Here is a 56,288-nt window from a genome sequence, read left to right as displayed (position 1 = left end):
CGGCGGCCCCGCCCTGGTGGGCGGCGCAGAACGGGCTGCTGGAGGAGGTGGCCCGGATCTCCACGCGCGGGTGGAAGGCGTTCGGCATGCACGGCGCCGGCAACCTGCTCAACGCCGGGCAGATCGCCTCCAACCCGGTCGCCGCGATGCCGTCGCTGCACACCGCGTTCGCGCTCTTCGTGGTGCTGTTCTTCCTGCGGCAGACCCGCCGCCGCTGGTGGCCGCTGCTGCTGGCGTACCCGCTGGCGATGACGTTCACCCTGGTCTACTCGGGTGAGCACTACGTCATCGACGTGCTGGTCGGCTGGGCGTACGTCGGGTTGGCCTTCCTCGTGGTCGGCCTGGCGGAACGCTGGTGGTCGGCGCGGAAGGCCCGCCGGGCCGCGGTGGCGCCCCAGCCCGCCGTGACCGACCCACCGGCCACCGCCGACCCCCTGGCCGCCGCCGACCCGCCGGTGACGACGGCCCGCTGAGCGAGCGCGCGCCGGGTCAGCCGGAGCGCCGGGCGGCGTGCTCCCGGGGTCAGCCCGTGCGGCGTGCGGCGTGCGCGCGCGCCGTCAGCTCCGCCGCGAGGGCCCACGCCTCGGCGAGGTCCCGGTCCCGGGCGGCCGCGCCGGCGCCGCCGGCGGTGTCGGCGTGCACCGTCGCCAGCCGCAGCCGCCGTTGCAGCGGCCCCTGCACGACGCGCACGCTCTGGATCCGGGCGTACGGCACCAGCGCCAACTGCCGGGTGAGCAGGCCGGACCGCACGGCGAAGACCCGGGTGTGCAGCCCGGCGCCCAGCACGCCCCGGCTCAGCGGGTTGACCCAGCGGGCGCGCGTCGGCGGCGGGCTCAACGGCAGCGCGGCCAGCGTCACCCCCGGCAGCACCTCGGCCACGATCGCCTCGCCGGTGGCCGCGTCGCCGACGGGCAGCAGCCGGTCGGGTCGGCTGCCCTGGTCGGTCTCGCCAGCGGAGTAGCCCGCCACCTCCAGCCGCAGCCGCAGCCAGCCCTTGACCCGCCACAGCAGCGGCCAGGTCACGCCGACGGTCTGCACCCGGTCCAGCGGCACGGTCTGCGCGCGGGTCTCCAGCAGCCCGTTGCGGACCCGCAGGGTGCCCTCGTCCCGGGCCAGCCGGAAGTTCCAGTCGTCGAGCACCCGTCGTACCGGTTGCAGCAGCACGCCCGCCATGGCGGTCAGGGTGCTCGCCAGCGCGATGAACGACCAGGAGTCCTCGGAGAGAAACTGCACCACCAGAAAGGCGACGCCGAAGGGGATCATGAAGGCCTGCGGGGTGAGCAACTGGCTGACCAGCAGGTCCTTGTTCCTGACGGTGTGCAATGGCCGGCCCGGCGGCGCCGACGGCGGGCTCGCCGCGGTGACGGGGCCGCCCACCGGCGGCGGACCCGCCTCGGCCGTCACCCGACCGGCGAGGGCGAGCAACCGTTGGCGCAGCGCGGTCGCCTCGGCGACGCTCAGGTATGCCAGCGGGGCCTCCGTCTTGCCCCCGCCCACCACCTCCAACCGCAGCTCGGCCAGGCCGGTGAGCTGGGCCAGCAGCGGGCGGACCACCTCGACGGCCTGGAGCCGTTCCAGCGGGATGGCCCGGGTGCGCCGCCAGATCAGCCCCTCGTGCACCCGCAGTTCGCGGCCGACCACCTGGTAGCCGGTGAAGTACCAGCTCACCACGGCCAGCACGGTGGTGCCCAGGGCCAGCACCGCCGCCATCACGGCGAACCAGCCGAAGCCGACCCGGGACAGCGTCGACCAGGACAGCCCGGCGATCACGACGACCAGGGACTTCGCGCCGTGCAGGGCGGGGCTGAGCGGATGCAGCCGCTGCCGCGCCTCGGCGTCCTGCGGGCCGGTCCCCGCCGGTGGCGGGTGGAGGCCGCCGGGCGTCGGGTCAGGTGGCGGGTGGAGGCCGCCGGGTGTCGGGCCGGGCGGCTGGTGTGGGCCGCCGTGCGTCGGGCCGGGCGGCCAGTGGGGGTGCGCCGGCGGGACCACCGGCTCCGCGGGGGCCGGCCCGGGATGGTCCGTGCCCCGGGCGGCGGCCGGGTCGCTCACAGGCCCTCCGCCCGGTCCTCGCCCAGCGTCGTGAGCCGGTCACGCAGCCGGGACGCCTCCGCCGGGCGCAGCCCCGGCACCCGCGCGTCGCTCGCCGCCGCGGCCGTGTGCAGCTGCACGGTGGCCAGCTTGAACGCGCGCTCCAGCGGCCCCGCGCTGACGTCCACGAACTGCATCCGCGAGTACGGCACGATGGAGAGCCGCCGCACCAGCAGCCCGTGCCGGACCAGCAGGTCGTCCTCCCGTTCCGCGTAGCCCCAGGCCCGTACGGCCCGCCCGATCGCCACGCCCCGCAGGACGCCCAGCAGCAGCAGCACGGCGAGGGCCGCGCCGAGGAACCCGCTGCCGCTGAGCGCCCAGCCGACGCCGAGGCCGAGGCCGAGCACGAGCAGCACCATCGCCAGGCGGATCAGTTCCACCCAGATCAGGTCGGACGAGATCGACTGCCAGCGGACGGTGTCCGGCCATGGCCGCAGGGGATCCGCCGGCGGCAGGGGCGGCGCCGGGGGCGGGCCGGCGGACCCGTCACCGCTCACCGGGAAAATCCGTTGGACGCGTTCACCCTTCGAGCGTAGGCGATCCGGACGCCGGCACGACCTCCCGGAGGAAGCCGCGGGCGTCGAGGAAGTCTCCGAGGGACACGCGGTGTTCGGCGCACGCAAGCCAGGTCTTACGCCGCTCGGCGTCGTGCAACCGGGGATTGTTCCACCTCAGCGCCCAGTGGGCGGGGGCGCGGCAGCCGCGCGACGAGCAGATCAACGGCGCGTCGGCGGGGAGGGCGGTGCTCATCCTGGCCAGTGTAGGGGCGGCGGCACCGGGACTTTGAGCGCCGGGCGGCCACGGGGGGAGCCGCCCGGCGACGGGGTGAATCGTACACACGCCCAACCCGTCCCTGTCCACCCGTGACCGGCGTTTTCTCGTCCCGCGACGGCGTGGCGGCCCCGCGATACGGCCCTCGGTGACGGTACGGCGAGAATCGGGTTCTCCCCACCTCGGCACTCAGCCGGGCATGCGAGTCTTGATACGCACCAGCCGCGCGACAACCGATCATGCTGTGGAGGACCGGTGGCCCAGCCGACCACGCCCGACGCCCCGACGCCGAACGGGGCGGGCCCGGAGACACCCCGGCCGGTGACGACACCGGCGGAGGACGCGACCCTGCTGGAGCGGGCGCTGTTCGAGACCAAACGGGTGATCGTCGGACAGGACCGGATGGTGGAGCGGATGTTCGTCGCGCTGCTCGCCCGGGGCCACTGCCTGCTGGAGGGCGTGCCCGGGGTGGCGAAGACCCTCGCGGTGGAGACGGTCGCGACAGTCGTCGGCGGCTCCTTCGCCCGGGTGCAGTTCACCCCTGACCTGGTGCCGGCCGACATCATGGGCACCCGGATCTACCGGCAGTCCAGCGAGAAGTTCGACGTCGAGCTGGGGCCGGTGTTCGTCAACTTCCTGCTCGCCGACGAGATCAACCGGGCGCCGGCCAAGGTGCAGTCGGCGCTGCTCGAGGTGATGAGCGAGCGGCAGGTCTCCATCGGTGGCGAGAGCCACCGGGTGCCCGAGCCGTTCCTGGTGATGGCGACGCAGAACCCGATCGAGCAGGAGGGCGTCTATCCGCTGCCCGAGGCGCAGCGGGACCGCTTCCTCATGAAGATCGTCGTCGGTTACCCGACCGACGCCGAGGAGCGGGAGATCGTCTACCGGATGGGCGCCAACCCGCCGCGGCCGACGCCGGTCTTCACCACCGGCGACCTGATCGCCCTGCAACGCAAGGCCGACCAGGTCTTCGTGCACAACGCCCTGGTCGACTACGCGGTCCGGCTGGTGCTGGCCACCCGGGCCCCGGCGGAGCACGGGATGCCCGACGTCGCCCAGCTCATCCAGTACGGCGCCAGCCCGCGCGCCTCGCTGGGCCTGGTCCGGGCCACCCGGGCGCTGGCGCTGCTGCGCGGGCGCGACTACGCCCTGCCGCAGGACGTGCAGGACATCGCGCCGGACATCCTGCGCCACCGGCTGGTGCTCAGCTACGACGCGCTCGCCGACGACGTGCCCGCGGACCACGTGGTGCAGCGGGTGATGTCCACCATCCCGCTGCCCTCGGTCGCGCCCCGGCAGCAGGCCACCGCCGCGTCCACCGCGCCGCCGGGCCCCGGTTGGTCCGGGCAGCGCCCGTGACCCCACCCGTCCGTCGGCCCGCCGACGTCCCCTCCGACCGCACCGAAGCCGTCCTGTCGCGGCTGCAACTGATGGTCACCCGCAAGCTCGACGGCCTGCTCCAGGGCGACTACGCGGGCCTGTTGCCCGGGCCGGGCAGCGAGGCCGGGGAGTCCCGGGAATACCGCCCCGGCGACGACGTGCGCCGGATGGACTGGCCCGTCACCGCCCGCACGACGACGCCGCACGTGCGGCGCACGGTGGCCGACCGGGAGCTGGAGACGTGGCTGGCGGTGGACCTCTCGGCGAGCCTGGACTTCGGCACCGGCCGGTGGCTCAAGCGTGACGTGGTGGTGGCCGCGGCGGCGGCGCTGGCCCACCTGACCGTCCGGGGCGGCAACCGGATCGGCGCGGTGATCGGCAGCGGCGGCGGCGCGAGCGCGCCCCCGCGCCGGTGGCGCACCGCGCCGCCGCCCCCCGCCCCGGACGTCTACACCCGGCTGCCCGCCCGCTCCGGGCGCAAGGAGGCGCAGGTGCTGCTGCGGGCGATCGCCGGCACCGAGATCCGCCCCGGGCGCAGCGACCTGGGCGCGCTGGTCGACATGCTCAACCGGCCGCCCCGGCGCCGCGGTGTGGCGGTGGTCATCTCCGACTTCCTCGCCCCGACGGCCGGCTGGGCCCGGCCGCTGCGTAAGCTGCGCGTCCGGCACGACGTGCTCGCGATCGAGGTCGTCGATCCCCGGGAGCTGGAACTGCCCGACGTCGGGGTGCTGCCGGTCGTCGACCCCGAGACCGGCGAGCTGCACGAGGTGCAGACCGCCGACCCGGGGCTGCGCCACCGCTACGCCGAGGCGGCAGCCGCCCAGCGGGCGGAGATCTCCGCGGCGCTGCGCGGCGCGGGCGCGGCCCACCTGCGACTGCGTACGGACCGAGACTGGCTGCTCGACATGGTGCGTTTCGTGGCCGCGCAGCGGCACGCCCGCACCAGGGGGACGACACGATGATCCGCTTTCTGCAACCGTGGTGGCTGCTGGCCGTGCTGCCGGTGCTCGCCCTCGCCGCGTTCTATGTCTGGCGGCAGCGCAACCGCCGGGCGTACGCGCTGCGGTTCACCAACGTGGACCTGCTGCGCACCGTGGCGCCGAAGGGGCTGGGTTGGCGCCGGCACGTGCCGGCCACGGCGTTCCTGCTCTGCCTGCTGGTGCTGGCGACCGCGCTGGCCCGGCCGTCGATCGACACCCGGGAGCCGCTGGAGCGGGCCACGGTGATGCTCGCCATCGACGTGTCGCTGTCCATGCAGGCCGACGACGTGGCGCCGAACCGGTTGGAGGCGGCGCAGGAGGCGGCCAAGCAGTTCGTCGGCGAGCTGCCGGAGAGCTACAACCTGGGGCTGGTGTCGTTCGCCAAGTCGGCGAACGTGCTGGTGCCGCCGGGCAAGGACCGCGACGCGGTGACCAGCGCCATCGACGGGCTGGTGCTGGCCGAGGCGACGGCGACGGGGGAGGCGGTCCTGACCTGCCTGGAGGCCATCCGGACGGTGCCGGCCGACGGGGCGGCGGGGATCCCGCCGGCGCGCATCGTGCTGCTCTCCGACGGGTTCCGCACCTCAGGGCGGTCGGTGGAGGAGGCGGCCACCGCCGCGCAGGCGGCGAACGTGCCGGTCTCCACCATCGCCTTCGGCACCGACTCGGGGCAGGTGGACATCGGTGGCCAGCAGCAACGGGTGCCGGTGGACCGGCTGGCCCTGGCCGACCTGGCCGAGGCCACCGACGGCTACTTCTACGAGGCGGCCTCGGTGACCGAGTTGAAGCAGGTCTACCAGGACATGGGCAGCTCCATCGGGTTCCGCACGGAACCCCGGGAGGTCACCCAGTGGTACGCGGGCGTCGCCCTGCTGTTGGCGCTCTGCGCCGGCACCGTCAGCCTGCTGTGGTCCTCGCGGATGCTCTGACGGCGGGGAGGCGACCGGCGGCGGCCGTGGCCGCCGCCGGCGGCGATCGGTGGGCGGGCCCGGTGTTCGGTGCGGCACGGCGGGCGTCAGCGCGCGGCACGGCGGGCGGGCGTCAGTGCGCGGCGCCGCCGGCGAGGACGAAGACGACGGCCACCCAGACGGCGGCGAGGGTGAAGCCCAGCGGGGCGACGTAGCGGCTCATGGACGGCTCCGGGTGGCGACTGGACGGTCCGCGCGTGCGGGGGCGGACCGCAGAGGGGTGGATCAGAACGCGCACACGAAGTCGTGACCGGGCGGCTCCCGCCGCGGCGCGGTCATCCGGCGTGGGGCCGGTGAGCGGGCGGGGGCGGTAAGCGGAGACGGGTCAGCTCACCTGCTGAGTCGTGGCTCAGCGGGGCTGACGTTCGGCCCGGCCACGACTGGGAGGATCGCTATCTCGCACAGCGATCACCTCCTGCGGTCGGCGGGGCCCGGAACGCGGGCCACGCGGCCCGCAAACGCGGATGATGCTACACCGCGATGATCGGCGGGCGGCAGCGGGCGTGCGGGCCGACGGGCGACTGGCACAGCGCGATGTGGACGGCTCCGGCGGATGCTGTCGTTCCTGGCAACCCGGGCGCTCGGCGGGCCGCCAGGGTGCGAGCCGCAGGTCGTACCAGGGGGCGGCCCGGGCGGCGTTAGCGCTTACCTGCCGGTAACGCCTAGGCTCCGACCGACCGGGAGATCACTGAACTACAGGGGGAACCGTGGCCCGTACCGTCCTGGTGACCGGCGGCAACCGGGGGATCGGCCTGGCCATCGCGCAGGCCTTCGCGAAGCAGGGCGACCGGGTGGCGGTGACCCACCGCAGCGGCGAGCCCCCGGAGGGGTTGTTCGGGGTCCGCTGCGACGTGACCGACTCCGCGTCGGTCGACGCGGCGTTCACCGCGATCGAGGCCGAGCTGGGCCCGGTGGAGGTGCTCGTCGCCAACGCCGGGATCACCGACGACACGCTGCTGCTGCGGATGGCCGAGGAGCAGTTCACCCGCGTCCTGGACACCAACCTGACCGGCGCGTTCCGCTGCGCCAAGCGCGCCTCCGGCAAGATGCTGCGCGCGAAGTGGGGCCGGATGATCTTCATCTCCTCGGTGGTGGGCCTCTACGGCGGCCCCGGCCAGGTCAACTACGCGGCGAGCAAGGCCGGCCTGGTGGGCGTGGCCCGCTCGATCACCCGCGAGCTGGGCAGCCGCAACATCACGGCCAACGTGGTCGCACCCGGCTACGTGGAGACCGACATGACCGCCGGCCTGCCCGAGGACCGCCGGGTCGAATACCGCAAGGCCATCCCCGCCAACCGGTTCGCCCAGCCCGACGAGATCGCGGGCGTCGTCACCTGGCTGGCCGGCGACGCCGCCGCCTACGTCTCCGGCGCCGTCATCCCGGTCGACGGCGGCCTCGGCATGGGGCACTGACGACCCGTCCAGGCACTGACGACCGGTCATTGAGAACTACGGAGGAAACCTGCATGTCCGGACTGCTCGCCGGTAAGCGGCTGCTGGTCACCGGCGTCATCACCGACGCCTCGATCGCCTTCTCGGTGGCGAAGCTCGCCCAGGAGAACGGGGCACAGGTCGTGCTCACCGGCTACGGCCGGCTCTCCCTGGTGGAGCGGATCGCCCGGCGGCTGCCCGAACCCGCCCCGGTCATCGAACTGGACGTGACCGACGCCGATCACCTCGCCGGGCTCGCCGACCGGGTCCGCGAGCACGTCGACGGCCTGGACGGGGTGGTGCACTCGATCGGCTTCGCCCCGCAGAGCTGCCTCGGCGGCGGCTTCCTCGACACCCCCTGGGAGGACGTGGCGACCGCCCTGCACGTCTCCACCTACTCCTACAAGTCGCTCGCCATGGCGGCGCTGCCGCTGATGTCGGCCGGCGGCGCGGTCGTCGGCCTGACCTTCGACGCCACGAAGGCCTGGCCGGTCTATGACTGGATGGGCGTGGCCAAGGCCGGGCTGGAGTCCGCCTCCCGCTACCTGGCGCTGCACCTGGGCAAGCAGGGCATCCGCAGCAACCTGGTGGCCGCCGGGCCGCTGCGTACCATCGCCGCCAAGTCGATCCCCGGCTTCGACCAGTTCGAGCAGGCCTGGACCGATCGCGCGCCGCTGGGCTGGAACCTCACCGACCAGGAGCCGGCCGCCCGGGCCTGCCTGGCGCTGCTGTCCGACTGGTTCCCGGCCACCACGGGGGAGATCGTGCACGTCGACGGCGGCTACCACGCCATCGGCGCCTGAGGTGTGCGCGAGGGCCCCTGCCGCCGGCAGGGGCCCTCGCTTTCACCCGCAACCAGGGGGCCGCGCCCGGCGGGCACGGCGACGGGGAAGAATGGGGCCATGGCGTACGACGCGGTGGTCCTGGTGTCCTTCGGCGGGCCGGAGCGGCCCGAGGACGTGATGCCCTTCCTGCAGAACGTGACCCGGGGTCGGGGCGTGCCGCCGGAGCGGCTGGCGGAGGTCGTCGAGCACTACCAGCACTTCGGTGGCGTCTCCCCGATCAACCAGCAGTGCCGGGAGCTGCTCGCGGCGATCCGGGAGGACTTCGCCGCCAACGGCGTGGACCTGCCGGTCTACTGGGGCAACCGGAACTGGGACCCGATGCTCGCGGACACCGTGGCGCGGATGCGCGACGACGGGGTCACCCACGCCCTGGCGTTCGTGACCAGCGCGTACGGCGGCTACTCCTCCTGCCGGCAATACCAGGAGGACATCGCCGCCGCCCGCGCGGCGGTCGGCCCGGGTGCCCCGCTGGTCGACAAGCTCCGCCAGTTCTGGGACCACCCGGGCTTCGTCGAGCCGCACGCCGACGCGGTGCGGGCGGCGCTCGGCCGGCTCGACCCGGCCAGGCGCGACAGCACCCGGCTGGTGTTCACCGCGCACTCGGTGCCGAACTCGATGGCCGCCAGCGCCGGCCCGCACGGCGGCCGGTACGAGGCGCAACTCGCCGAGGTCGCCCGGCTGGTGCACGCGGCGGCGGCCCCGGACCTGCCGTGGGACCTGGTCTGGCAGAGCCGCTCCGGCCCGCCGCAGGTGCCGTGGCTGGAGCCGGACGTCAACGACCACCTGCGCACGCTGGCCGAGGCCGGCACCACCGGCGTGGTGGTCAGCCCGATCGGGTTCGTCTCCGATCACCTCGAGGTGGTGTGGGACCTGGACACCGAGGCGCACCAGACGGCCCGGCAGCTCGACCTGGACTTCGTCCGGGCCGCCACCCCCGGCACCGACCCGCGTTTCGTCACGATGGTCCGTGAGCTGGTCCGGGAGCGCACCGACCCGGACGGGGTCGGTCTGCGCCGCCGCCTCGGCGAGTTGCCGATGTGGGACAGCTGCCCCACGGTGTGCTGCGTCCCGGCCCGCCGCCCGACCGCCGCGAACCCGCCCTCCTGACCGCCGCGAATCCGCCCCCCTGACCGCCGCACCGGCCCGCCGGTGAGCCCGACACCCCTGGAACGAGTGACGATGCAGGACCGCAGGCCCGTGGAGAGTTGGCTGACCGACATGGACGGCGTGCTGGTGCACGAGGGCGAGCCCGTGCCCGGCGCGCCGGAGTTCGTCTCCCGGCTGCGCGCCTCCGGCAAGCCGTTCCTGGTGCTCACCAACAACTCGATCTACACCCCCCGCGACCTGCGGGCGCGGCTGAACCGGATGGGCCTCGACGTGCCGGAGCAGGCGATCTGGTCGTCCGCGCTGGCCACCGCCCAGTTCCTGGCCGACCAGCGGCCGGGCGGCACCGCGTACGTGATCGGGGAGGCCGGGCTGACCACCGCGTTGCACGCGGTCGGTTACGTGCTGACCGACTTCGCCCCCGACTACGTGGTGCTGGGGGAGACCCGCACCTACAGCTTCGAGGCGATCACCAAGGCGGTCCGGCTGATCAACGACGGGGCCCGGTTCATCTGCACGAACCCCGACGTGACCGGCCCGTCGATGGAGGGGGCGCTACCGGCTGCCGGGTCGGTCGCCGCGATGATCTCCAAGGCGACGGGCGTCGAGCCGTACTTCGTCGGCAAGCCGAACCCGATGATGATGCGCTCCGCGCTGAACACCATCAACGCGCACTCCGAGACGACCGCGATGATCGGCGACCGGATGGACACCGACATCCTGTGTGGGCTGGAGGCCGGTCTGGAGACGATCCTGGTGCTGACCGGGATCAGCAGCCGCGTCGAGGCGGAACGCTACCCGTACCGCCCGTCGCGGATCGTCAACTCGATCGCCGACCTGGTCGACGAGATCTGACCGGCGCTCAGGGGCGCAGCGGGGCGTTGCAGGCGGCCACCAGGGCCTGCCGGCAGGCGGTGGTGAGCGGGCGCAACGCGGCGTCGCGCTGCTGCGCCTCGTGGTTGTTGATCGCGCCGCCCGGCGCGGCGTGCCCGGCCAGCGCGAGCACCCGGTCGAGCACGGCGGCCCGGGCGAAGAGCCGCCGGGCGCGCGGGTCGAAGCCGGGCGGCAGGTCGGTGGCCCCGTCCGGGCGGCGCAGCGCCTCCAACGCGCCGGCCAGCTCGGGGCGCCACTGGGCGACGTCCAGCCTGGTCAGCGCGGCGGTGGTGTCGGCCAGGGCAGCCGCCAGCTCGGCCTCGGCCTCGGCCGCGCCGGGCAACGTGAGGGAGGCGGCCGGGGCGTCGGCCGGCAGCGGGTAGACCCGCCACAGCACCGTCTCGAAGGTGTCGCCGGAACCGGACGTGTGGGTGCGCACCTGCGGGATCAGCCCGAGGCCCCCGGCGACGACGGCCTCGCCGGCGAGCAGCGCCGCGCCGGCGAAGTCGCCCGGCCCGGGCAGCCCGCGCGGGTCACCGGGCGCGGGCAGCACCAGCCGGATCTCGTCGGGCGAGAGTTTGGCGAGGGTGGGTAGCGCCTGGGGCAGGGACACGTCGGTCCAGGTGCCGGGCGCGTCGGCGACCAGGTGCTCCTCGTGGCCGGCGATGGCGTCGGCGACCTCGTCGAAGGGCACCAGCCCGGCGCGCCACGCGCGGACCCAGGCAACGAACCGGCTGGACCGGCGCGGTGTGAGAGTGGCCGCGCCCGCTGCGGGGGTGGACATGCCGAAAGGGTACGTGGTCATCGCCGCCTCTGTCTCGACTGCCGCCCCGACCGTCCGCCGCTGCGTCGATCATGCCATTCGGCTGCGCCCGTTCTCGATGCTCCGGCCGACCGCACAGCAGACCCCGGTGGCGAATGCTCCCTGGAGGGGCCGATTCCCACCAGGGTCCCCGTCATCCTGAAGGGCGGAACGGAACTCCCGCGAGGTGGCGGCGTGTCGGGTGCGGGGGTGCGGGCGGGGGGATAGCTTGATCGGCATGGGGCGGCGGTATACGGACGATGTGCTGGCGGGGGACTGGCGGCGGCGGAAGGTCACCCCCGAGGTGGACGCCGAGCCGGACCTCGTGGTCGAGGACGCCGACTCCGGCTTCTGCGGGGCGGTGGTGGGCTTCGAGGCCGGCGCGGTGGTGCTGGAGGACCGCCACGGCCGCCGGCGCAACTTCCCGCTGCTGCCGGCGGCGTTCCTGCTCGACGGGCAGCCGGTGACGCTGCGCCGGCCGGCCCGCGCCCCGGTGCCGGCGGCCCGCCGGCGCACCGCCTCCGGCTCGATCGCCGTCGCCGGGGCGCCCGCCCAGGTCGCGAAGGCCAGCCGGATCTGGGTGGAGGGCATCCACGACGCCGCCCTCGTCGAGCGGATCTGGGGCGACGACCTGCGCGTCGAGGGCGTGGTGGTGGAGCCGTTGGACGGCATCGACGCGCTCGACGCCGACGTACGTGCCTTCGCCCCCGGTCCGGGCCGCCGCCTCGGCGTGCTCGTCGACCACCTGGTCGCCGGCTCCAAGGAGAGCCGGATCGTCGCGAAGGTGACCTCCCCGCACGTGCTGGTCACCGGGCACCCGTACGTGGATGTGTGGCAGGCGGTGAAGCCGGCGGCGCTGGGCATCCCGGCGTGGCCGGTGGTGCCGCCGGGACGCCCGTGGAAGGAGGGTGTCTGCGCCGCGCTCGGGGTCGCCGAGCCCGCTGACATATGGCGGCGCATCCTCTCCCGGGTCGACAGTTTCGCCGACGTGGAGACCCCGCTGATCAACGCGATGGAACGCCTGATCGACTTCGTCACCGAACCGGCCTGAGCCCGGTAGGGCGAGCCGTGCGCCCGCGGGGGCGCTGCAATGGGTCGGACGACGCTTTCGAGCTGATGTCGTAGACGACTCAGCTCGAAAGCGCCTCGCGCGGGTCCGTAGCCGGCCGTCGCGGGGGTCTAGCCGGGGGCGGGCGCTCAGGGCCCCTGGTCGGGGGTGCGGGCGAAGACGAAGGTGGCGATGTCGAGCGCCACGGCCCGCCCCGCCTCGTCGCGCAGCACCGACAGGATCTCGCCGTTCTCCGGTCCCGAGCACCCGCGCCAGCGGTCCGGCCCCTCCGGGGTGAACCGGCTCTCCCGGTCGCCGCGCACGCGGGCGACCAGCTCGCCGGCGACCGCGTCCCAGGTCAGGTCGAGCGTCAGGCCCATCCACCACCAGCGCCCGCCCACCTCGTCGACCTCGGCGCTCGGGGCGGTGGCCGGCAGCCAGGGCCGCGGGAGGGCCGGCTCGGCGTCCAGTACGGTGCCGAGGACCCGCTGCGCGAGCCCCCCGATGCCGAAGCCGTACGAGTTGGCGAAGCCGATCACCGCGGTGCGGGACGGGCGGTGCACCGTCAGGGTGGCCACGTAGCCGGGCATCGAGCCGCCGTGCCCGACGTACACCCGTTCGCCCTGCCGGTAGAGCTCAATTCCCAGGCCGTGTCCGCCGGTCCAGGAGTCGGGGTCGCTGATCGCCACCGGCACGCACATCTCGGTCAGGGTCTGTGCGGCCAGCACCTGCGGGACCGGGTCGGACAGGAACGTCGCCCACCGCGCCAGGTCCTCGGCGGTGGACCAGAGCTGCCCGGCGGGGGCCATCGCCCCGGTGTCCGTACGCGGCTCCTCGCGCAGCGTGTCGTGCCAGGGGTGCACCACGTAGCCGCAGGCGAACGGTTCCGTCGCCGCGTAGGTGGTGCGGCGCATGCCGAGCGGCTCCAGTACGCGCTCGCGCAGCAGCTCCGGCCAGGGCGTGCCGGTGATCCGTTCCAGCACCCCGCCGAGCAACCCGTACGCCAGGTTCGAGTAGTGGTAGGAGCGGTGCGCAGGGTAGGCGATCTTCTCGGCGCTCATCCCGGCCAGCAGGGTGGCCAGGTCGACGCCCTCGGTGCGCTCCCACCACCGACCGTCCGGTTCGCGCCGCAGGCCGCTCGCGTGGCCGAGGAGTTGCCGCAGGGTGAGCCCGCCCACGCCGGTGCCGGGCAGGTGCCGCTCCAGGGGGTCGTCGAGGGCCAGCCGGCCGGCGTCGCGTTCCTGCATGACGAGGGTGGCGGTCATCGTCTTGCTGATCGAGCCGAGGCGGTACTGGAGGTCGGCGTCGGGGCGCGGGTGCTCGCCGGCGGTGGCGAGATGCGTCAGCGCGCCGTCGCGCACCACGCCGATCAGCAGCGACGGGGTGTGGCCGGCGGACTGCGCCTGCGCGACGAGGACATCGACCTGACGGGTGGTGGCGGGCAGCAGGGACACGGGCTCTCCTCGATGGGGACTGCGGTGACGCCGGTGGCGTTTCCGGCCGCGCGGGGGGCGTCGCCGAGCTTACTGATCTTCGCGGGTGGGCTCCACGTGCTTTGACGTGTCACGATCGGGTGGTGGACGCCGTGTTGTGGATCGTGCTGGGTGTCGTTCTGGCGGTCGCTGAGATCTTCACGACGACGCTGTTTCTGATCATGTTCGCGGTCGGGGCGCTGGCCGCCGCGGGCGCGGCCGCGCTGGGCGCGCCGGTCGAGGTGCAGGCGATCGTCTTCGCCGCGGTGTCGGCGTTGACGACACTTGGGGTGCGCCCGACGCTGCGCCGGCACCGGCGCTCCGCGCTGGAGAGCGGTGAGCAGGCCTTCGGCGTGGAGGCGATCGAGGGCAGCACGGCGCTGGTGCTGGAGCGGGTCGACGCCGGGCAGGGCATGGTGAAGATCGACGGTGAGCTGTGGCAGGCCCGTTCCTACGACGCGAGCCAGCACTTCGCGCCCGGCGACCGGGTGCAGGTGATTCAGGTGAGGGGCGCCACCGCCCTGGTGTGGCGGGACGACGTTTCCCCTTCCGGCGAGCTACCCGAAGCGAAAAGGTGAGTACATGGAACTTGTGATCCCGGTCCTACTGATTGCCATCGCGCTGATCGGGGTGATCACCCTGGCCAAGTCGGTGCGCATCGTTCCGCAGCAGCGTCAGGACGTGGTCGAGCGGCTCGGCAAGTACAAGCGCACCCTCAACCCGGGTCTGAACATCCTGGTCCCGTTCGTCGACGCGGTGCGCACCAAGGTCGACATGCGTGAGCAGGTGGTCAGCTTCCCGCCGCAGCCGGTGATCACCTCCGACAACCTGGTCGTGTCGATCGACACGGTGCTCTACTTCAAGGTGGTCGACGCGGTCCGGGCGACCTACGAGATCTCGAACTTCCTCCAGGCGATCGAGCAGCTCACCGTCACCACGCTGCGTAACGTGATCGGCTCGCTGGACCTGGAGCGGGCGTTGACCAGCCGCGAGGAGATCAACCGGCACCTGTCGGGCGTGCTGGACGAGACCACCGGCCGGTGGGGCATCAAGGTCACCCGGGTGGAGATCAAGGCGATCGAGCCGCCGGCGAGCATCCGCGACTCGATGGAGAAGCAGATGCGCGCCGAGCGGGACCGTCGCGCGGCGATCCTCACGGCCGAGGGGCACAAGCAGTCGCAGATCCTCACCGCCGAGGGTGACAAGCAGTCCGCGGTGCTGCGCGCCGACGGTGACCGGCAGGCCCGGATCCTCGAGGCGGAGGGTCAGGCGAAGGCGATCCGGACGGTGTTCGACGCGATCCACCAGGCCAACCCGAGCCAGAAGGTGCTCGCCTACCAATACCTCCAGGCGCTGCCGCAGATCGCCAACGGCACGGCCAACAAGGTCTGGATCGTGCCGGCCGAGCTGACCAAGGCCCTGGAGGGCATGGGTGGCGCGCTCGGCGGGCTGAACCGGATGGTCGGCGACGAGCCGGCCCCGGAGGCGGCCGACCGGGCGAGCGCCGTGGAGCGCGAGGCGGCCGAGGCCGCGCAGGCGGCGGCGGACGCCGCCCAGCAGATCCACGACGAGGTACGCGTCGCCGAGGCGCAGGCGACCGGCGGTAAGCCGCAGGGGCTGCCGGCCCCGGAGCCGGTCTCCCCGGCGAGCCTGTTGACCGACCCGGCCGCCCAGCGCGAACGGGGCTGACCGGGCCGGGCGTCGACCGCCCGGAAACGCGAGAAACACTCATGGGGCGCTCCGGTGCCTGCCACCATCGGTCCTAGGACGGGCGGTGAGCAGGCGCCGGGGCGCCCCGGCGCGTTCCGCACCGCTCTTCGAGGAGCGAGGTGACGCATGAAGGATCCGGCGAAGCGGGCGAGTTCCTCGCCCCCGGTGCCCGGTGCGCACGACCCGACCGGGCCACTGGGCAGCAGGCGCACCGGCGGCGGGTTCGGCGTGCTGCCGTTCGTCGAGGCGACGCCCGTCGCGCCGGCCACCAACGCCGCCTGGGCCTGGTCGCTGCGGCGGCTCGCCCGGAGCGCGGTGTGGCTGCTCCCCGCGTACGCCGTCCTCTACGCCGCCGTGGCGATGGGCAGCGACGGCGGGGTGGGCAACGACCCGTATCCGGCCGACGGCCGGCCCCTCTACCTGGTGGGTTGGGTGGCGGCGGTGTGGCTCGGGCTGCTCGCCCTGCTGGCGCTGACGGGGCTGCTGGCGGCGACCCGCAGCCGCCGGGCGGCCGTCGCCGGCCTGCTCGTCTCCATCGCCGGCACCGTGCTCATGCTGCCCTTCGCGGGGCTGGCGGAGCAGACCCCCGTCTTCGGCGCCACCGCCCGCACGCTCGTGCTCGTCGGCGCCACCTGCTACAGCCTGGGTTGGCTGCTCACCGGCTGGTCGGTGGCCCGGTCCGGGACGTTCAGCATCGGCGACGGCGCCATGCTGATGATCGCCGCCCCGCTGCTGGGTGTCGGTGGGGCGCTGATCGGCTCGTTGCAGACCTTCGGCGCGATCTTCGTGCTGATCGCCGGCATCGGCATCGGTTACCGCTCCGGGCGCCTGGTGCCCCGCGACATCGCCCGCGACGCCGCGAGCGCGAGCATCGCCGCCGCCCCGGCCGCTCCCGGCCCGAACGGGCCCCTGCCCACCTGATCCGCCGCGCCGCGCCCGGAGCGACCGGAGCCGCGCCGTGCGGGTCGCGAGGCCGCCGGGGCTGGCGGTGACGTTGGGGCTCCTGGGATGGGAAGCCCCTGGTCACGGGCGGTGAAATTGCTGACAACCGGACTCTGGAGGTGGCCGCTTGGCCCGTCACGTGGCAATCCTGGGGAACATGGCCCCACCCCGCCCGCCGCTGTCGCGGCTGTTCACCGTGCTGCTCGCCGGCGTCCTCGCCGGTCTCGTCCTGGCGGTCGCCGCGCTGCCGGGAAACCTGCTGCTCGGTTTCGCCGCCAAGGCCGCGGTCGGGTCGTACGACGCGCTGCCCGAGGCGCTGCGCACCCCGGTCTCGCCGCAGCGCTCCTACCTCTACGCCAACGACGGCAAGACACTGATCACGACGTTCTACGACGTCAACCGCACGGACGTGCCGCTCGACGAGATCGCCCCGGTCATGCGGGAGGCGATCGTGGCGGCCGAGGACCGGCGCTTCTACGACCACGGCGGCGCCGACCTGCGGGGGTTGCTGCGCGCCGTGGTGTCGAACGCCTCCGGCGGCCAGCAGGGCGGCTCCACGCTGACCATGCAGTACGTGCGCAACGTGCTCAAGAACGACCCCGGCCGCACCGCCGAGGAGCGGGCCGCGGCGACCGAGCAGACCGTCGGGCGCAAGATCCAGGAGATCCGGTACGCCACGGCGCTGGAGCAGCGCCTCAGCAAGGACGAGATCCTCAACGGTTACCTGAACATCGCGTACTTCGGCTCCGGGGCGTACGGCGTCGCGGCGGCCAGCCAGCGCTACTTCGCCAAGGCCCCCGCGGAGCTGACGCTCGGCGAGGCCGCCCTGCTGGCCGGCCTGGTGCAGTCGCCGGAGGCGTACAGCCCGATCGACGGCGACGTGGACGCCGCGCTTCAGCGTCGCGGCTACGTGCTGGACTCGATGGTCTCCACCGGCGCGATCACCGCCGAGGAGGCCGAGCGGGCCCGGGCCGAGAAGCTGACGCTGCGCCCGACCGCCCAGCCCAACGGCTGCACCGCGGTCGCCAAGGGGCACGACGACTGGGGTTTCTTCTGCGACTACCTGCGGCAGTGGTGGCTCGCGCAACCGGAGTTCGGCACGAGCGTCGACGAGCGCGAGCAGGCGCTGCGTCGCGGCGGCTACACGGTGGTGACGTCGCTGGACCCGCAGGTCCAGGCCACCGCGCAGCAGCAGGCCACCGCCGTCTACTCCTACGACGACAAGCGCGCCCTGCCGATCGCCGCCGTCGAGCCGGGCACCGGCCGGGTGCTGGCGATGGCGGTCAACCGGCACTACAGCCTCGACGCCAACCCGAACCGGCAGGCCAACCGCCCGAACACCGTCAACCCGCTGATCTCCGGCGGCGGCAGTGTGGCCGGCTACCAGGCCGGCTCGACGTTCAAGCTCTTCACCATGCTCGCCGCGCTGGAGGCCGGCAAGCCGCTGTCCACCGGCTTCGACGCGCCCAGCCGGCTGCCCACCCGCTACGCCGCCGAGGGCGAGGGCGTCTGCGACGGCCGGTGGTGCCCGGCCAACGCCAACCCGGAGTGGATGGACGGCTACCGGATGATGTGGGACGGCTTCGGCCGCTCGGTGAACACCTACTTCGTCTGGCTGGCCGAGCAGGTCGGGCAGGAGAAGGTGGTGGAGATGGCGCAGCGCCTCGGCATCGCCTTCCGGGCCGAGGCCGACGCGGACTTCGCAAAGAACAATGCCGCGGACTGGGGTTCGTTCACGCTGGGCGTGAGCGCGACCACCCCGCTCGACCTGGCCAACGCGTACGCCACCGTGGCCGCCGAGGGGACATACTGCGCGCCACTGCCGGTGGTCTCGGTGACCGCCCCGGACGGCGCGCGGGTGCCGGTCGGTGACCCGTCCTGCCGGCGGGTGCTCGACGCCGACGTGGCCCGGGCCGCCACCGACGCGGCCCGCTGCCCGGTCGGTCAGCAGTCCACGCTCGCGCAGTGCAACGGGGGCACGGCCACCTCGGTGGACGACATCCTCGACGGGCGGCCGGTGGCCGGCAAGACCGGCAGCTCGGAGAAGAACGCCACGGAGACCTTCGTCGGTTTCACCCCGCAGGTGGCGGTCGCTGGCATCGCCGCGAACCCGGACGACCCGACCGACTCGGTGGGCTCGGCGGTGCAGGCGCGGGTGATCGCGGCGGTCGCCCGGGTCATCGGCACCGCGGTCGCCGGTGCGCCGGAGAAGGCGTTCGCCGCCCCGAGCAGCGAGCTGGTCGGTGAGCCGCGCCGCCCGGTGCCGCGCCCGCGGGTCGAGCAGCGCCGCCCGTCCGAGGAGCGGCAGCAGCCGTCGGCGGACGAGCGGCTGTTCGACCTGCGCCGCTGGCTGGAACGTCGCGGCTGAGACCGCCGGGCCGCCTGACGCCGCCGCCCGCCCCGGCTCCGGCCCGGGCGGCCCGCCGCCGTACTTGACGTGTGCAGGCGGCGAAGCCGGCGGTCTCCTCGTGCCGCACCTGGACGAACTGCGCCCGTTCCCCGGTGCGTTGCAGCGCCGAGGTCAGGCCGTTGATGCCGTCGCCGGGATAGCCGAAGTAGCGGCGGACGCCCCAGCCGGCGAGGCGGTGCACGACGTGCCCGGCGGTGCCGGCCGCTGGCGGCCCGGGGGCCGCCCTGGCGCATCCGGCAGAATCGTCGGGTGCCCATCCACCAGATCACCGACCCCGACGACGACCGGATCGCCGACTACCGCGCGCTGACCGACGTCGAGCTGCGCACCCGCTGGGAACCGCCGCACGGCCTGTTCATCGCCGAGGGGGAGCTGGTGCTGCGCCGGGCGCTGCGGGCCGGCTACCCGGCCCGGTCGTACCTGGTGGACGCCAAGCGGGTCGACCAGCTCGCCGACCTGGACACCGGCGACGCCCCCGTCTACGCCGCCACCCAGGACGTCCTGCAACGGGCCACCGGCTTCCACGTGCACCGGGGGGTGTTGGCGTCGTTCCGGCGCAAGCCGCTGCCGAGCGCCGCCGAGGTGCTGGCCGAGGCCCGGCGGGTGGCGATCCTGGAGGACGTCAACAACCACACGAACCTCGGCGCGGTGTTCAGGGGCGCCGCCGCGCTCGGCGTCGACGGGGTGCTGCTGTCGCCGACCTGCGCCGACCCGCTCTACCGGCGCAGCGTACGGGTCAGCATGGGGGAGGTCTTCGCGGTCCCGTACGCCAAGTTCGCGCACTGGCCGGCGGGCCTGGACCAGGTGCGGCAGGCCGGTTTCACCGTGCTCGCCATGACGCCGGCCCCGGACGCCGTACCGATGCAGCGGCTTACCGCGGCGCAGCGTGAGCGGGCGGCGCTGCTCCTCGGTGCGGAAGGCCCCGGCCTCACCTCGGCGGCCCAGTCGGCCAGCGACGTGCGGGTGGTCATCCCGATGCGGCGCGGGGTCGACTCGTTGAACGTGGCCGCCGCCGCCGCGGTCGCCTTCTGGGAGCTGGGCCGCGACGATCCCCGGTGAGGCGGGGCGCGGCGCGGCGGCCTGTCCGGCCCGGCGACGGGCGCGGGTCGCCCGACCCGCGCGCTACCGCCAGGTGGCGGTGTCCGGGTCGATGTCGTGGGCGCGCGCGTTGGCGTCGACGCTCAGCCGGAACCAGGTGGCGAGGCCGGGGCGGATGCCGTCGTAGTGGGCGGCGAACGCCGAATCGGCCTCGTACATGCGGCCGAGACAGACCTGCATCTGCCGGGTGAGGGGAAAGTGTGAGGCGAACACCTCGCGGTGCCGCTCGATGAGGTGATTCGCCTCCGGGCTGCCGGGGGCGACACCGGCGTCCATCGCGTCCGCGAGGGCACGGTCGAGCTGGGTGATGGTGTCGGCGATGGCCTGCCACTGCTCGGGGGTGCGTGAGGCTGAGCGTTCGGCGTACTGCTGCCACTGCGTCGTGTCTCCGTAGCGCTGACGGGCCTGGGCGGGCCAGTCCGGGTTCCACTGCGGACCGAAGATCGCGGCCTGCTGCTCGGCGGTCAGCAGCAGGCCGCGCTCGTGGGCGGCGATCATCCGGCCCAGGCCGACATCGAGCTGCTGGAGGCGGTCGATGCGCTGGGCGACCTGGGTGCGCTGCGCGCGCAGCGCGCCGGGCACGTCTGCGGTCGAGTCGTCCAGGATGGTCCGGATCCGGTCCAGGCCGAGGCCGACCTCCCGGTAGACGACGATGCGGTGCAGGCGTTCCAGGTCGGCAGCCGTGTAGAGCCGGTAGCCGGCAGCCGTGCGCAGCGACGGTCGCGCCAGGCCGATGTCGTCCCAGTGGTGCAGCGCACGCACTGTCACGCCGAGTCGCGCCGAGACCTGACCGACGGTCAGGCCATCGGCGTCAGTGGCATCAGACATGCTCCTCATTGTCGCTGGGTCGGGAGCCCGGTGGGGTGATCCCGATGGCTGCGAGGTTCCGCGCCTCCTGACTGGCCGGGTCGAAGGGCTTCCCGGCGGTGAAGATGATCCGCGCGTTCTCGGGGGTGATCACCTCCACGTCGCGGGTGTTCCAGGGGGTGTCGCGCGGGCCGTCGACCGAGTTCGGGCGCACCGCACGGCAGGCCTCGACGAGCGGATCGATCTGGTTGAGCACGCACGAGAAACTCACGCTCATCGCCGGTGGCTGTGCCGGCGTCTCCGCCGCCGAGACGAGGAGGACGTCCTGGAACGCCCAGCGGCGCAGGTGCACGAGCGTGCCGGGGATGCTGAACAGCTCGAAGAACCCCAGGCCGCGTACCCAGAAGTCCGTCGACGCGGCCAGGTCGCCCGTGGGGATCGTCGGGAACGCGGGCATGCCGTAGATGCCCCGGCACAGCTCGGGCGCCACCGCGTCCGGGCCGGGCGTGGGCACGGGACTCATCTCGAAGGCGTCGTAGTAGTTGCTCATGCCCCTACCCTCCGGCCTCACGCTGCGTGAGGGTCAAGCCGAATCCGGGAGGGTTGTGGAAACCGGGTTGATTTGCATGACCATGCGGCCTGGTGCATAATATTCCCGTGTCCAAGGTTCTCACCTCCCTGCCCATCGGCGAACGTGTCGGCATCGCCTTCTCCGGCGGCCTCGACACCTCGGTCGCGGTCGCGTGGATGCGCGACAAGGGCGCCGTCCCCTGCGCCTACACCGCCGACATCGGCCAGTACGACGAGCCCGACATCGACTCGGTGCCCGGCCGCGCGCTCAGCTACGGCGCCGAGGTCGCCCGACTGGTCGACTGCCGCGCCGCCCTGGTCGAGGAGGGCCTGGCGGCGCTGACCTGCGGGGCCTTCCACATCCGCTCGGGCGGGCGGGCATACTTCAACACCACTCCGCTGGGCCGGGCGGTGACCGGCACCCTGCTGGTCCGGGCGATGATCTCCGATGACGTCCAGATCTGGGGCGACGGCTCGACGTTCAAGGGCAACGACATCGAGCGGTTCTACCGCTACGGCCTGCTGGCCAACCCGCAGCTACGGATCTACAAGCCGTGGCTCGACACCGACTTCGTCACCGAGCTGGGTGGCCGCAAGGAGATGTCGGAGTGGCTGCTCGAACGCGGCCTGCCCTACCGGGACAGCACCGAGAAGGCCTACTCCACCGACGCCAACATCTGGGGCGCCACGCACGAGGCGAAGACCCTGGAGCACCTCGACACCGGCATCGAGACGGTCAACCCGATCATGGGAGTCCGGTTCTGGGACCCGTCGGTGCAGATTCCGACCGAGGACGTCACGATCGGCTTCGACCAGGGTCGCCCGGTGACGATCAACGGCAAGGAGTTCGGCAGCCCCGTCGACCTGGTGCTGGAGGCCAACGCCATCGGCGGCCGGCACGGCCTGGGCATGTCGGACCAGATCGAGAACCGGATCATCGAGGCCAAGAGCCGTGGCATCTACGAGGCCCCCGGCATGGCGCTGCTGCACGCCGCGTACGAGCGGCTGGTCAACGCCATCCACAACGAGGACACCCTGGCCAACTACCACAGCGAGGGCCGCCGCCTCGGCCGGCTGATGTACGAGGGCCGCTGGCTGGACCCGCAGGCGCTGATGCTGCGCGAGTCGTTGCAGCGCTGGGTCGGCACGGCGGTCACCGGCGAGGTGACGTTGCGGCTGCGCCGGGGCGAGGACTATTCGATCCTCGACACCACCGGCCCGACGTTCAGCTACCACCCCGACAAGCTGTCGATGGAGCGTACCGAGGACTCGGCGTTCGGCCCGTCGGACCGGATCGGCCAGCTCACCATGCGCAACCTGGACATCGCCGACTCGCGGGCGAAGCTGGAGCAGTATGCCACCCTCGGCATCGTCGGCGGTGCGGCCCCGCAGCGGATGGTGGGCGCCGCGCAGGCCGCCTCGACCGGCCTGATCGGCGCGATGCCGCGGGGCGGCGCGGAGGCCATCGCCTCCCGGGGCGTCTCCTCCGCCGACGACGAGGCGCTCGACCGCGCCGCGATGGAGTTCGGCGTCGACTGAGCGCCGCCCCCGGAAGCCCCTCGCGCGAGGGGCTTCCGGGCAGGGTCGGTCAGGCGCGCTTGGCGTCGGCGAGGAACGCCGTCCAGGCGGCCGGGTCGAAGGTGAGCGCCGGGCCGGCCGGGTCCTTGCTGTCGCGGACGGCGACGACGCCGGGCAGGTTGTCGGCGACCTCGACGCACTCGCCGCCGCTCGACCCGCTGCGGGTGGACTTGCGCCAGGTGGCGTCACTGAGGTTCATGGCGGGCCTGCACTTCCTTCATCAGGTCGATGGACTGGCGGCGGGGAAGGGCCTCGGTGCGGACATTCTCCCACCTCGCCAGGAGGGCGGCCACCCCCTCCTCGTCGTCCACCACCTCCCCGCCGAGCTGGTGCTCCAGGTGCCCGACCCAGCCGCCGTCGGCGGAGCGGGCCAGCGCGAACGGCCCCGACGACCCGATGTGCAGCCCGGTGCTCCTCGGCACGAGGTGGACGTGGACGTGCGGCAGCTCCGCCAGCTCGACCAGCCGGCCGATCTGCGCCACCATGATCCCGCTGAGCCCCTCGGCCGTCCGGCTCAGCACCGACTCGTCCAGGACCACGACGACCTGCGGCGGGTCCGCGCCGGCCAGGACGTCCTGCCGGGCCAGCCGGGCGGCCAGCTTCCGCTCGACCTCGGCCTCGGAGAACGTGTCGTTGAAGCGCAGCACGGCGCGGGCGTAGTTCTCCGTCTGGAACAGGCCGGGAATCAGAGCTGGGTTGAAGTATCGGAGTTGCCTGGCGGCCCGCTCGGCCTCCAGCCACGGCCTGAACCACGAGGGCTCCCGGTCGCGCTCGGCGATCCGCAGCAGCGCCACGAGCAGGTCGCCGGACCTGAGCACCTCGTCCGCGCGGGCCAGGAAAACCCGGTCGAGCGGACGGGCGCCGGTCTCCACGGCGGACACCATCGACGCGGAGTAGTGCACCATCCGGCCGAACTCGTCCTGACTGAGGTTGGCGTTCATCCGCATCCGCCGGAGCTGGGCGCGGATCAGGTCGGCGGTCGGCTCCTCCACAGTTCCTCCACACAGGTCGCATGAGTTCCACTCGGGATTCCGGCTGCGCGTACCGCCGCCGAGGCCCGGCCACGACCGGGCCGAATGCCTTCCGACGGTAGTCGTGTCCTCACCAGACTGTCACGCAGGCGGACCCGCCCGTCGCCACCGAGGGCTCGGGCGGGTCCTGCCCCGGGCCGCCCCGATCCCGCGCGGCCCGCTCCCGCCGATGGAGGTCGACGTGCCCGTTCCCTGGTACCAGCGCATGTTCACGGTGCTGCCCACCCTGCCCAGGCGCGTGGGCGGGGAGAATCCCGCAGCGGTACACGAAGGGGGGCCGCCCATCGCGACGGTCCGGGTCGCCGGCCACGTGGCCGGATCGCCCGACTGGCGCTGCCGGCGCTGCGGGGAACCCTGGCCATGTTCCGCGCTGCGGGCGATGCCGGACCCCGCGACCCGGGAGCTGCTGCCGGTGGTCTCGGTCGTGATCACCGCCGCGATCCGCGATCTCCGGGGCCGCCCGGGCGGCCCCGATCCCATCGACGTGGTACGCCGGTTTCTGTGGTGGCTGCCGTTGAGCCACGACGAGGCCCGCGCCATCGCGCTGCGGATGCGCTGATGACGTACCGCACGATTCCGCACGGGCCGATGCGCCCGTTCTGGCGGTGCCGCAACTGCGGGGCGGAGTGGCCCTGCCAGCCGGCCCGGCTCGGCCTGCTCGTGGAGTACCGGGGCGACCGCACCGGCCTGCTGCTGCACCTGGGCGGGCTGATGGCCGAGGCCCGCGCGCAGCTCACCCAGCTCAACCCCGAGCGCCCCCTCGACCTGCACGAACGCTTCCTGGGCTGGGCGCGGGCCAGGGACTGAGAGCGGCCCGGGTGAGGGCTGGTGGCGCGGGTGGGAGCCGCGTGGCGCGGGCGGGCTGCGCCGCGCGGGCCGGAGAGCCCGTGACATGACAGCGCGGCGCGGGCCGGAGAGCCCGTGACACGGCACCGGGACGGGGCGGCTGCCCGTGCCGAACCGACATCACGGAGGGTAGCGTGTCGCCCGTGTTTCCTACCGTCCGTGAGGTTCTCGCGCTGGACCCGGTCCGCCACGGCGCTCCGCGTCTGGTCGCCGGGGACGCCGGCCTCGACCGCCCGGTGCGCTGGGTGCACGTGACCGAGGTACCCGACATCGCCCCCCTGCTCGGCGGCGGGGAACTGGTGCTCAGCACCGGCATCGGGTTGCCCGCCGACGACGCCGGACTGCGCGCGTTCATCGGCGACCTGGCGGACGTCGGCGTCTCCGGCCTGGTCGTCGAGCTGGGACGCCGGTACGTCAGCGCGGTGCCCCGGGTGATGGCCGCCGCCGCCCAGCGGCGCGGGCTGCCCCTGGTCGAGCTGCGGCGGGCCACCCCGTTCGTCCGGATCACCGAGGCGGTGCACGCGCTGATCGTCGACGCCCAACTGACCGAGCTGCGGGCGACGGAGGAGATCCACCAGCGCTTCACGGAACTGTCGGTGGAGGGCGCCGGCCCCGGCGAGGTGATCCGGCAGGCCGCCGAACTCTCCGGCTGCCCGGTGGTGCTGGAGAACCTCTCCCGGCAGGTGCTCGCGTACGACCCGGCGGGGGAGAGCGCCGAGCTGCTGCTGGACTGCTGGGAGCAGCACTCCCGGCGGATCCGGCCGGCGGGGCGGACCGCGTACGACGGCGACAGCGGTTGGCTGGTCACCACGGTCGGCGCCCGCGGACAGGACTGGGGCCGGCTGCTGCTGCGCTGGCCGGGCGGGGGCGACCTGGGAGGCGGCGAGCGCGGGGGGGTCGCGCCGGCCGAGGAGGGCGGCGCGCCCGTCGGCATCGCCGCACCGCCCGTGGCCCCGCCCACCCGGCTGACCATCCTGGTCGAGCGGGCCGCCTCGACACTGGCCCTGGGCCGGCTGATCCGCCGCGACGCCGAGGGCCTGGAGCGGCAGATCCACCGTACGCTGCTCACCGCCCTGCTCGACCACTCGCTGCCGGTGGACGAGGTCGCCCTGCGGGCGCGGGCGCTCGGCGTGGTGCTGGACCGCCGGCACCTGGTCGGGGTCGTCGTCCGGCACCGCGGCGACGAGCCGGTGGGGGAGGGCGGCCCCGCCCCGGAGCCCGGGCACCCGGCCGACCAGGGCTCGGGCGGCCCGGCGGCGGGACCGGCGCGCCTACGCGATCTCGCCGAGGCCGTCGGGCAGGCCCTGCACGAGGCGAAGCTGACGGGGCTGACCGGCGCCATCGACGACCAGGCGGTCGGCGTGCTGCTCGCCCTGCCCGAGCCGGCCGCCGAGGAGCGGGCGCTGGCCGCGTTCGCCACGGCGCTACGCCGTACCCGCCCGGAGGCCCCCGCCCGTCCCGACGGCCCGATCCGACCGGACGGCTCCGGCCGGTCGCCGGGGGGCGGGGCGGTGCTCGTGGCGGCCGGGTCGGGGGTGGTGGGTCTGCGCGAGGCGCGACGGTCGCTGATCGAGGCCCGGCAGATCGCCGACGCCGCCCGGCGCGACCGGCGGGACCTGCCGGTCTTCCGGCTGCCGCACGTCGGGCTGGCGGGGCTGCTGCACCTGCTGCGCGACGAGCCCCGGTTGCAGACCTTCGTCGAGCGGGAACTCGGCGCGCTGCTGGCCTACGACGCGCAGCACCCCCGGGAGCAGTTGCTCGGCACCCTGCGCGCGTACCTGGAACAGGGCCGCAACAAGTCGGCGGCGGCCGGCGCGGCGCACCTGTCCCGGCCGGCGTTCTACGAGCGGCTGGCCCGGATCCGCCGCGTCCTGGACGTGGACCTCGACTCGGTGGAGGCCTGCCTCTCCCTCCACGTGGCCCTCCTGGCCCTGGACGCCATCCGCACCCCTAACCCCCCACCCAACCCCCACCCACCTCGTTGATCATGAAGTTGTTGCGCTTCGCCCCGGCGTGTCGTGACAACAACTTCATGATCAACGGCGCTGGAGGGAGGGGAGGGAGGTGGTGTAGGGGGTGGGGATGTGGTTGGGGCCGCCCGGGGTGAAGACGTCGGAGGTGGCGGCGGCCGACCAGGCCGTCTCCGGTACGGCGTCGACCAGGGCGCGGACCACCGGGGCGTCGCGCCACTGGTCCTGCTCGGCGAGCAGGCTCAGGGCCACCACCGACTCCTCGACCTCGCCGACGCACTCGAACGGCTTGTGCCCGTCGACGCCCAACAGCTCCCGGTAGCCGGGGATCTGCGACTCGTCGGCCAGCAGGTCGCCACCGAAGATGTGGGTGATCCGCTCGCGGGGCATGAACGGCGCCATGGCCAGGTAGACGAACCGGCACTTCGGGCAGTCGCGGCACCAGCGTTCGCTGGCGTCGCGCAGCTTGAACGCGGCGTTGCAGCTCGTCACCACGTCGTCATAGCGGTCGATGCGGGCGAAGAGCCGGGCGATGTGCAGCTCCGACAGCGACCGCAGCAGCGAGAAGTACGGCTCGGTGAGCCCCGCGTGCTCGGCCAGCGCGGCCCGCAGCAGCCCCTCCGCCGCCACACCCTTGGACCACTGGTGGTTGATCTCGTGACCGTCCCAGACCAGGTTCGGATCCGACGCCGAGCGCTCGTTGGACATCACCACCGGGCCCAGGCCGTGCAGCACCGCCGTGGCGACGGCGATCAGCGAGTTGATCGCCGTGACCGGGATGTGGCCGTTGAGCGCGCCGGCGGCGTTCAGTTCGAACAACACGGGGTCGATGCGCCGCCGGGCGGCCAGCGGCGTCAACCCGGACGCCTCGTTGACCGCGACGATCACGTGGTTCGGGTTGACCGAGAACGGCACCGGGTCGAAGCCGGCGTCGCGCAGCGCCTCCAGGCTGACGATGGAGTCCTTCCCGCCGCCCACCGCCGAGAGCGGACGCCGGGCGGAGTTGTCGTACTCGCGGGCCGGGGAGACCGTGCCGGCCGGCACCTCCGGGCGCAACCGCAGCACGTGCGGCAGCCGGTTGCGGTACGCGTACTCCGCGAGGCCCTGGGTGTAGACGGCGGTGACCAGCTCGGCGGCGGCCACGCCCAACGGCGCCGGCAGCACCAGGCGGGGCGGGGCGGCGGTCTTGTAGTAACTGACCCCGGCGACGACGTGCAGCAACTCCAGGACCCGGCCGAGGGTCGCCACGGTCTCGTCCGACGGCGGCGCGTCGGGCAGTGGGAGGGTGATCGCCTCGGTGAACCGCTGCTCGCCGTCGGGCCCGGTGAGGGCGTAGTCGAGGAGCACCTCCCCGGTGGAGAGGTCGACCGAGTAGGACGGGAAGGTGAAGGCGTCCATCCGCCGTAGCTGCTCATTGGGCACACGCCATACTAGGCCCTGGTTCGTCCGGCCGTGTCCGGCTGTGCCGGACGTGCCGCTGCCCCGCCGCCGACATCCCCGAGGAGAACCAGTGCGCCTGTCTGACCTGCGCGGACGTGCCGTCGCCGTCTGGGGGGCCGGCCGGGAGGGCCGGGCCGCGGTGACCGCGATCGCCGCGCACGGCCCGGCCGACCTGGTCGCCGTCGACGACAGCGCCAACTTCCTCAGCCTGCCCTGGGAGGGGCCGCTGGCCGAGGCGGCCCCGCTGGTCACCGGCGAGGAGGGCTTCGCCCGGCTGGCCGCCGCCGACGTGGTGGTCCGCTCGCCCGGGGTGCCGCAGACCCACCCGTGGCTGGTGGAACTGCGCCGTCGCGGCGTGACCGTCACCCAGGGCACGGCGCTGTGGATGGCCGACCACGCCGCCCGCACCGTCGGCGTCACCGGCAGCAAGGGCAAGAGCACCACCTCCAGCCTGATCAGCCACCTGCTCGCCGCCGTCGGCCGGCCCAACGTCTTCGGCGGCAACATCGGCGTGCCGACGCTGGACCTGCCGGAGGCGGAGCTGTACGTGCTGGAACTCTCCAGCTACCAGTGCAGCGACCTGACGGACTCGCCCGGGGTCGCCGTGGTCACCTCGCTCTTCCCCGAGCACCTCGACGCGCACGGCGGCGAGCGGGATTACTACCGCGACAAGCTGAACCTGCTGGCGCACGGGCCGCACACCGTGGTGGTCAACGGCACCGACCCGAGGCTCGCCCGCGAACTGGGTGACCGCGCGGCGGTCCGCGCCGGCCTGCCGGACACCGCCCACGTGGCTGACGGCCCGGACGGCACGCCCTGGTTCCACCTCGGCGACCGGCCGCTGTTCGCGCGCTCGGTGCTGCCACTGGTGGGCCGGCACAACGAGGGCAACCTCTGCGTCGCCCTCGCCGTGCTCGACGCGCTCGGCGTCGACGTGGCCGCCCGGGTGGACGCCCTGGCCGCGGCGGTGGCCGGGTTCCAGGGGCTGGCCCACCGCCTCACCGAGATCGCCGACCCGTCCGGCCTGACCTTCGTCGACGACACCCTGGCCACCAGCCCGTACGCGGCCATGCACGCCATCGACGCGTACGAGGGGCGACCGCTGACGGTCATCGTCGGCGGCACCGACCGGGGGCTGGACTACGCCCCGCTGCGCGAGCACCTGGCCGAGCGGGAGATCACCGTCGTCGGGATCCCGGACAGTGGCCCCCGCATCGTGGAGGCGCTCAGCGGGCTGCCCGAGGTGCGCACGGAGGTGGTCGACGACCTGGCCGCCGCCGTGCGGCTGGCCCGGGAGCTGACCCCGGCCGGCGGGGTCGTGCTGCTCTCCCCGGCCGCGCCGAGCTACGGGCGGTTCCGCAACTTCGAGCACCGCTCCGAGGTCTTCGCCCAGGCCGTACGCGACACCGCCGGCTGAGGTCCGCAGGGGAGAGGATCGCGCTCCCACCCGCCGGCGGAGCGGGGGGCGCGCATGGCAACGCGGGGACGGCGACGCGGGCAGTGCCCAGGTCGGACGGATCGCGCCGGTGGGTCGTCACCGTGGCCGTAGGGCCCGCGGCTCCTCGGCGGTCAAGGAGCAGGTCGGCTGACTCAGCCGCGCTCGGCGGGGGCCGACGCGGGCGCCTGCCCGCCGGGCAGCAGCGCGCCGCCGACATCGTCCTGGTCGTCCGCGGGCTCCCGGTGCGGTGGCGCGTCGGCTGTCGCCGTGTCGCCTGCGGGTCGGCTGCGCTTGTCGGGCGTCCAGGCGAAGGCGAGCGCCCCGCCGACCAGGGCCAGCAGCATGCCGATCAGAAAGCCGCCCAGGTTGGAGGTCAGCCAGGAGACGAGCCCGAGCACCAGCGAGAGCACGGCGTAGAAGACCCGCTGCTGCGGGGTGGCGATCAGCAGCACCCCGCAGAGCACCAGGACGGTCGGCACCAGGTACGCGGCGAGCCCCTGCGGCCCGATGTGCAGCAGCACCCCGAGCGGCGCGCGCAGGGTCACGAGCATCTCCACGCCGCCGAGCGCGATCAGCACCCCGGCGGTGAACGGGCGTCCCCGCCGCCAGCGGCGCCAGCGCCCGCCGAGGTGGCGGGCGGCTGGCGCCGGGTGGTGTCGTCCGGTGGTCACGGTCAGCATCCGCCCTCGGTGAACGCCATGCGCAGGTTGGGCAGGTTGAAGACGGCCGCCGTGGTGGCGTAGTTGTTCTGCCGCAGGTTGCTGATGGTCACCGTGTCGGCCTGCTGGGAGAAGACGCCGGGGTTGCCCTTCACACCGGGCACCTTGTCGAGGGTGCTGGCGTCCTGCCCGACGCTGATGTTCTTGAAGGCGGCGTTGCCGGCGACCTCGTCGCCGTCGACGACCAGGGTGCGGGCGGTGACCGGCGTGCCGCCGCCGCCAGCGGTGATCCTGAGGTGCACGCCGCCCAGGTTGATGCTCTGGCAGAGGTTGGTCAGCTCGGCCCTGTCGATGGCCGAGACGATCACCAGGACCTGCCCGCCGGTGTCGCCCTGGTTGGGGCTGTCCGGAATCATCTGGTCGAGGGTGGCGAACTGTTCGAACCCGGTGCCGGTGAGCTTGTCGGCGGTGACGGTGAACGGCATGCCGGAGATGGCGAACTGCGCGCCCAGCACACCCTGTGCGGTCAGCACGACCATGCCCGCGGCACCCGCCACGACGGTGCCGAGCGTGACGGCGAATCGGCGCCAGCGCACGCCGCTGCGCGGCGGATCGGGTGCGGTCGGTTCGGTCTGCTCCGACATGGCGACTCCCTTTCGAGATCAATTTACGAGCGACAATCGAAAATTGGCCAGGACCTGCGCAGGGTGAAGTTACCGCCGGGTAAAGGTTGGGTCAACCGCTGGTGTCGACTGGTTGGAGCGGCATTTGCCAAATGCGGCCAAAGTGAAAAACCGCTGCGGTTTCCGACCGTGCCGTCAGGGGAGGGCCGGCGCCTCGCCGGTCGGCGCGCACGGCGCGGCGGTGCGCGGGCCGTCGTCGGGGCGTGCCGCCCGGGTCGCCCGGGCCGCGCCGTCGGTGCCGAGGAACGGCGCGGTGGCTGCGTAGGTGAGCACCGGCAGGAGCCGGGGCAGCTCCGCCGCCCGGCCCTGGGCCACCCAGCCGCGCACGGTGGCGTGGATCCCGCCGACCACTGTGGACACCAGCGCGTCGCGGTCCAGGTCGGGGGCGGTCGGGCCGGGGCCGGCGTCGGCGAAGAACCGGCGGAAGCTGCCGAGCAGGGCGTCGCGCTCGCGGCGCGCGTCGGGGCCGGCCGCGTCCACCTCCACGAGCGCCATCCGGGCGAACGCGGGCACGCTCGCCAGCACCTCCAGCAGGGTGCGCAACGCGGCGCGGGCCGCGTCCGACCAGGTCGGACCGGCCTCCCGGTAGGCGCTCTCCATGAGCTGCGACAGCACGGCGATCCCGTGCCGGTATGCGGAGAGGAACGCGTCCTCCTTGCCGGTGAAGATGGCGTAGAACGCTGGCCGGGTCACCCCGGCGGCGTGGCAGATGTCGGTGACCCGGGCGTTGTCGTAGCCCTTCGTCGCCACCTCCCGCACGAGCCCGTCGAAGAGCCGATCGCGCTGGGTCGCGGCCACGGCCTCGGCGGAGACCCGGCGCGGGCCGCGTTTGATCGCGCGGTCGGGGTCGCGGCCGGGGCGTGCGCCCGGCAGGGGGACCGGCGCCGGTCGCGGGCGGCGCTGCATGCTCAATTGATCGACCTCTCTCGATTTATTTGACTTTACGACCCTCCGGGGTTTATATCTTTCTGCACGTTCGGTTGGCACGTCGTCACCGCAGGTGATCTTCCGGATGGTCACCTGTGGCTTCGTCGGAGGAGGGCTCGCCGGCTGCCATTATCGCGGAACAGGAGCGCCCTCCCAAGGCCGAAAAGGTGCAGGTGACGCGGCTGTGCCGCAGTGCGCCACACCGGCCTGCCCGCTGACGCCGCAGCACCCCGATCACCGCCGTGCGGCCCCGACGGCCGCTCGGCACCCACCACCGCCGTCCGCCACGGACGGCCCCGGATCGCCGCCCGGGTAACCCCCCGCCCGGGCGGTCCGACCGGCCCCGTCCCTCCCCCGGAAGGAAGAACCATGCCCAGGTACGGACGAATCGGCGCGGGCCTCGCCGCCCTCGCGCTGCTCACCGGTCTCGCCGCCGCTCCGGCCTCCGCCGCCCCGGAGCCCGCCGCCGCCCCGGCGCCGTTGGCCAACAACGTGCTGACCTACTCGGCACCCGCCGGCAGCGCCGTCGCCGTCAACGACGTCATCCAGGCCAGCCTCAGGAGCGGCACCAACGCCACCTTCTACTCCTCCGCCACCGGCAGCACCGGCATCCGGTGCGCCGCGTCCACCTTCAGCGCCAAGGTGCTGACCAACCCGGCGGCGCCCGGCACCGCCACCGAGAGCCTCACCGCGCAGAGCTTCACGAGCTGCACCAGCAACATCTTCGGCACCACCGGGGTGCAGAGCGTGACCGTCCAGAACCTGCCGTACGCCACCTCCGTGACCAGCGCCGGCGTGGTCAGGATCTCCGGCACGACGGCGGCGCCGATCCAGAGCACCGTCGTGCTCAACTCGCTGCTCGGCCAGATCACCTGCGTGTACCGCACCGGCACCAACAGCCTGACCGGCACGGCCACCAATGCCAACAACTCGATCACCTTCACCAACCAGACGCTGACCAAGTTCTCGGGCCCGAGCCTCTGCTTCGGCACCGCGTACTTCTCCGCGGCGTACTCGCCGGTGCGCGACGTCACCAAGGGCAACAGCCCCGTCTACGTGAACTGACCGCGCCCTCCGGGGCCGGCGTGCGGCGACCGCCGTGCGCCGGCCCCCGGCCGTGCGCCGGTCAGCCGGCGGCCACCGTCGCGTGCAGGGCGCGCATCGACCGGATCGCCGAGCGGATCTCCTGCAGGTAGCGCCCCGTCGTGAGGGTGGGCTCCGGCACCCGCGGCGTCTCCAGCGCCGGATCCACCCCGACCGTGTTGATCCCGCAGCCGTACGGCACGGCGAGGGTGCGCAGCGCGTCGCAGTGCTGGAACGGCACGTAGATCGGCGCGGTCACCACCAGCACGGTGTCGCCGGGAGCCAACCGGACGTGCCCGGCCCAGAACCGCTGGGTGTCCGCCGTGTGCGCGCGCCGCCGCTGCGGATCGCTCGACGGCGCGGCCAGCACCCGCACCGGTGGCGGGCCGGCCGGCAGATAGCCGCGCGACGACCAGGAGCGGTGCGGGTGGCCCGCGTCGACGCCGTCCTCCCGGGCCGCAGCCGTCACCCCGAACGCCAACCGGACCGCCGCGTCGAGGGCGTCCACCTCCGTCTCGCAGCCGGGCGCACCCACCTCGGCCAACGTCCGGCGCTCCACCTCGGACAGCGGCCGGAAGCTGCCCAGCACCGCCACCTCGCCGGTCACCCCCAGCCCGCCGCGCAGCAGGTGCGCGGCGTACGCGACCCGGCGCAGGCAGGCGTGCGCCAGCCCGCCGAGCACCACGAGGTGGGCGTACCCGGACCGCGCCGGTGGCGCCGGACGGACCATGCCCAGCGCGGCGGCGACGCCCCGCACCAGCTCCACGGTGGCCGGATCGAAGCCCGGTTCCCGGGCGTCGGGGCGCTCCCGGCCGCCCCGGAAGTCCCAGTGCCGCGCCGAGAAGTCGTCGAGATCGGCCAGCACCGCCGCGACGTCCCCGCCCGGCCAGTCGCCGCCGAAGTGGTCCACGAGGGCACGCAGCGGCGCCGAACCCACCCAGGCCCCCACGCCGGCCGCGACCGCCTCGGCGTCCGCGCCGGCCGGCAGCGCCACCGCGGCGCGCAGCGCCTCCGCACCGATCCGCACCGCCGGATCGTACCGGCGGCCGGCCCCGGGCGCGGCGGGGTCAGCCTCGGCCTGCCCACCCGGACCTGAGCAGCCGCAGGGTGCCGGCCCTGGCCAGGTACGCCACCAGCGCCGGCGCCGGCACCCCCAGCGCCTCGGGCGCCGATCTCGGCGTCTCGGCGTTGGCCACCAGCGCGTACACCACGGCGGCGAAACCGGCGGCGGTCAGTGCGGTGCGCGCGGTGGCCCACCGGCCGGGGCCGCCCGGCGCACGCCCCGCGGACGACCCGCCGCCTCCGGTGCTCCCGCTGCGGCCGGTGCGGGCCTCGACGGGGCCGAAGACGGCGACCAGGACGGCCAGCACCACGACCAGCATCAGCACCCACGGCACCCGCCAGGCGAACCAGGCCGCCGAGCCCACCGGCGGGGTCGGCAGCCGCCCGACCGCGTCCAGGGCGCCCACCAGCAGGATCACGGCGGTCAGGTGCCAGAGGAACACGGTGAGCACGACCGAGTTCACCGCGATCACGGCCTGCCAGGGGCGGGGCCGGCGCAGCCAGCGCTCCGCCGGGGCGCGCAGCAGCAGGATCAGGCCGAACTGGGCGGTGGTCAGGGTCAGCAGCGCCAGGCTGGGCGGGGCGGCGTTGTCCAGGCGCTCGCCGGGCACGTTGAGCATGCTCATCGGGTACGGTCCGACTGTGGTAAGCAGCACAGTCGCGGCCAGCCCGCCCAGCAGCGCCGCCGCACCCGCCCGCCGCGACGTCGGCAGCCGGCGTGCCGGCGCCCCGCCCGGGGTGGGCGCGGCGCGGGGCGGCGCACTGTCGGGTGTGCCCGGCGGCGCGGGGCGGGCGGCGTGAGGCCCGGCGTCGGCGTCGCGCCAGGCGATCCCGAGCTGGTGCACGGCCAGCCAGCCGAAGACGTAGTTCGGCAGCGCCAGCCCGGCGGGGCCCAGCGCCCGGCCCACGTCGCCGGCGACGACCAGCGCGGCGAGGACCAGTGGGACGAGCAGGCCGAAGCGGCGGTGCAGGGCGTGCATCGCCGGGGTCAGCGGCACCACGATCAGGTAGGCGGCGAGGAACCACAGCGGGATGGTGGCGAACCAGGCGACCGTACGCACCAGCGTCGCCTCGACACCGGCCAGCGACGCGAGCGCGGCGCCGCCGGCGATCACCAGCAGCAGCGCGGTGGTGGGGCGCAGCAGCCGGGCGCCCCGGGCCAGCAGCCAGGCGGTGGCGTCGACGCCGGCGGCCCGGCGGGCGGTCAGCGAGGCGGTGTTGGCGTACCCGCCGACCAGGAAGAAGACCGGCATGACCTGGGCCAGCCAGGTCAGCGGGTACGCCCACGGCAGTTCGGGCAGCGCCGAGCGGCCCGTCGGCCGGCCGGTGGCGTCCTCGCCGATCGCGGCGACCGCCCAGTGGCCGAGTACGACCATGCAGATCGCGAGCGCCCGGAGCAGATCGACGTAGCGTTGCCGACCAGCCGGGGTGCGCGCGGCGAGTTGCCGCAGGCGGCGCATGGCCCGAGGCTACGTCAGCGGTGGACTGTCCGGTGCTGATAACGGTTCGGTCGTCGGGGGTTGAAGTCCGCGCCCTGCTGCCGTAGAAATTCTTCAGCAACATCTTTCGAACTGAAGAGAAATTCCCCCCTGCGCCTCGTGCGGCGGTCCCCAACCCCCATCCGGCGACCGCCCGGACCGATCCGAGGAGACACCATGAACAGGCGTGACATCCTGCGGCGCACCGCTGCCGCCGGCCTTCTGGCCACCCCCGCCGCCGCCCTGCTGACCGGCTGCGCCACGGGCGGTGGTGACGACGACAAGGGCGGTGCCGAGACCCACAAGGGCACCAAGAGCGAGCAGAACCCGCTCGGGGTCAAGGAGGACGCGCCCCTCGAGGTGGTGATCTTCAGTGGCGGCTTCGGCGAGGACTACGCCAAGGCCCACGAGGCCATGTACACCGAGAAGTACCCGAAGGCGACGATCAAACACTCGGCGACGCAGGAGATCGGCAAGACCCTCCAGCCGCGCTTCGTCGACGGCACCCCGCCGGACGTGGTGAACAACTCCGGCGCCGGCCAGATCGACTTCAACGGCCTGGTCTCGCAGAACGCCATCGCCGACCTGGGCGAGCTGCTCGCCGCCCCGAGCCTGGACATCCCGGGCAAGACGGTCAAGGACACCCTGCTGCCGGGTGCCGTCGAGGTCGGTTCGTACGACGGCAAGTTCCTGGTGATGAACTACACCTACACCGTCTACGGCATCTGGCACTCCACCAAGCTCTTCGCCGAGCGCAAGTGGGAGTACGCCAAGACCTGGGACGACCACATCGCCCTGTGCAAGCAGATCAAGGCCGCCGGCATCGCCCCCTGGACGTACGCGGGCGCGCACCCCCGCTACATGAGCTGGCCGGTGATCTCCACCGCGATCAAGTTCGGCGGCCCGTCGGTCGCCACCGCGATCGACAACCTGGAGCCCAACGCCTGGAAGTCCGACGCGATGAAGGCCGCGGCGGACGCCTGGCACCAGATCGTCAAGGACAAGTACATCCTGGAGGGCTCGCCCGGCCTCGACCACAAGCAGTCGCAGACCGCGTGGTGCCAGGGCAAGGCGGCCTTCATCTCCTGCGGCTCCTGGCTGGAGAGCGAGCAGAAGGACGTCACCCCGGCCGGCTTCAACATGACCGTCCAGCCGACGCCGAGCCTCGGCAGCGGCGACAAGCTGCCGTTCGAGGCCGTGCGGGGCACCGCCGGTGAGCCGTTCATGGTGCCGGCCAAGGCCAAGAACGTCGCCGGTGGCCTGGAGTACTTCCGGCACATGCTCTCCAAGAAGGGCGCGCAGGACTTCACCAAGAAGGTCGCCAGCCTGACCGTGGTGGCCGGCTCCAGCGAGGGCGTCGAGCTGCCGTACGGGCTCTCCACCGTGACGAAGGCGCTGGAGGCATCCGGCAGCAACGGCTTCAACTGGGTCTACCCCAACTACTACCGCAAGCTGGAGCGCAACCTCATCGACGCCGCGTGCGGCGAGTTCTTCAGCGGGCGCATCGGCCCGGCCGAGTTCCTCGACCAGTGCCAGAAGGGCGCGGACTCGATCGCCCAGGACAGCTCGATCAAGAAGTACAAGCGGGCCGTCTGACATCCGGCCCGGTGGGGGGCGGGGACGACCCGCCCCCCACCGGGCTGCCGCGCAAGAGGTAGGACCCCATCGTGAGACATGGCAAGTACCCGCTGATCGTCACCTTCCTGGTGCCGCCGGTGCTGCTCTACGTCGTCTTCGTCGTGTCGCCGTACCTGCAGGCGTTCCAGATCTCCACCACCGACTGGCTCGGCTACTCCGCCGGCGCCAACTCCGTCGGGCTGGCGAACTTCAAGGCGCTCTGGGACGACGGCTACTTCTGGAACGCGCTGAAGAACAACGCGATCCTGCTGGTGTTCGTCCCGGTGTTGACGATCGTGCTCGGCCTCTTCTTCGCCGCCATGCTCAACATGGGCGGGCGGAAGGGGCGGGCGGGCGTCGGCGGGGTGCGCGGATCGTCGTTCTACCGCACGGTCTACTTCTTCCCCCAGGTGCTCTCCGTCGTGATCATCGCGCTGCTGTGGAAGGAGATCTACCACCCGAACAAGGGCCTGCTCACCAGCGCCATGAACGGCGTCGGCCTCTCCGCGCCCACCTGGCTCGGCGATCCGAGCACCGCCTTCTGGTGCGTGCTCGCCGTGATGATCTGGAGCAACGTCGGCTTCTACGTGGTGCTCTTCGGCGCGGCCATGTCGGCCATCCCGAAGGAGATCTACGAGGCGGTCATGCTCGACGGCGCCTCCCGGCTGACCACACTGACCAAGGTGACCATCCCGCTGCTCTGGGACACCGTCCAGGTCGCCTGGGTCTACCTGGCCATCTTCGCGCTGGACGCGTTCATCCTGGTGCAGCTCATGACCAACGGCGGCCCCAACTTCTCCACCGACGTCATCGGCGTGCGGATGTACGACACGGCGTTCGGCAGCGAGACCAAGTTCGGTTACGCATCGGCGATCGGCGTGGTCATGTTCTTCCTGACCCTCACGGTGGCGGTGCTGGCGCTGCGGGCCAGCAAGCGAGACAGGATCGAATACTCGTGACGACTCTGGACAAGCCCGCCCCGGTGGCGCCGCCCGCCGAGGGGGCCGGGCCGAAGGACCGCCCCATGCGCCGCGAGCGCGGCGTCGCCAACGTGCTGTCGCACGGCTTCCTGCTCTTCTGGGGCGCGCTGACCGTACTGCCGCTGCTCTGGATGTTCATCAGTTCCTTCAAGAGCAACGCGGAGATCCTGGCCGACCCGTGGGGGTTGCCCGGCGCGCTGCGCTTCGACAACTGGGTCCGCGCCTGGAACGGGGCGCACATCGGCCAGTACTTCCTCAACAGCCTGGTGGTGGTGGCCGGCTCGGTCACCCTGACCATGCTGATGGGCGCCGCGGCGGCGTACGTCTTCGCCCGCTACGAGTTCCGGGGCAAGCAGGTCGTCTACTACCTGTTCGTCGGCGGGCTGATGTTCCCCGTCTTCCTCGCCCTGGTGCCGCTGTTCTTCGTGGTGCGCAACGCCGGCCTGTTCGGCACCTGGACGGGGCTGATCCTGGTCTACGCGGCCTACTCGCTGCCGTTCACGGTGTTCTTCCTGACCGCGTTCTTCCGCACCCTGCCCACCGCCGTCGCGGAGGCGGCCCTGGTCGACGGCTGCGGTCACTTCCGGCTCTTCTTCCAGGTGATGCTGCCGATGGCGCGGCCGGGAATAATCAGCGTCGCGATCTTCAACTTCCTCAGTCACTGGAACCAGTTCCTGCTGCCCCAGGTGCTGATGCAGGGCGACGAGTCCAAATGGGTGCTCGCCCAGGGGCTCGCCGCGCTCTCGGTCAACCAGGGCTACGCCGGCGACTACGCGCAACTCTTCGCCGGCCTGACCATCGCGGTGGTCCCGGTCCTGCTGGTCTACATTCTCTTCCAGCGGCAGGTCCAGTCGGGCATGACCGCGGGCCAGCTCAAATAGCCGAAAAGAAGTGGCGGGGCGGGGGTCAAGGCCTCGATGAGGGTTTCGGAGGCGCTCTCCGAGGTGGAGTGATTTAGTCTCCGCCCGCAAGTTGGGGTCGCCGGAGGGCCATCGCAATTATTAGCCTCATCCGGCACCGCATGTCGCTATCGGCAATGCGGTAAACCCGGAGCATGATTTCATGCTCCGGGTTAACCCATCAATTGCGTCTTCGACGCGTTCCCTTACGCCACTGCTTCGTCGCGCCGGCACGGGCGCCGCCGTTCGGCGGGCGCCCCCCAGGGCCCCGGCGGGACCTGTCCACTGCGCGACTCCGCCCGGGCCCTGGGGGCGCCCCCGCCCCGGATCTCAGGTCGGCGGCAGGGGGACCAGCCGGCGGTGCGTCGCCACGGGGTCCGTCACCTCGGGAAGGTCGCGGGCGGCGAGCCAGGCCGCCGCGGCGGCGCCGTCGCCGGCCGAGTGCAGGGGCGCGTGCGGCCAGCGACGGCCGACCTCGGCCCGGACCGCCGTGGCGAGCGGCGTGGCGCCGGTCAGCAGGCCGCCGCCGAGCACGATCGGGGAGGCATCGCCGGGCGGGCGGATCCGCGCCGTGCTCTCCACCAGGTGCGCGGCGGCCTCGTCGACGAGGCCCCGGGCGACCGGATCGCCGTCGGCGGCGGCAGCGACCACCAGGGGCGCGAGCCGGGCCAGTTCCACGGCGGGCCGGCGGGTCACCGCCTGTACGAGCGCGTCGACGGTGTCGCGGGGGCGGGCGGCCACCTCGGCCGGGCCGAGCAGTTCGGTGAGTACCCCGGTCGCCAGCCGGCCGGGCGCGTGCCCCCGGTCTAGGTCGGCCAGCAGCCGGCGGACGGCCTCGCGGCCCAGCCAGAAGCCCGAGCCCGCGTCGCCGAGCAGCCAACCGTGGCCGTCGGCGACCCGGTCCAGCCGTAGCTCGCGGACCTCGGCCGCGATCGCCCCGGTGCCGGCGATGAGCACCGTGCCCTGCGGGCTGGCGGTGCCGGAGGCGTAGGCGACCAGCGCGTCGCCGTGCACGGCGTAGGGGCAGCGCAGCCCGGCCTCGTGCCAGGCACCGTCGAACGCGTCCCGGCCGGCCGGATCAGCGAGCAGCCGGGCGGCCCCGGCCAGCCCGATCGTGCCGCCGCGCACCCGGGTGGGATCGACGTCGGCGAGCGCCTGGCGCAGGGCGGACAGGAGTTCGGCGGCGGCCCGTTCGGCACCGTGGCTGGTGGGGTTGCCGCCGCCGGCCCGGCCGCCGCCCAGCCGCCGCCCGTCGAGGGCCAGGGCGGTCGCCCGCGTGGACGTGCCACCGACATCGAGACCCACCACGACGGTGTCGGACATCCGCACCCACCCTCCGATCGACGCCCGTTCATGCTGGTCGGCCCGGCCGCGACGGGCAAGGGGCGGACGGCCTCCGGAGCGTATGCGCCAGGTAACAGTTTGAAAACTTCGCCCATTCCCTTGACACGGAGGGTCCTTTAGTAAGAACTTTTACCACTAACAGTAAACCTTCCTTTCCGAAAGGTGCCCCATGGTTGATCACGAGGTGGACGCCGTCGCGGGGACCGCGGTGGTCGACGCCGGCGCGGTCGACCGACGGGAGGCCGTCGGGGTCGCCACCGGCGGGGTGCTGGCGCGGGTCCGCGCCGGCGCCGGCCAACTGACGGGAGCCCTGCGCCGCGTCGCCGAGCACGTGCTCAGCGACCCGGAGGCCGCCGCCCGGGCGACCATCGTCGAACTGGCCGAACGCAGCGGCACCTCCCCGGCCACGATCACCCGGTTCTGCCGGGCGATGGGCTTCGAGGGGTACGCCGACCTGCGACTGGGCATCGCCGCGGAGACCGGCCGGGCCCGCTCGGCGGGCTGGACCGTCGACATCGGCCGCGAGATCCAGCCGAGCGACCCCCTCACCCGGGTGCTCGACCAGATCATGGCCGCCGACACCCGCGCCATGCACGACACCGCCGCCCTGCTCGATCTCGCCGAGGTGGAACGGGCCGCCGTCGCCATCGCCGGCGCGTCCCGGGTGAACATCTTCGGCGCCAGCGGCAGCGCCCTGGTCGGCGAGGAGATGCAGTTCAGCCTGCACCGCATCGGGGTGGCGGCCTGGGCCTGGAACGACGTGCACGAGGGCCTCGCCAGCGCCGCCCTGCTGCGCCGCGGCGACGTGGCGCTCGGCATCTCGCACACCGGCCAGACCCGGGAGACCATCGAGATGCTCGCCGAGGCGGGCAGCCGGGGCGCGAGCACCGTGGCGCTGACCGGGTTCCCCCGCTCGCCGCTGGCCGAGCTGGCCGACATCGTGCTGGTCACCGCCAGCCAGGCCACCACCTTCCGCCCCGACGCGCTCTCCGCCCGCCACCCCCAGCTCGTCGTGCTCGACCTGCTCTACATCGCCGTCGCCCAGCGCACCCACGACCGCGCCCACGCGGCCTTCCGGCGTACCGCCCAGGCCGTCGACGGGCACAAGGCCGCGAAGGGGGGCGGCGCGTGATCAGCGCCCAGGCGTACGCCGACGCCGTCCGTCCGGTGCTCGACCGGCTCGTCGACACCAGCGCCGCCGCGATCGGCGCCGCCGCCGACCTGATCGCCACCAGCCTGCGCGCCGGCGGGATGCTCCAGGCCTTCGGCGCCGGGCACTCCGAGGTGTTCGCGGCGGAGCTGGTCGCCCGGGCCGGCGGCCTGGTCCCCGCCAACCGGCTCTGCCTGCGCGACCTGGTGCTGCACGGCGACGCCCCGCGCGACGTGCTCGCCGACCCCAAGCTGGAACGCGACCCCGCCGTCGCCCACCAGCTCTACACGCTGGCCGCCCCCCAGCCGTCCGACGTGTTCGTGGTCGCGTCCCAGTCCGGCATCAACGGCTCGGTCGTCGAGCTGGCGACGCTGGTCACCGGGCGCGGCCACCCGCTGATCGCGGTCACCTCGGTGGCGCACACCGCACGGGTCGCCCCACGCCACCCGTCCGGACGGCGACTCGCCGACCTCGCCGACGTCGTGCTGGACAACGGCGCGCCGTACGGCGACGCACTGCTGCCGCTCGAGGGCGGCGGCGCGGTCTGTGCGGTCTCCTCGGTCACCGCGGCGCTGCTGGCGCAGCTGCTGACCGCCGAGGTCGTACGACGGTTCCACCAGGCCGGGGAGGTAGCTCCCGTCTACCTCTCCGCCAACGTCCCCGGCGGGGACGAGCACAACCACGCCCTCGAGTCGCGGTACGCCGGGCGTCTCCGGCGGACCGCCTGACCCGCACATCACAAGGAGAGACGACGATGTCGAACACCCCCGACAGCCCGGTCGACCTGAGCCGCCGCAGCGTGCTGCGCCGCGCCGCCGCGGTGGGCCTGCTCGCCACCCCCGCCGCCGGCCTGCTGAGCGCCTGCGCGACCAGCGGCGACGACGAGAAGAACGACCAGGTCACCGGCGGCACCAAGAGCGCCACCAACCCGTTCGGCGTGCCGGAGGACGCACCCATCGAGGTGGTCATCTTCAACGGCGGCTACGGCGAGAAGTACGCCACCGACGTGCACCAGCCGCTGTACAAGAAGGCGTTCCCGAAGGCCGAGGTCAAGCACCAGTCGACCCAGGCCATCTCCACGGTGCTCCAGCCGCGCTTCGCCTCGGGCAACCCGCCGGAGTTCGTCAACAACTCCGGCGAGAAGCTGATGGACTTCGGCGCGCTGGTCGCCGACGGTCAGCTCCAGGACCTCACCGAGCTCTGGGACGCCCCGTCGGTCGACGACCCGAACAAGAAGGTCCGTGACACGGTGGTGCCCGGCACCGTCGACGTCGGATCCTTCAACGGCAAGCCGTACGTCCTGTACTACGCCTCCACCGTCTTCGGCATCTGGTACTCCGGCAAGCTGTTCAAGGACAACGGCTGGGCGCCGGCGAAGGACTGGTCGGAGTTCACCGCCCTGCTCGACAAGATCAAGGCCAAGGGCATCACCCCGTACGGCTACGCCGGGTCGAACGCCGCCTACTACCAGTGGAACGTGATCCTCACCCAGGCGGCGAAGATCGGCGGCACGGACGTGCTGAAGAACATCGACAACCTGGAGGACGGCGCCTGGCAGCAGGACGCCGTCAAGCAGGCCGCGGAGGCCTGGGCCGAGATCGGCGCGAAGTACTCGGACAAGAGCTTCGAGGGGCTCAAGCACACCGACGTGCAGCTGCGGCAGAACCAGTACAAGCTGGCGCTCTACCCCAGCGGCGACTGGCTGGAGGGCGAGCAGAAGAAGGACACCCCGGCCGGCTTCGAGTACCAGCTCATGCCGGTGCCGAGCCTGTCCGCGTCGGACAAGCTGCCGGCGACGGCGCTGCGGGCCACCGCCGCCGAGGGCTACTTCGTCTCGGCCAAGAGCAAGAACCCCAAGGGCGGCCTGGAGTACATGCGCCAGATGCTCTCGGTGGCCGGCGCGAAGGGCTTCACCGAGATGGTCAAGGCCCCGACCGTGGTCACCGCCGGCTCGGAAGGCTTCGCCTTCCCGCCCGGCGTGGCCAGCTCCCAGACCGCCCTCACGGCCGCCGGCCAGGACGTGTTCAACATCTACTTCGACGGCTGGTACAAGGAGCTCGACAAGGAGGTCCGCACGGCCACCAACGAGCTGATGTTCGGCAGGATCAAGGCGGACGCCTTCGCGGAGCGGATCCAGAAGCGCGCCGACGCGATCAAGAAGGACAGCTCCGTCACCAAGTTCAAGCGCTGAGCGATCGGAGCCCAGGGGTCATGCGGCACGGCAAGTATCCGTTCGTGATCGGGTTCCTCTTCGCCCCGGTCACGCTGTACGTGGTCTTCGTCATCGCGCCGTACGCGCAGGCGTTCCAGATCTCGATGACCGACTGGCGGGGGCTCTCCGCCCCGCAGTGGGTGGGCTTCGACAACTTCCGGAGGTTGCTCGACGACGACAGCTTCTGGAAGGCCGTCCAGCACCACGGCGTACTGCTGCTTGCCCTGCCGCTGATCACCATCGCCATCGCGCTGCTCTTCTCGTTCCTGCTCAACGTGGGCGGCAAGAGCAGCGGCGGGCAACGCCAGGGGGTCTGGGGGTCGAAGTTCTACCGGGTGGTGTTCTTCTTCCCCCAGGTCCTGGCGGTCGCCATTATCGCGGTGCTGTTCCAGATGGTCTACCGGCCCAACGAGTCCGGCCTGATCAACGGCGTCCTGATGAAGATCGGCCTCGACCCGGTGCTCTTCCTGGTCAGGCCGAACCTGGCGCTGTGGTCGATCCTCGCGGTGCTGGTCTGGCAGGCGGTCGGCTTCTACGTGGTGCTCTTCTCGGCCGGCATGGCCTCCATCCCCGGCGAGATCTACGAGGCCGCCGAGATGGACGGCGCGACCCGGGTGACGCTCTTCTTCCGGGTCACGTTGCCGCTGCTCTGGGACACCCTCCAGGTCGCCTGGGTCTACCTGGGCATCGCCGCGTTCGACGCGTTCGCCATCGTCTCGGTGCTCTCGGTGGACGGCGGCGGACCGGACGGCGCGACCACCGTGCTGGCCATGGAGATCTACCGCAACGCCTTCGTCTACTCGAAGTACGGCTACGCCTCCGCGATGGGCGTGGCGTTGTTCTTCCTCACCCTGACGTTCGCGGCACTGACGCTGCGGCTGACCAAGCGGGAAAGCGTGGAGTACTGATGAACCCGCAGACGACGCAGCCGCCGGCACCGGCGGCGCTACCGCCCAGGACCGTCAAGCCGGGCGCCGCGGGTCGGCGCGCGGACGGGGGCCGACGCTCGGAGGTACGGCTGCTCGCCCGCCTCGGGCACGTGGCGCTCGCGGTCTGGGCGGTGATCGTGATCGTGCCGATCCTCTGGACCTTCCTCGCCTCGTTCAAGAACACCACGGAGATCTTCAGCAGCCCGTGGACGCTCCCGGCGGAGCTGCGGTTCGAGAACTACGTCCGGGCGTGGAACACCGCGAACGTCGGCCGCTACTTCCTCAACAGCGTGATCGTGGTGGCGTGCAGCACGTTCGGCACCATGCTGCTGGGCTCGATGGCCGCGTACGTGTTGGCCCGCTACAAGTTCTGGGGCAACCGGGCGGTCTACTACCTGTTCGTCTCGGGGCTGGCCTTCCCGGTCTTCCTCGCCCTGGTGCCGCTCTTCTTCGTGGTGAAGAACCTGGGGCTGCTGGACACCCACACGGGGCTGGTGCTGGTCTACGTCGCGTACTCGCTGCCGTTCACCGTCTTCTTCCTGACCGCGTTCTTCAAGACGTTGCCGATGTCGGTCGCCGAGGCGGGGATGATCGACGGCTGCTCGCACACCCGGCTCTTCTTCCAGGTGATGCTGCCGATGGCCAAGCCGGGCCTGATCAGCGTGGGCATCTTCAACATCATCGGCCAGTGGGCGCAGTACCAGCTGCCGCTCGTGCTGCTCTCCAACGCCAAGGAGAAGTGGGTGCTCACCCAGGGCATCGCGGACATCTCGGTGAACGCCGGCTACGAGGCGGACTGGTCCGGCCTGTTCGCCGCCCTGACCATCGCCATCCTCCCGATGATCGTCGTTTACGCGGTCTTCCAGCGCCAGATCCAGTCCGGTCTGACCTCCGGCGCGGTGAAGTGACCCTCGGCGGTCAGGGGTGCCAGGAGCGCCACAGGGCGGCGTACGGGCCGCCGGCCCGGAGAAGGTCGTCGTGACTGCCGAGTTCCGTGATCCGGCCGTCCTCCAGCACCGCCACCCGGTCGGCGTCGTGGGCGGTGTTGAGGCGGTGCGCGATCGCGATGACGGTCCGCCCGGTGAGCAGGGCGGCCAGGGCCCGCTCGGTGCGCCGGGCGGTGCTCGGGTCGAGAGCGGCCGTGGCCTCGTCGAGGATCAGCGTGTGCGGGTCGGCCAGCACCAGCCGGGCCAGCGCGAGCTGCTGGGCCTCGGCCGCCCCGAGCTGGTGCGCCCCGTCGCCGAGGAGGGTGTCGAGGCCGTCGGGCAGGCGGGTGTGCCAGTCGGCGCCGACCGTGGCCAGCGCCGCGCGCATCCGGTCGTCGGCGGCGTCCGGGGCGGCGAACGCGAGGTTGTCGCGTAGCGAGCCGATGAAGACGTGGTGCTCCTGGGTGACCAGGGCGATGCGCCGCCGCCGCTCGGCCGGGTCCAGGTCGATCACCGGGCAGCCGCCGACGGTGACGACACCCGCACGGGGCGCGTCGATCCCGGCGAGCAGCCGGGCCAGGGTGGACTTGCCGGCCCCCGACGGCCCGACGAGCGCCAACCGCTCGCCGGGCCGCACCTCCAGGTCGATGCCGTGCAGCACGTCGGGCCCGTCCGCGTAGCCGAAGCGGGCACCGTGCACGACCAGGCGCTCGTCCACCGGCGCGGCGGCCCGGCCGGGCTGCTCCGGCGGCACCTGGCCGACGCCCAGCACCCGGGCGAACGAGGCGAGACCCCGCTGGGCCTGCTCCGTCCACATCAGGATCCGGTCCAGCGGGTCGATCGCCTGTTGCAGGTAGAGCACGGCGGTGACCACCGCGCCGAGGGTCACCTGGCCCCGCGCGAGCAGCAGGCCACCGACCAGCAGCACCGCCGCGACGGGCAACGGGTAGCTGGCCTCCACGACGGTGAAGAAGACGGTCCGCAGCGCGAGCGTCGCCCGGCGGGCGGAGAACACCCGGGCGATACGCGCGTTGCCGTGCCCGATCCGTTCGTCGCAGAGGCGGAACGCCTCGACCGTACGGGAGCCCTCCGCGGTGCTGGTCAGCGTCTCGGTCAGCTCGGCGGCTGCCGCCCCCTCGGTCAGGTAGGCGGGGCTGGCCCGCCGCAGGTACCACCGGGTGACGAGCACGATCGTCGGCAACCCGGCCAGGGCGGTCAACCCGAGCACCGGGTGCAGCAGGAAGATCGCCCCGAACAGCAGCGTCAACTGCACCGAGGCGATGACGATGGTGGGCACGACGTCCCGCACGGTGACGCCGATCGTCGACACGTCGACCGAGCTGCGGGTGACCAACTCCCCGGAGCCGGCCCGTTCGACGACGGAGACGGGCAGGTCCAGCGTCCGGTCGACGAACTCCTCGCGCAGCCGGGCCACGGCCCGCTCGCCGAAGCGGTGGCCGGCGTACTGCGCGTAGCGCGACAGTAGCGCCTGCACCAGCACGCACCCGACGATGGCCAGGGCGAGCCGGTCGACGGTGGCCACGCCCGTGCCGGCGGAGACCCGGTCGACGATGGCGCCGAGCAGCCACGGCGGGGCGAGCCCGGCGACCGTGGCGGTCGCGTGCAGGGCCAGCACGACGCCGACGGCGCGCCGGTCCTGGCCGATCAGCCTGCGCGTCGCCCGGAGCACGGTGGCCCGGTCGGCGACCGGCAGCCCGCTCACCGCAGCGCCTGTTCGGTGTCGGCGTCGCCCCGCGCCACCAGCCGCCGGTAGCCGGGGTCGGTGTCCAACAGCCCGGCGTGGCTGCCGGTGGCGGCGGCCCGCCCCGCGCACAGGTGGGTGACCTGGTCGGCCCGCCCGAGCAGCAGTGGTGAGGTGGTGAGCACGACAGTGGTCCGTCCGGCCCGCGCGTGGCGCAGCCGGTCGGCGATGCGGGCCTCGGTGTGCGCGTCCACCGCCGAGGTCGGCTCGACGAGGATCAGCACCTCCGGCTCGGCGAGCAGTGCCCGGGCCAGCCGGACCCGTTGCCGCTGCCCGCCGGAGAGCGTACGGGCCCGGGTGTCGAGCGGGGTGTCGAGCCGGTGCGGTAGGGAGTGCACCACGTCCTCGGCTGACGCGGCGCGCAGGGCGGCGCCGATCCGTTCGTCGTCGGCGTCGGAGCGGGCGCCGCGTAACACCTCCCGCAGTGTCCCGGCGAACAGGTACGCGTCGTGGTCGGCGACCAGGATGCGGGCCCGCACCTCGTCGAGCGCGACACCGGTCAGTGGCACGCCGCCCCAGGTGACGTCGCCGGCGGCGTACCGGCCGAGCCGGTCGGCCAGGGCGACGGCGTCGGCCGGGTCGTCGGCGGCGACCGCGGTGAGGTGGCCGGCCCGGACGGTCAGCCCGCTCGACGGGTCGTGCAGGTCGGCGGGGCCCGCCGGGGCCGCGACCGGACCGGCCGGCGCGGCGGCGTCCGTGGGCCGCCGGGCGGCGGGAACCGTCGCCGCGTCGGGGCGGTCCGACGGATGGCGCGGCCCGCAGCCGTCGTCGGGCGCGACGGCCAGCAGGGCGATGATTCGGCGGGCCGCGATCCGACCGCCGATCAGCTGGTGGCCGGCCTCCAACAGGAACCAGACCGGCACGACGAGCGTCGCGACGTAGCCGTAGACGGCGACGAGTTCACCGACGCTGATGTCGCCGGTGAGCGCCATCCGGGCCGACAGCCACACCACCACCGCGAGGAAGAGCCCGGGGACGGCCACCGTGGCCGCGTCGATCCAGCTGTTCACGCTGCCCACCCGGTAGCCCTCGACGAGCAGGTCGCGGGAGCGGGCCGCGTACCGGCGGGCGAACAGGCGCCGGCCGCCCACCCCGGCGAGCACCCGCAGCCCGGCCACGATGTCGCCCGACCGGGCGGTCAGCTCGCCCTGCTGCTGCCGGTAGACCGACTCCGCCCGCTCCAACCGGCGCAGCAGGGGCGCGACGACCAGGCCGACCGACGGCACACCCACCAGCACGCAGAGCGCGAGCAGGGGCGAGATCGACCAGAGCACCACGGCGACCACGAGGTAGGCGATCACCGCGCCGACGCCGGGCCCGGTCACCGTCAGCACCTGCGCCGCCCGGTCGATGTCGGTGCCGCCGACCGTGGCCACCTCGCCGGCCGCGGCCCGGCGCGGTAGCACCGCCCCGACCCGGGACAGGTGCCGCAGCACCACGGCGGCCGAGCGGGCCTTCGCGTCCTCGCGGATGAAGGTCATCGTGCGGTGTCGCATGATGCCCAGCCAGGACAGCCCCACGCCGGCGACGACGATCGCCGCCGCCCACAGGGCCAGGGCGCGGGTGTCGCCGGTGCGCAGCCCGTCGTCCACGGCACGGGAGATCAGGTATGGCCGGACCGACAGGCAGGTCATCCAGGCCGTGCCGAGCAGGCTTCCGCGCAGCACCCGCCACGGCTGGCGGCGGACCAGCCACCACAGGTACCGCAGCGGCCCCCGGACGTCCGCGGTGCCGGGCTCGGGATGCGGGATCTGTAACGGCACCGGCTCACGCTACCGAGCCGGGCGCCGCCGCACTGCCCGGTGCCGGAGGGGTGGAGTGTCGCAGGGACGAGGCAGAATCACATCCGTGCTGGTGGCGGTGGTCTCGGACGGGCGGGGCGGGGGAGCGTTGCGGCCCCTCGACGACGCGGGGTCCCCGGCCGGCCCGGCGCAGCCGGTCACCGACCTCGTCGCCGCCGTCGCGGCCCGCGAGTCGGCCGACCGGCCGCGCTGGGTGTGGGCCTGCGGCACGTCGCTCTACCCGACGCTGCTGCACGCCGGGGTGCGCGTCGAGCGCTGCCACGACGTGGAGCTGACCGAGGCGTTGCTGCTCGGGCACGCCGGCCGCTGGGGTGAGCCGCGCTCGCTCGCCGCGGCCTGGGCCCGGCTCACCGGCGCCCCCGTGCCGGCCGACCCGCCGCCGCGTCCGGCCGCGCCGCCCGGGCACGGCCAGGGCGCGCTCTTCGACGCCCCGCCCGGCCCGCCGGGCCCCGGCCTCGAGGCCCTGACCCGGGTGTACGCCGACCAGCTCGCCCGGATCGCCGCGACCGGGCATCCCGGCCGGTTCCGGCTGCTGGTCGCCGCCGAGTCGGCGGGCGCGCTGATCGCGGTGGAGATGGGTGCCGCCGGGCTGCCCTGGCGGGTCGACGTGCACGACCAACTGCTCGCGGAGCTGCTGGGCGAGCCGTCACCGGTGGGCGGCCCGCCGCGCCGGTTGGCCGAGCTGGCCGCGCGGATCGCCGACGCGTTCGGCGTACGCCAGTTGCACGTCGACTCCCCGGCGGAGCTGTTGCGTGCGTTCGCCCGGGCCGGCGTGGAGCTGCCGAACACCCGGGCCTGGGTGTTGCGCGGGGCGGACCATCCGGCGGTGCCCCTGGTCCTGGAATACAAGGAGCTCTACCGGATCTGGACGGCGCACGGCCGGGCGTGGTGCGACGCCTGGGTGCGTGACGGCCGGTTCCGGCCGGAGTACGTCCCCGGCGGGGTCGTCTCCGGGCGCTGGGCGACCCGGGGCGGCGGCGCGTTGCAGATCCCCAAGGTGATCCGGCGGGCGGTGGTGGCCGATCCGGGCTGGCGGTTCGTGGTCGCCGACGCCGGCCAGTTGGAGCCGAGGGTGCTGGCGGCGGTCTCCGGCGACGCGCGCCTCGCCGCGGCCGGTGGCGCCGGTGACCTCTACGCCGCCCTCGCCCGGGACGCGTTCGGCGGTGACCGGCCCCGCGCCAAGGTGGCGCTGCTCGGGGCCATGTACGGGCAGACCGGCGGGGCGGCGGTGCCGGCGCTGGCGGTGCTGCGACGCAGCTACCCGACGGCCTTCGCCCACGTGGAGGCGGCGGCCCGCACGGGCGAGGCCGGCGGGCTGGTGCGTTCCTGGCTGGGGCGCACCTGCCCGGCCGGCACCGCCGGGTTCGGCGACGTGGACGCCGTCCTGCCCGACGGTGGCGGCGATCCGCAGTCGCCGCGGGCCCGGGCGGCCCGGTCCCGGGGGCGGTTCACCCGTAACTTCGTCATCCAGGCGACCGCCGCCGAGTGGGCCTCGACGCTGCTGGCGACGCTGCGCGGCCAGCTCGTCGGCACCGGCGCCGAGCTGGTCTTCTTCCAGCACGACGAGGTGGTCGTGCACTGCCCGGCGGAGCGGGCCGACGCGGTCGCCGAGGCGGTGGTGCGGGCCGGCGAGCGGGCCACCGCCCTGCTGTTCGGCGACACCCCGGTCCGTTTCCCGCTGGACCTGTCCGTCGTCGACTGTTACGCCGACGCGGCCTGAGGCTTCTCGCGGGACTGCCGGCTCCCCGCTGCCGGCTGCGGGCGGGGCTGGCGGCTTCCCACCCCGGATGGGGACGTCGCCAGGCTCGGGTCCGCCGGCATCCACCCGTGCCGTCGTCCGGGGCAACCACGCCCCCGGGTGACGCCGCCCGGCGCGGCCGGACCTGCGCCTGCCGCGCTGTAGAGCTGATGTCGTAGACGATTCACCGTCGTGGGTACCTTCGATGCGCCGATGGCCCCCGCCGCCAAGCGGCGCAGGGCGATGGCCCGCGGTGCGTTCGGGCGGACCGCACCGGCCGAGGAGCCCGCCCGGGCCGCGATCTTCGACCGCTTCGCGGGACCGCCCGGGGCGCTGCGTGATGTCGTAACCGACTCAGCTCGAAAGGACGGTAGGGGTCGACTGCCCGCCGAGGACGCGACGGCCCGGGCGGTACCCGGCGGAGTACCAGGCTCCCGCCCCAGCGGTCGTCGAACGGCACGAGGCGGGCCAGGGCCGGGCGCGGGCCAGGGCGAGGCGGGGCAAGGTCGGGCGCGGGCCAGGGCGAGCCGGACCGTCGGTCCCGAGCCGGTAACGATTGCACTATTTTCCCTTTTCGCCCCGCTACCCGGCCGAGCTGGTCGTCGTTGCTCCCGATGTCCGTAGGACGGAACGGGCCGGGCTTCGCGCCGTGGCCCGTTCCACGGTGGAGGGGGCCCAGCTGAACCGGATCGCAGGAATGATCATCGCCGCGGGCGGGGGTCGCCGCATCGGCGGCCCGGAGGCCCTGCTGCACCAGGGGGAGAAGCCCCTGGTGAACCAGATGATCGACACGATGACCCAGTCGGGCTGCGAGCGGATCGTGGTCGTGCTCGGCGCCGCGGCCGAGCAGGTCCGTGAGACGGCGGACCTGAGCCGGGCCACGGTGGTGATCAACCGGGCGTGGGGGACGGGCGTCGGCTCGTCCATCCGGGCCGGTCTGGCGTCGCTCGACGACGACGGTATCGAGGCGGTCGTGGTGGTGCCGGTCGACATGCCGGGCCTGACCGTCACCGCCGTGCGCCGGGTGACCGCGCTGTCGTACCCCGACGTGCTGGTCTGCGCGACGTACGACGGGCTGCGCGGCTACCCGATGCTGTTCGGACGCCGGCACTGGGCCGGCATTGCCACCCTGGCCAACGCGGACGTCGGCGCCCGGCCCTACCTGCTGGCGCACAAGGACCAGATCGTCGACATCGCCTGCGACTCGGTGGCCGACGGCAGCCGCGTCGACACCCCGGAACTGATGGCGCTCTACGGGCTGACCGTCCCGCCCCAGCGCGTCGGCGTCTAGGTGTTGCGGGGCTGGAGGTCGGTGACGCCTCTGCTGGCGGCGATGGTCGGCTGATGCTTGACGGCCCACTCCGCGAGCGCCGAGAGCGGCTCCAGTAGTGACGTGCCGAGCGGCGTGAGGCGGTATTCCACACTGGGCGGGTTGGTGGCGAAGACCTCTCGGTGCACCAACCCGTCCTCCTCGAGTCCTCGCAGCGTGCGGGTGAGCATGCGCTGACTGATGGCCGCGATACCCCGGTGGAGATCGTTGAACCGGTGCGGCCGTTGCCCGAGCAGCACCACCACCAGCACCGTCCACTTGTCACCGACCCGACGGAGGACGTCGGTCACGGGGCACCGGTCGTGCTCGTCGCCGGGCACGGGGCTCGGTAGCGCCGTGCCTAGCAGGGCAGGCACACCGGTGTTCGTTGCTGACATCGAACTGCCTTCTTCCGCGATCCGCACCGCTTACTGATGATGGAGGTACTTACCAACAGTAACCGGGGGTTCGCATGGTCGACCGGCAACAGGACAACGACGTCGACGCCGCGCGAGGAACAAGGGGCGTCGTCGTCACCGGCGGAACCGATGGCATGGGCCGAGCGCTCGTCCTGGGGCGGGCCGCGCGGGGGGACCGCGTCCTCGCCGTGGGCAGCAACCCCGCCAAGGGCGACCAGTTGCTCACCGCGGCCGAGGAGGCCGGCCTGGGGGACCGTGTCGGGTTCCTGGCCGCAGACCTCAGCACCATCGCCGGAAACGACAAGGTGATCAAGCACGTCACGGCAGAATACGACGCCATCGACGCCCTGGTGTTGGCGGCGAACCGGCACTTCCCCGAGCGGACCGAAACCAGCGAGGGCCTGGAGTCCACCTTCGCGCTCTACTATCTCAGTCGCTACCTCCTCGGCCACGGGCTGATGTCCACGCTGGCGGCCGGACCACGTCGCCCGGTGATCATCAACATCGCCGGCGTCGGTCTCACCTCTGGGCGCATCCACTGGGACGATCTCCAGCTGCGCGGGCGCTACCGCACGATCACCGCGCAGCTCCAAGCTGGTCGTGCGAACGACCTGCTCGGCGTCGCGATGGCAGCGCGGTTCGGTCGGCAGGCTTCCTACGTCCTCTACCACCCGGGATTCACCAGGAGCGGCTACTCCGCGATGGAGCAGATCAACCCGCTGACCCGAGCACTCATCAGGACCATCGCCAGGGCCGCTGCCCGGCCTGTGGAGAAGGCCATCGCGCCCGTCCACGACTTCATCGACGCACCACCCCCGGCTCCCTTGACCGCCGTCGACCGCGGGAGGCCCGTGCCGCTGGACCGGCAGACTCTCGACCCCGCCGCTGCCCGCCGGCTCGCCGAGGTCACAGCAGGGCTGCTCGTCGCCGACCGGACCCACCCGACCCGAGGGAACGACGCACGGTGAGCCGCGCGACGAGACTCCCCGGGCGACCCCGCGCCCTCCAACCGTCCATCCATGGCCCCGTTCTCGCCGGGTCGGCGGCGCGGGGTCTCCCCGGCCGGCGTCAGGAACTGGTGAGGATGACGAGTTGCTGGGTCGCCCGGGTCATCGCCACATAGCGGTCGACCGCTGCCTCGACGCCCTCGCCGAACGCCTCCGGGTCGACGAGGACGACCAGGTCGAACTCGAGTCCCTTCGACAGTTCCGGGGCCAGCGACCGGACGCGGGCCGTGGCCGGGAACGTGGGATCGCCGATGACGCAGGCGGTCCCCTCGGCGTGCGCGGCGAGCCAGGTGTCGAGGACCGAGTTCAGCTCAGCGACAGACCCGCGTACGACAGGAGCGCCGCCGCTGCGGATGGAGGTCGGCACGTTGGCGTCCGGGAGCACGGCGCGGATGACCGGTTCGGCCTGCGCCATGATCTCTGCCGGCGTCCGGTAGTTGATGTTCAGGGCGGCCAGCTCGATCCGGTCGAGCCCGATCCGTCCGAGCCGTTCCCGCCACGACTCCGTGAACCCGTGCCGGGCCTGGGCACGGTCCCCCACGATGGTGAAGCTCCCCGACGGGCACCGCAGGAGCAACATCTGCCACTGCGCGTCGGTCAGTTCCTGTGCCTCGTCCACGACGACGTGCGCGAACGGGCCGGCGAGCAGGTCCGGACCGGTGTCCGGCGGCACTCTCTCGCCGATCAGGGCGTCGCGCAGGTCCTGCCCGTGCAACATGATCATCGCGCCCTCGTTGTCGTACTCGGCCTCCAGCAGGTCCTCGACGACCCTGGTCATCTGCTCGCGCCGGGCGGCGACGGAGGCGTCGTGCCGACGCTGACGTCGTACCGCCGCCGGGTCACCGAGCCGCTGGCGTGCCGCGTCGAGGAACGGCAGGTCGGACACCGTCCAGGCCCGGGGGTCCGCGCGCTGCAACCGCCGTACGTCCTCGGGGCTCAGCCACGGCGCGCACATCCGCAGGTAGGCGGGGACCGACCACAGGTCTCCGACGAGGTCGGCCGCGTCGAGCAGCGGCCACGCCCGGTTGAAGGCGGTGAGCAGTTCCCGGTTCTGCCGCAGCGACCGGCGGAGCAGGTCCTCCGGTTCGTCGCCGTCGTACCTGTCGACGAGGATCTCCAGCAGCCGCTCCCAGATCTGCTCGCGCGCCTCGTTGTGCGGGGTGCCGGGGTCCGGGGTGTCGAACGCCTCGGCCCAGTCGTCGGCGCCCAGCGGGATGTCGGACCAGTCGGTCGCGACCGTCATCGGGGTGCCGGGCGGCTCCTCGTAGAACCTGACGGCCGCCTCGACCGCGCGCACCAGGCTCGCGGACGACTTGAGGGCGGTGACCCGCGGGTCGGTCTCGGCGGTTGCCGTTGCGCCCTCGACGACGAGGTCGCGCAGCGTGCAGATCTGCACGTCCTCCTCGCCGAGGCTGGGCAGGACGTCGGCGACGTACGCCAGGTAGGGCTGGTGTGGACCGACGACCAGCACGCCGCCCCGGCGGTGACCGAGTCGTGGGTCGGAATAGATCAGGTACGCGGTGCGGTGCAGGGCGACGACGGTCTTGCCCGTACCCGGGCCGCCGTCGACGACGAGCGCGCCGCGGGATCCCGCGCGAATGATGGCGTCCTGGTCGGCCTGGATGGTGCCGAGCACGTCTCGCATCAGGGGCGACCGGGTGCTGCCGAGGCTGGCGATGAAGGCGGACTGGTCGTCCAGCGCGGCATGGCCCGCCCACCCGTCCGAGGTGAACACCTCGTCCCAGTAGTCGCTGATCCGGCCGCGGGTCCAGCGGTACCGGCGGCGGCTCACCAGCCCCATCGGGTTGGCGTGCGTCGCGCCGAAGAACGGCTCGGCCGCGGGGGAGCGCCAGTCGAGCAGCAACCGCCGGCCCGCGCCGTCGGTGAGGCCACGCCGTCCGATGTACACGGGCTCGGGGTCGTCCGCGGCGACCAGGTGCCCGAGGCAGAGGTCCAGACCGAAGCGGCGCAGGTCGCGCAGGCGGGCGGTCAACCGGTGGATCTCCTCGTCCCGGTCCATCGCGGCCTGGCCGGTGCCGCCCGGTGCCCGGCGCTCGGCGTCGAGGCGCTCGGACAGCTCTGCGATCGACTGCCCCATGGTCGCCGCGAGGGCCACGAAGTGCCGCTCGTCGCGGGCGATCAGCGTCGGGTCGGCCTTGGGGGCGAGGTTTTCGGGAAGGTTGAACACACTGGTTCTCAGCGGATCCACTTCATCAGTCCGTTCCCATTTGCGCAGGTCATGGCTTCGGTCGAGCATTCTGCGCCACGACCGGGGTCTTGCCGCAAGCCCTCCGGTGCGATATATGTTGATGGTGGAAAGGAGCGGTTGCTTCCTTTCCCCTCTTTTTGTCCGTCGCGGCCGGACGACCCCCTCGGCAGCGCACCCGGCCTACCCCACGGCGGGCGGTCCTTTCGGTAGCGTCGCCGGGTGCGGCGCGGTCGCCGAACGGCAACGCCGGCGGACGCGTTCCCGTCAACCGCCGAGTAGCTCAGCCACCACACGATCGACGGGCCCAGCGGGTCGGCGGAGGCTCGGGCCGCCCGGGGAGAAGGGTGGGGCCGTCAGACGTCGATGTTGAAGCGTTGCAGTACCGACGGGGCGACCAGCCCGGCCGCCGCGAGCACCGAGATCGCGGTCAGCACGGCCCGGACGACCACCACCTCGGTCTTGCTGCCGGCCCGCAGGGCGATCTTGTTCGGC

At 73.3% G+C, this 56,288-nt stretch carries 52 protein-coding genes and 1 pseudogene (2 of these 53 cut by a window edge); 31 read left to right on the top strand and 22 right to left on the bottom strand.

The genetic code is table 11. The features are described from left to right. Positions 1-473, top strand: the 3' portion of a protein-coding gene (locus ACQ452_RS18985) for a phosphatase PAP2 family protein (RefSeq protein WP_433386431.1). It extends 574 nt beyond the left edge of the window; the window shows 473 of its 1,047 coding nt (coding positions 575-1,047); the start codon falls outside the window, past its left edge; its stop codon occupies positions 471-473. A gap of 49 nt (positions 474-522) precedes the next feature. Here ACQ452_RS18985 and ACQ452_RS18980 read toward each other — a convergent pair whose 3' ends face one another. The 3 genes from ACQ452_RS18980 to ACQ452_RS18970 are packed head-to-tail and all read right to left on the bottom strand — an operon-like array spanning position 523 to position 2,838. After that, positions 523-2,049 (bottom strand): PH domain-containing protein, encoded by a 1,527-nt coding sequence (locus ACQ452_RS18980; protein WP_433386429.1) that lies wholly within the window; start codon positions 2,047-2,049, stop codon positions 523-525. Next, positions 2,046-2,585, bottom strand: a complete 540-nt coding sequence (locus ACQ452_RS18975) for a PH domain-containing protein (protein WP_433386427.1) — start codon at positions 2,583-2,585, stop codon at positions 2,046-2,048. The genes ACQ452_RS18980 and ACQ452_RS18975 overlap by 4 nt, the downstream gene beginning before the upstream one ends. A gap of 22 nt (positions 2,586-2,607) precedes the next feature. Beyond that, a complete protein-coding gene (locus tag ACQ452_RS18970) occupies positions 2,608-2,838 on the bottom strand; it encodes a hypothetical protein (RefSeq protein WP_433386425.1) in 231 nt (76 codons plus the stop codon). 276 nt (positions 2,839-3,114) lie between these two features. On the opposite strand from ACQ452_RS18970, the gene ACQ452_RS18965 reads away from it, so the two are divergent. From ACQ452_RS18965 to ACQ452_RS18935, 7 genes are all read left to right on the top strand, one after another. Then, positions 3,115-4,218: an AAA family ATPase gene (locus ACQ452_RS18965; protein WP_433386423.1), complete on the top strand. Its 1,104-nt coding sequence runs from the start codon at positions 3,115-3,117 to the stop codon at positions 4,216-4,218. Continuing rightward, on the top strand, positions 4,197-5,201 hold the full coding sequence (locus tag ACQ452_RS18960; protein ID WP_433386421.1) for a DUF58 domain-containing protein: 1,005 nt from the start codon (positions 4,197-4,199) through the stop codon (positions 5,199-5,201). The genes ACQ452_RS18965 and ACQ452_RS18960 overlap by 22 nt, the downstream gene beginning before the upstream one ends. After that, the gene (locus ACQ452_RS18955; protein WP_433386419.1) at positions 5,198-6,148 is read left to right on the top strand and encodes a VWA domain-containing protein; all 951 of its coding nucleotides are present in this window, start codon (positions 5,198-5,200) and stop codon (positions 6,146-6,148) included. The genes ACQ452_RS18960 and ACQ452_RS18955 overlap by 4 nt, the downstream gene beginning before the upstream one ends. A 746-nt stretch (positions 6,149-6,894) precedes the next feature. Beyond that, positions 6,895-7,599: a 3-oxoacyl-ACP reductase FabG gene (fabG, locus tag ACQ452_RS18950; protein ID WP_433386417.1), complete on the top strand. Its 705-nt coding sequence runs from the start codon at positions 6,895-6,897 to the stop codon at positions 7,597-7,599. A gap of 53 nt (positions 7,600-7,652) precedes the next feature. Next, positions 7,653-8,420, top strand: coding sequence for an enoyl-ACP reductase FabI (gene fabI, locus ACQ452_RS18945; protein WP_433386415.1), 768 nt, complete (start codon positions 7,653-7,655; stop codon positions 8,418-8,420). Between the two features lie 99 nt (positions 8,421-8,519). Next, a complete protein-coding gene (locus ACQ452_RS18940; RefSeq protein ID WP_433386413.1) occupies positions 8,520-9,569 on the top strand; it encodes a ferrochelatase in 1,050 nt (349 codons plus the stop codon). Positions 9,570-9,641: 72 nt separating this feature from the next. Beyond that, positions 9,642-10,421, top strand: a complete 780-nt coding sequence (locus ACQ452_RS18935; RefSeq protein WP_433386411.1) for an HAD-IIA family hydrolase — start codon at positions 9,642-9,644, stop codon at positions 10,419-10,421. 7 nt (positions 10,422-10,428) lie between these two features. On the opposite strand, the gene ACQ452_RS18930 is transcribed toward ACQ452_RS18935, so the two are convergent. Continuing rightward, complete coding sequence (locus ACQ452_RS18930; RefSeq protein ID WP_433386409.1) at positions 10,429-11,223, bottom strand: hypothetical protein; 795 nt, start codon at positions 11,221-11,223, stop codon at positions 10,429-10,431. 256 nt (positions 11,224-11,479) lie between these two features. Between ACQ452_RS18930 and ACQ452_RS18925 the strand changes: the two genes are divergently transcribed. Continuing rightward, entirely contained in the window at positions 11,480-12,292 is an 813-nt protein-coding gene (locus ACQ452_RS18925) for a DUF3097 domain-containing protein (protein WP_433386407.1), read from the top strand. 146 nt (positions 12,293-12,438) lie between these two features. Here ACQ452_RS18925 and ACQ452_RS18920 read toward each other — a convergent pair whose 3' ends face one another. Then, positions 12,439-13,743, bottom strand: coding sequence for a serine hydrolase domain-containing protein (locus ACQ452_RS18920; protein WP_433386405.1), 1,305 nt, complete (start codon positions 13,741-13,743; stop codon positions 12,439-12,441). Between the two features lie 122 nt (positions 13,744-13,865). Here ACQ452_RS18920 and ACQ452_RS18915 point away from each other — a divergent pair, with 122 nt between their 5' ends. The 4 genes from ACQ452_RS18915 (at position 13,866) to ACQ452_RS18900 (ending at position 18,781) form a co-directional block, all read left to right on the top strand. Next, a complete protein-coding gene (locus ACQ452_RS18915; protein WP_433386403.1) occupies positions 13,866-14,339 on the top strand; it encodes an NfeD family protein in 474 nt (157 codons plus the stop codon). A 4-nt stretch (positions 14,340-14,343) separates the two neighbouring features. Continuing rightward, complete coding sequence (locus ACQ452_RS18910) at positions 14,344-15,450, top strand: SPFH domain-containing protein (RefSeq protein WP_433386402.1); 1,107 nt, start codon at positions 14,344-14,346, stop codon at positions 15,448-15,450. Between the two features lie 147 nt (positions 15,451-15,597). Beyond that, on the top strand, positions 15,598-16,392 hold the full coding sequence (locus ACQ452_RS18905; RefSeq protein WP_433386400.1) for a hypothetical protein: 795 nt from the start codon (positions 15,598-15,600) through the stop codon (positions 16,390-16,392). 178 nt (positions 16,393-16,570) lie between these two features. Next, entirely contained in the window at positions 16,571-18,781 is a 2,211-nt protein-coding gene (locus ACQ452_RS18900) for a transglycosylase domain-containing protein (protein ID WP_433386398.1), read from the top strand. Positions 18,782-18,823: 42 nt separating this feature from the next. On the opposite strand, the pseudogene ACQ452_RS18895 reads toward ACQ452_RS18900, so the two are convergent. Beyond that, a pseudogene (locus ACQ452_RS18895) lies at positions 18,824-19,004 on the bottom strand (thiamine pyrophosphate-binding protein); the annotation flags it as partial. Positions 19,005-19,027: 23 nt separating this feature from the next. Between ACQ452_RS18895 and ACQ452_RS18890 the strand changes: the two are divergent. Then, on the top strand, positions 19,028-19,882 hold the full coding sequence (locus ACQ452_RS18890; RefSeq protein WP_433394234.1) for a TrmH family RNA methyltransferase: 855 nt from the start codon (positions 19,028-19,030) through the stop codon (positions 19,880-19,882). Positions 19,883-19,945: 63 nt separating this feature from the next. Here the strand turns inward: ACQ452_RS18890 and ACQ452_RS18885 are convergent, their stop codons facing one another. Next, positions 19,946-20,749, bottom strand: coding sequence for a MerR family transcriptional regulator (locus ACQ452_RS18885; RefSeq protein WP_433386396.1), 804 nt, complete (start codon positions 20,747-20,749; stop codon positions 19,946-19,948). Then, the gene (locus tag ACQ452_RS18880; protein WP_433386394.1) at positions 20,742-21,278 is read right to left on the bottom strand and encodes a hypothetical protein; all 537 of its coding nucleotides are present in this window, start codon (positions 21,276-21,278) and stop codon (positions 20,742-20,744) included. The genes ACQ452_RS18885 and ACQ452_RS18880 overlap by 8 nt, the downstream gene beginning before the upstream one ends. Before the next feature lie 107 nt (positions 21,279-21,385). Here ACQ452_RS18880 and argG point away from each other — a divergent pair, with 107 nt between their 5' ends. Further along, positions 21,386-22,837, top strand: coding sequence for an argininosuccinate synthase (gene argG / locus ACQ452_RS18875; protein ID WP_433386392.1), 1,452 nt, complete (start codon positions 21,386-21,388; stop codon positions 22,835-22,837). Positions 22,838-22,886: 49 nt separating this feature from the next. Here argG and ACQ452_RS18870 read toward each other — a convergent pair whose 3' ends face one another. Then, a complete protein-coding gene (locus ACQ452_RS18870; protein ID WP_433386390.1) occupies positions 22,887-23,075 on the bottom strand; it encodes a DUF397 domain-containing protein in 189 nt (62 codons plus the stop codon). Further along, complete coding sequence (locus tag ACQ452_RS18865; RefSeq protein ID WP_433394232.1) at positions 23,062-23,823, bottom strand: helix-turn-helix domain-containing protein; 762 nt, start codon at positions 23,821-23,823, stop codon at positions 23,062-23,064. The genes ACQ452_RS18870 and ACQ452_RS18865 overlap by 14 nt, the downstream gene beginning before the upstream one ends. 265 nt (positions 23,824-24,088) lie before the next feature. Between ACQ452_RS18865 and ACQ452_RS18860 the strand changes: the two genes are divergently transcribed. The 3 genes from ACQ452_RS18860 to ACQ452_RS18850 all read left to right on the top strand — a co-directional run bounded on the left by ACQ452_RS18860 (position 24,089) and on the right by ACQ452_RS18850 (position 26,738). Beyond that, the gene (locus ACQ452_RS18860; protein WP_433386389.1) at positions 24,089-24,466 is read left to right on the top strand and encodes a hypothetical protein; all 378 of its coding nucleotides are present in this window, start codon (positions 24,089-24,091) and stop codon (positions 24,464-24,466) included. Continuing rightward, positions 24,466-24,714 (top strand): flavin reductase, encoded by a 249-nt coding sequence (locus tag ACQ452_RS18855; RefSeq protein WP_433386387.1) that lies wholly within the window; start codon positions 24,466-24,468, stop codon positions 24,712-24,714. The genes ACQ452_RS18860 and ACQ452_RS18855 overlap by 1 nt, the downstream gene beginning before the upstream one ends. A gap of 173 nt (positions 24,715-24,887) precedes the next feature. Then, positions 24,888-26,738: a PucR family transcriptional regulator gene (locus tag ACQ452_RS18850; RefSeq protein WP_433386385.1), complete on the top strand. Its 1,851-nt coding sequence runs from the start codon at positions 24,888-24,890 to the stop codon at positions 26,736-26,738. A gap of 51 nt (positions 26,739-26,789) precedes the next feature. Here ACQ452_RS18850 and ACQ452_RS18845 read toward each other — a convergent pair whose 3' ends face one another. Further along, positions 26,790-28,145, bottom strand: coding sequence for a hypothetical protein (locus ACQ452_RS18845; RefSeq protein ID WP_433386383.1), 1,356 nt, complete (start codon positions 28,143-28,145; stop codon positions 26,790-26,792). 88 nt (positions 28,146-28,233) lie between these two features. Between ACQ452_RS18845 and murD the strand changes: the two genes are divergently transcribed. Then, positions 28,234-29,580 (top strand): UDP-N-acetylmuramoyl-L-alanine--D-glutamate ligase, encoded by a 1,347-nt coding sequence (gene murD / locus ACQ452_RS18840; protein WP_433386381.1) that lies wholly within the window; start codon positions 28,234-28,236, stop codon positions 29,578-29,580. 173 nt (positions 29,581-29,753) lie between these two features. Here the strand turns inward: murD and ACQ452_RS18835 are convergent, their stop codons facing one another. The 3 genes from ACQ452_RS18835 to ACQ452_RS18825 form a co-directional block, all read right to left on the bottom strand. Beyond that, a complete protein-coding gene (locus tag ACQ452_RS18835) occupies positions 29,754-30,272 on the bottom strand; it encodes a DUF6114 domain-containing protein (RefSeq protein WP_433386379.1) in 519 nt (172 codons plus the stop codon). A 2-nt stretch (positions 30,273-30,274) separates the two neighbouring features. Continuing rightward, positions 30,275-30,904 (bottom strand): DUF6230 family protein, encoded by a 630-nt coding sequence (locus tag ACQ452_RS18830; RefSeq protein ID WP_433386377.1) that lies wholly within the window; start codon positions 30,902-30,904, stop codon positions 30,275-30,277. A gap of 174 nt (positions 30,905-31,078) precedes the next feature. Further along, a complete protein-coding gene (locus ACQ452_RS18825) occupies positions 31,079-31,849 on the bottom strand; it encodes a TetR/AcrR family transcriptional regulator (protein ID WP_433394230.1) in 771 nt (256 codons plus the stop codon). Positions 31,850-32,239: 390 nt separating this feature from the next. Between ACQ452_RS18825 and ACQ452_RS18820 the strand changes: the two genes are divergently transcribed. Then, positions 32,240-32,935 (top strand): Tat pathway signal sequence domain protein, encoded by a 696-nt coding sequence (locus tag ACQ452_RS18820; protein ID WP_433386375.1) that lies wholly within the window; start codon positions 32,240-32,242, stop codon positions 32,933-32,935. Between the two features lie 61 nt (positions 32,936-32,996). Here ACQ452_RS18820 and ACQ452_RS18815 read toward each other — a convergent pair whose 3' ends face one another. After that, positions 32,997-33,980, bottom strand: a complete 984-nt coding sequence (locus ACQ452_RS18815; protein WP_433386373.1) for a hypothetical protein — start codon at positions 33,978-33,980, stop codon at positions 32,997-32,999. 40 nt (positions 33,981-34,020) lie between these two features. Next, entirely contained in the window at positions 34,021-35,475 is a 1,455-nt protein-coding gene (locus ACQ452_RS18810; RefSeq protein WP_433386371.1) for an acyltransferase family protein, read from the bottom strand. 195 nt (positions 35,476-35,670) lie between these two features. On the opposite strand from ACQ452_RS18810, the gene ngcE (ACQ452_RS18805) reads away from it, so the two are divergent. From ngcE (ACQ452_RS18805) to ACQ452_RS18795, 3 genes are all read left to right on the top strand, one after another. Continuing rightward, complete coding sequence (gene ngcE, locus ACQ452_RS18805) at positions 35,671-37,089, top strand: N-acetylglucosamine/diacetylchitobiose ABC transporter substrate-binding protein (protein WP_433386369.1); 1,419 nt, start codon at positions 35,671-35,673, stop codon at positions 37,087-37,089. A gap of 71 nt (positions 37,090-37,160) precedes the next feature. Next, complete coding sequence (locus ACQ452_RS18800) at positions 37,161-38,069, top strand: carbohydrate ABC transporter permease (RefSeq protein ID WP_433386367.1); 909 nt, start codon at positions 37,161-37,163, stop codon at positions 38,067-38,069. 65 nt (positions 38,070-38,134) lie between these two features. Further along, positions 38,135-38,971, top strand: coding sequence for a carbohydrate ABC transporter permease (locus ACQ452_RS18795; protein WP_433394228.1), 837 nt, complete (start codon positions 38,135-38,137; stop codon positions 38,969-38,971). Positions 38,972-39,319: 348 nt separating this feature from the next. Here ACQ452_RS18795 and ACQ452_RS18790 read toward each other — a convergent pair whose 3' ends face one another. Next, positions 39,320-40,312, bottom strand: coding sequence for an N-acetylglucosamine kinase (locus ACQ452_RS18790; RefSeq protein ID WP_433386365.1), 993 nt, complete (start codon positions 40,310-40,312; stop codon positions 39,320-39,322). 190 nt (positions 40,313-40,502) lie between these two features. Between ACQ452_RS18790 and ACQ452_RS18785 the strand changes: the two genes are divergently transcribed. Genes ACQ452_RS18785 through ACQ452_RS18765 form a run of 5 tightly spaced genes read left to right on the top strand, consistent with a single transcriptional unit; the run spans position 40,503 to position 45,532 of the window. Further along, positions 40,503-41,465 carry a MurR/RpiR family transcriptional regulator gene (locus ACQ452_RS18785; RefSeq protein ID WP_433386363.1) on the top strand — a complete coding sequence of 321 codons (963 nt, stop codon included), beginning with the start codon at positions 40,503-40,505 and terminating at the stop codon, positions 41,463-41,465. Then, on the top strand, positions 41,462-42,211 hold the full coding sequence (locus ACQ452_RS18780) for an SIS domain-containing protein (RefSeq protein WP_433386361.1): 750 nt from the start codon (positions 41,462-41,464) through the stop codon (positions 42,209-42,211). Before ACQ452_RS18785 ends, ACQ452_RS18780 begins: the two co-directional genes overlap by 4 nt. 26 nt (positions 42,212-42,237) lie before the next feature. Then, on the top strand, positions 42,238-43,674 hold the full coding sequence (ngcE, locus tag ACQ452_RS18775; RefSeq protein ID WP_433386359.1) for an N-acetylglucosamine/diacetylchitobiose ABC transporter substrate-binding protein: 1,437 nt from the start codon (positions 42,238-42,240) through the stop codon (positions 43,672-43,674). A gap of 20 nt (positions 43,675-43,694) precedes the next feature. Then, entirely contained in the window at positions 43,695-44,603 is a 909-nt protein-coding gene (locus tag ACQ452_RS18770) for a carbohydrate ABC transporter permease (protein ID WP_433386357.1), read from the top strand. Further along, positions 44,603-45,532 carry a carbohydrate ABC transporter permease gene (locus ACQ452_RS18765; protein ID WP_433386355.1) on the top strand — a complete coding sequence of 310 codons (930 nt, stop codon included), beginning with the start codon at positions 44,603-44,605 and terminating at the stop codon, positions 45,530-45,532. Before ACQ452_RS18770 ends, ACQ452_RS18765 begins: the two co-directional genes overlap by 1 nt. A gap of 10 nt (positions 45,533-45,542) precedes the next feature. On the opposite strand, the gene ACQ452_RS18760 is transcribed toward ACQ452_RS18765, so the two are convergent. Further along, entirely contained in the window at positions 45,543-47,273 is a 1,731-nt protein-coding gene (locus tag ACQ452_RS18760) for an ABC transporter ATP-binding protein (RefSeq protein WP_433386353.1), read from the bottom strand. Continuing rightward, positions 47,270-48,979 carry an ABC transporter ATP-binding protein gene (locus ACQ452_RS18755; RefSeq protein ID WP_433394226.1) on the bottom strand — a complete coding sequence of 570 codons (1,710 nt, stop codon included), beginning with the start codon at positions 48,977-48,979 and terminating at the stop codon, positions 47,270-47,272. The genes ACQ452_RS18760 and ACQ452_RS18755 overlap by 4 nt, the downstream gene beginning before the upstream one ends. Before the next feature lie 181 nt (positions 48,980-49,160). Between ACQ452_RS18755 and ACQ452_RS18750 the strand changes: the two genes are divergently transcribed. Both ACQ452_RS18750 and ACQ452_RS18745 read left to right on the top strand, forming a co-directional pair. Then, positions 49,161-50,834, top strand: coding sequence for a bifunctional 3'-5' exonuclease/DNA polymerase (locus ACQ452_RS18750; RefSeq protein WP_433386351.1), 1,674 nt, complete (start codon positions 49,161-49,163; stop codon positions 50,832-50,834). Between the two features lie 715 nt (positions 50,835-51,549). Further along, a complete protein-coding gene (locus tag ACQ452_RS18745) occupies positions 51,550-52,143 on the top strand; it encodes a nucleotidyltransferase family protein (RefSeq protein ID WP_433386349.1) in 594 nt (197 codons plus the stop codon). Here the strand turns inward: ACQ452_RS18745 and ACQ452_RS18740 are convergent. After that, positions 52,140-52,472, bottom strand: a complete 333-nt coding sequence (locus ACQ452_RS18740; protein WP_433386347.1) for a winged helix-turn-helix transcriptional regulator — start codon at positions 52,470-52,472, stop codon at positions 52,140-52,142. The two genes, ACQ452_RS18745 and ACQ452_RS18740, sit on opposite strands and share 4 nt — an antisense overlap. A 242-nt stretch (positions 52,473-52,714) precedes the next feature. Between ACQ452_RS18740 and ACQ452_RS18735 the strand changes: the two genes are divergently transcribed. Then, positions 52,715-53,548: an SDR family NAD(P)-dependent oxidoreductase gene (locus ACQ452_RS18735; RefSeq protein WP_433386345.1), complete on the top strand. Its 834-nt coding sequence runs from the start codon at positions 52,715-52,717 to the stop codon at positions 53,546-53,548. A gap of 100 nt (positions 53,549-53,648) precedes the next feature. Here ACQ452_RS18735 and helR read toward each other — a convergent pair whose 3' ends face one another. Continuing rightward, the gene (gene helR, locus ACQ452_RS18730) at positions 53,649-55,787 is read right to left on the bottom strand and encodes an RNA polymerase recycling motor ATPase HelR (protein WP_433394224.1); all 2,139 of its coding nucleotides are present in this window, start codon (positions 55,785-55,787) and stop codon (positions 53,649-53,651) included. Positions 55,788-56,149: 362 nt separating this feature from the next. Next, positions 56,150-56,288: the 3' end of a metal-dependent hydrolase gene (locus tag ACQ452_RS18725; protein WP_433386343.1), read on the bottom strand. 671 nt of this gene lie beyond the right edge of the window; only the last 139 of its 810 coding nucleotides appear in the window; its start codon lies beyond the right edge, outside the window; its stop codon occupies positions 56,150-56,152.

The organism is Micromonospora sp. KLBMP9576 (assembly GCF_050941805.1).
Classification (GTDB): domain Bacteria; phylum Actinomycetota; class Actinomycetes; order Mycobacteriales; family Micromonosporaceae; genus Micromonospora.
This window is presented reverse-complemented; position numbering and strand designations above follow the sequence as displayed.

Excerpts from the sequence above, each read along its gene's own strand:
- ACQ452_RS18970 (WP_433386425.1), bottom strand. The coding sequence starts at position 2,838 with ATGAGCACCGCCCTCCCCGCCGACGCGCCGTTGATCTGCTCGTCGCGC.
- ACQ452_RS18955 (WP_433386419.1), top strand. The coding sequence starts at position 5,198 with ATGATCCGCTTTCTGCAACCGTGGTGGCTGCTGGCCGTGCTGCCGGTG.
- fabI (WP_433386415.1), top strand. The coding sequence starts at position 7,653 with ATGTCCGGACTGCTCGCCGGTAAGCGGCTGCTGGTCACCGGCGTCATC.
- ACQ452_RS18940 (WP_433386413.1), top strand. The coding sequence starts at position 8,520 with ATGGCGTACGACGCGGTGGTCCTGGTGTCCTTCGGCGGGCCGGAGCGG.
- ACQ452_RS18935 (WP_433386411.1), top strand. The coding sequence starts at position 9,642 with ATGCAGGACCGCAGGCCCGTGGAGAGTTGGCTGACCGACATGGACGGC.
- ACQ452_RS18930 (WP_433386409.1), bottom strand. The coding sequence starts at position 11,223 with ATGTCCACCCCCGCAGCGGGCGCGGCCACTCTCACACCGCGCCGGTCC.
- ACQ452_RS18925 (WP_433386407.1), top strand. The coding sequence starts at position 11,480 with ATGGGGCGGCGGTATACGGACGATGTGCTGGCGGGGGACTGGCGGCGG.
- ACQ452_RS18910 (WP_433386402.1), top strand. The coding sequence starts at position 14,344 with ATGGAACTTGTGATCCCGGTCCTACTGATTGCCATCGCGCTGATCGGG.
- ACQ452_RS18905 (WP_433386400.1), top strand. The coding sequence starts at position 15,598 with ATGAAGGATCCGGCGAAGCGGGCGAGTTCCTCGCCCCCGGTGCCCGGT.
- ACQ452_RS18900 (WP_433386398.1), top strand. The coding sequence starts at position 16,571 with ATGGCCCCACCCCGCCCGCCGCTGTCGCGGCTGTTCACCGTGCTGCTC.
- ACQ452_RS18885 (WP_433386396.1), bottom strand. The coding sequence starts at position 20,749 with ATGTCTGATGCCACTGACGCCGATGGCCTGACCGTCGGTCAGGTCTCG.
- ACQ452_RS18880 (WP_433386394.1), bottom strand. The coding sequence starts at position 21,278 with ATGAGCAACTACTACGACGCCTTCGAGATGAGTCCCGTGCCCACGCCC.
- ACQ452_RS18870 (WP_433386390.1), bottom strand. The coding sequence starts at position 23,075 with ATGAACCTCAGTGACGCCACCTGGCGCAAGTCCACCCGCAGCGGGTCG.
- ACQ452_RS18865 (WP_433394232.1), bottom strand. The coding sequence starts at position 23,823 with ATGCGGATGAACGCCAACCTCAGTCAGGACGAGTTCGGCCGGATGGTG.
- ACQ452_RS18855 (WP_433386387.1), top strand. The coding sequence starts at position 24,466 with ATGACGTACCGCACGATTCCGCACGGGCCGATGCGCCCGTTCTGGCGG.
- ACQ452_RS18830 (WP_433386377.1), bottom strand. The coding sequence starts at position 30,904 with ATGTCGGAGCAGACCGAACCGACCGCACCCGATCCGCCGCGCAGCGGC.
- ACQ452_RS18825 (WP_433394230.1), bottom strand. The coding sequence starts at position 31,849 with ATGCAGCGCCGCCCGCGACCGGCGCCGGTCCCCCTGCCGGGCGCACGC.
- ACQ452_RS18820 (WP_433386375.1), top strand. The coding sequence starts at position 32,240 with ATGCCCAGGTACGGACGAATCGGCGCGGGCCTCGCCGCCCTCGCGCTG.
- ACQ452_RS18810 (WP_433386371.1), bottom strand. The coding sequence starts at position 35,475 with ATGCGCCGCCTGCGGCAACTCGCCGCGCGCACCCCGGCTGGTCGGCAA.
- ngcE (WP_433386369.1), top strand. The coding sequence starts at position 35,671 with ATGAACAGGCGTGACATCCTGCGGCGCACCGCTGCCGCCGGCCTTCTG.
- ACQ452_RS18795 (WP_433394228.1), top strand. The coding sequence starts at position 38,135 with ATGCGCCGCGAGCGCGGCGTCGCCAACGTGCTGTCGCACGGCTTCCTG.
- ACQ452_RS18790 (WP_433386365.1), bottom strand. The coding sequence starts at position 40,312 with ATGTCCGACACCGTCGTGGTGGGTCTCGATGTCGGTGGCACGTCCACG.
- ACQ452_RS18785 (WP_433386363.1), top strand. The coding sequence starts at position 40,503 with ATGGTTGATCACGAGGTGGACGCCGTCGCGGGGACCGCGGTGGTCGAC.
- ngcE (WP_433386359.1), top strand. The coding sequence starts at position 42,238 with ATGTCGAACACCCCCGACAGCCCGGTCGACCTGAGCCGCCGCAGCGTG.
- ACQ452_RS18770 (WP_433386357.1), top strand. The coding sequence starts at position 43,695 with ATGCGGCACGGCAAGTATCCGTTCGTGATCGGGTTCCTCTTCGCCCCG.
- ACQ452_RS18765 (WP_433386355.1), top strand. The coding sequence starts at position 44,603 with ATGAACCCGCAGACGACGCAGCCGCCGGCACCGGCGGCGCTACCGCCC.
- ACQ452_RS18745 (WP_433386349.1), top strand. The coding sequence starts at position 51,550 with ATGATCATCGCCGCGGGCGGGGGTCGCCGCATCGGCGGCCCGGAGGCC.
- ACQ452_RS18735 (WP_433386345.1), top strand. The coding sequence starts at position 52,715 with ATGGGCCGAGCGCTCGTCCTGGGGCGGGCCGCGCGGGGGGACCGCGTC.